Genomic DNA, 56,214 nt, shown 5'->3' with positions numbered 1-56,214 from the left:
GGCGGCAAGACATACGCCGACCTGCGGTATCCACTGCGCGAGGTCGGCGCGCTGCTCGAAGCCAAGGCGCTGCACCCGGGGCGGAGCGCGGGCAAGCACCTCCTGGCCATGGCGCACAGCAACGGGCTCCCGGCGAGCCGGGTGGACGAGGTGCTCGCGACGGTCGGCCTGACCGACGTCGCGGGCAAACGAGCCGGGACGTTCTCACTCGGCATGGGGCAGCGGCTCGGGATCGCGGGCGCGTTGCTGGGCGACCCGGGTGTGCTGATGTTCGACGAACCGGTCAACGGCCTCGACCCCGACGGCGTCCGCTGGGTGCGGCAGCTGATGCGCTCACTCGCGGAAGAGGGCCGCACGGTTTTCGTGTCGAGCCATCTGATGAGCGAGATGCAGCTGACCGCCGACAGGCTGGTCGTCATCGGCAAGGGAAAACTGCTCGCCGACGCGCCGGTCGACGAATTCATCGCGGGCAACTCGCAGACGTCGGTCGCGGTGCGGGTGCCCGCTCCCGCCGACCTGCGCACCCTCGAACAGCGACTGCGCGCGCTCGGCGCGACCACGGAATCCGATCGGGACGAACTGATCGTGCACGACATGGGTGTGCATCTCGTCGGCGACGCGGTGCACGAACTCGGGATCCGCGTGCACGGACTGGCCGAACGGACTGCGTCACTGGAACAGGCATACATGGAACTGACCGCATCGTCGGTCGAATACGGAACGGGAGTCGCGGCATGAAGAAGTCACTCATGGTCTCGGTAGCAGTGATCGCCGGCCTGCTGGGAGCACCGGCGGTCGCGTCGGCCGCCCCGGCCGCCCCGGCTTTGTCGCTGCCCGCGCCGGGTGGCCCGCTCCCGATCGGGCTGCGCACGCTGCACCTCACCGACCAGCAGCGAGCCGACCCTTGGGTGCCCGAGAAGCGGCGCGAGCTGATGGTCAACGTCTGGTACCCGGCCGTCCCCCTCGGGAAGGCGCCGCTGTACATGACGCATGCGGAGTCGGCGGCGGCGGTCGCCGGACGGAAGATCGACGCGCCGCCGGACACGCTGAGCAAGGTCCGGGTTCACTCGAGGGAGAACGCGCCTTCGCTGCCAGGACGACGTCCGCTGGTGCTGCTTTCGCCTGGCGCGGGCAACAACCGGATCACGCTGACCTCGGTGGCGGAACGCCTTGCCGCACAAGGTTTCGTGGTCGCCGGGATCGACCACGCCTACGAAGCCTGGGCGACGGAGTTCCCCGACGGACTGCGCCAGTGCGTCGCTTGTACACGACCGAACGACCCTTGGCCCGCCGCGATCGCGAACCGCGCGATCGACACGTCGTTCGTCGTCGACACCCTGCTGAAGGACCGTCGCTGGTCGATCGACGCTACGAAGATCGGGATGGCCGGTCACTCGGCTGGAGGTTCGGCGACCGCCGCCGCGATGGTGGCCGACCGGCGGATCAAAGCGGGCGTGAACGTCGACGGCCCGTTCTTCGGTGCCGTTTCTCTCGACCGACCGTTCCTGCTGCTGACCAGCCCGACCGGCGAAAAGTACTACCGCACGTCGTGGAACGAGACCTGGCCGCGGCTCACCGGGCCGAAGGAGCAGGACCTGCTCGAGGACAGCGGCCATTCGTCGGTGACGGACGCGGCGATCCTGGTCGACCAGCTGGGGTTGCGGCCGCACCTCCCGCCGACCGAGATCGAGAACCAGTACGGCTCGATCGATTCGTGGAAGGCGCTGGACTTCTTCCGCGACCGGCTGACCGGCTTCTTCAAGCAGTGGAGCGCACGATGAACACGATCTCTTCGGAATGGACCAAGTTCTGGTCGGTCCGGTCCACCTGGTGGTGCCTGATCAGCGGACTTTTCCTGATGCTCGCCTATTCCGGCGCGCTGGGCCTGGCCGCGAACTCCGGTGTCGAAAGCTCGATGGCTCCGCACGCCGTGGTGGCCGGAGCGGCGTTCTACCTCACGCAGTTCGCCGTGGTCGCGCTGGCGACGCTGTTCGTCACGAGCGAGTACGCCAGTGGCAGCATCCGCTCGACCCTGCAGTGGGTCCCGGTGCGGAACCGGGTCCTCGCCGCGAAATCGGCCGTCCTGCTGCCGGTGCTGTTCGGCTACGGCGTCCTGAACACCCTCGCCGGCGTGGCGATCTCGGCGCCGCTGATCCCCGACCGGGACTCCTCGGTGGGCGAGGTCCTCGCGACCTCGGCGGGCATGGGCGGCTACTTCGCGCTGCTGGGCCTGCTCTGCCTCGGCCTCGGGACGGCGCTGCGGAGCACGGCGGGGACGATCGTGACCGTTTTCGTGCTGCTGGTGATGATCCCGATGTTCGCCGGTTCGCTGGGCGGGGAAGACATCGTGAACTACTTCCCCGGCTTCGCGGGCGTCAACGCGATGGTGACCCCCGGCCAGCCGAACCCGATCTTCGGGGGCGTCTCGCCCTACGCGCCTTGGGTCGGCATCGCGCTCTGTACGGCGTGGGCGGCGGCCGGTCTCGTCACCGGTTCCACCGTGCTGCGGCGCCGCGACGCCTGAGGGAGAGCAAGGGACCTTTCCGCAGATGACCGTGTGGATTTTGGGACGTCAGATGTCCCAAAACCCACACGGTCAGTCAGCGCCGCTACGCCAAGAACAGGGTGTGGGGATATAGAGACACTCAACGTCCCTATATCCACACACCCCGGCCGCCGAGAGAAGCGAGAGCAAAGGTCCCTTGCTCCCCCAACGCACAAAACAGCAGGTCAGCGCCCCGGCGATAGCAAAGGTCCCCCGCTACCCCGCCACCCCGAGCCCCGCCAAAACCTCCCGCACCCCCCGCGTCAGCTCCTCCAGACCGGGCGGCCGCAGCGAGCCGGTCCCGGCCAGCGCGTCGAAGACCGTCCCGTCCAGCCAGGCGACGAGCACCCGCGCGTGCCGCTCCGGCTCCGCCGATCCGCATCCGGCGAGCACCTCGGCGCATCGCCGCCGGATGACCAGTCCCCCGCGGTCGTAGGCCTCGCGCAGCTCCGGCCGCCGCGTCGCCTCCAGCGCGAATTCGTATCGCGCGAGCATCCGCGTCCGCCCGTTCGTGATCGCCGCGTGGGCGAACCCCGCCACGTACTCGGCCAGCCGTCCGGGCGGCGGATCGAGGGTGACGTCGTCGAGTTCGACCATTCGCGAGATCGCCAGCTCCAGCAGCGCCGCCCGCGTCCGCGCGTAATACGAGGTCGAGCCCGACGGCAGCCCGGCGAACCGGTCGACGGCGCGATGCGTCAGCCCGCGCATCCCTTCGGCCGCGATCACCTCGATGGCCGCGTCCCCGATCATCGCCTTTCGCACTCTACAAGTGTAGTAGTACTCTACAGATGTAGAGGAGGTCGACATGCGCAAAGCGATCGTGATCGGCGGAGGAATCGGCGGACTGAGTGCCGCCATCGGGCTGCACGGCATCGGCTGGGAGGTCACCGTCCTCGAACAGGCGCCGGAGCTCACCGCCGTCGGCGCCGGCATCTCCCTGTGGCCGAACGCCCTGCGCTCACTCGAAACACTGGGCGTCCAGCCCCGCACCCTGAGGGAACAATCGTCCGGCGGCCTCCATGACCGCGAAGGCCGCCGCATCACCCGTTGGGACGCCGAAGCGTTCCGTCGTCACCACGGCCGCCCGCTCGCCGCCATCCACCGCGCGGACCTCATCGGCGCTCTCCGCGACGCCCTCCCCGATGGCTGCGTCCACACCGGCGTCGAGGTCACGAGCCTCGACGATCTCGACGCCGACGTCATCATCGCCGCGGACGGAATCCACAGCACCGCCCGCGGACAACTCTGGCCACGGCATCCCGAACCGGTCTACAGCGGCAGCACGGCCTTCCGCGCGGTGACCACCCTCCCTCACCCCACGGAACTCAGCACGAGCTGGGACGACGGAGCCGAGATCGGCGTCATTCCGCTGCACGACGGCCGCGTCTACTGGTGGGCGAGCTACGTCGCCGAAGCGGGGATCCGTTACGAGGACCCGAAGACGTATCTGCGGAACCGCTTCGGCGGCTGGCACGAGCCCATTCCCGAACTCATCGACGCGACCACGCCGGAGACGCTGCTCCACCACGATCTCCACCTGCTCGGCACTCCCCTGCCGACCTACGTCAAAGGCCGCGTCGCGCTCCTCGGCGACGCGGCCCACGCGATGCCGCCGTTCCTCGGCCAAGGGGGCTGCCAGGCGATCGAAGACGCCGTCGTCCTCGCCGCCGCGCTGAGCACCACCGAAGACGTCGACGCCGCACTGAAGAGTTACGACGAACAGCGCCGCCCACGAACCCAAGCGGTGGTCAAATCCTCGGTGCAGGCGGGAAAAATGGGACCTCAGCTGCGCAACCCGCTCGCCGTCGCCGTCCGCAACGGCGTGTTCCGCCTGCTGCCCGGCGCGCTCACCGCCCGCATCGGCGCCGGGGTCAGCGGCTGGACGCCTCCGGTTCCCCGCCGACCAGCCCCGCCTCGTACGCGGTGATCGCGGCCTGCACGCGGTTCCGCGCGCCGAGCCGGTTGAGGATGGTGCTCACGTAGGCCTTCACCGTGCCCTCGACCACGAACAGCTTGGCCGCGATGTCCGCATTGGACAGTCCGGAACCCAGCAGCGCCAGCACTTCCTGTTCACGCGGGGTCAGCTTGCCGATCAGCGCCCGCGCCTCCTCGGCGCGGGACACCTGGTTGCCGGAGAAGCGGGCGATGACCCGCTGCGCGACCTTCGGCGAAAGGAAGGCCGCACCGCCCGCGACAGCGTGGATCCCGGACAGCAGTTCGCGCGGATCACCGGATTTCAACAGGAAACCGCTCGCGCCGAGGCCCAGCGCACGCTCGATGTAGGCGTCCTCGCCGAACGTGGTCAGCATGATCACGCCGATCTCGGGCAGCAGCCGCCGGATCTCCTCCGCCGCCTTGAGCCCGTCCATGACCGGCATCCGGATGTCGAGGAGGACGACGTCCGGCCTGGTCGCGCGCGCCTGCTCGACCGCGGCACGGCCGTCCTCGGCCTCCGCGACCACTTCGATCCCCGCGTCCGCGGCCAGGATCGCCGACACGCCGGCGCGGATCATCGCCTCGTCATCGGCCAGCACCACCCGGATCATCCGGGTTCCCCCTTTGCTCGTCTTCACTGATCATGTCCTTCGCCACGAGCTTCCCCTCGGCGAAGCACAGCCGGTAGGCCTCGTAGTTCAAGTTGAACACGGTGCGCTCGGTGCCGTAGTACTCGCATGTCGCCCCCGCGGGCACCGGGGGCTCCACCACGCGCGGCCGGGCGATCCGCTGGCCGCCGGGCAGGACGGCCGCGATCTCCGCCCGCGACTGGCCGATCCGGATCCGGTCGTAGTCGGCACCGGCGAGTACGGAGCCGTACCACTGGACGAGGAACACCACCCCGCTGATCCCGACCACCAGGCCGAACAGCCCGATCGGCACGACGATCGCCTGGATCAGGCTGCGCCGGACGTCACGGCGGGCACGTTCCAGTTCCCTGGCCGACAGGGACTGCCCGACCTCGGCGTCCATCGCCGCCTGGCTCTCGGGCGATTCCTCCGACGGTGCCGCGTCGTGCGGCAAGGTCGCGCTCACCTCGAATCCGCCTTCGTGAGGTCCTGCCCGCAGGGTCCCGCCGACCAGCCGGACCCGCTCGCGCAGGCCGATCAGCCCGCGCCTGCCCGAAGCCCGGCCCGGCAACGGCCCCGCGGGCGGCGCGGCATTGGTGACCACGACGTCCGTCCGTCCCGCCGACCGCACCACCCGGACGGTGACGGCGGCACCCGGCGCGTGTTTCACCACGTTCGTGACCGATTCCTGGACCACGCGGTAGGCGGCGCGGTCGACCATCTGCGGTTCGCCGTCGAACGGTGCGTCCACAGAGGACTCGATCAGCACGCCGGAGGCTCTTGTCCGGTCGAGCAGTTCGTCGATGCTCTCGTGCACCGGCTCGGTCGGCGCGTCGTCCTCGCGCAGGACCCCGATGATCTCGCGCAGCCGTTCGGTGGCCGTCGCGGCGCTCTGTCGCAGGTCACCGGCGGCCTGCCGCTGCTGCTCGTCGAGCCCGCCCGCGACCTCCAGCGCCGCCGCGCGCACCGCGATCAGGCTCAGCTCATGGCCCAGCGAGTCGTGCATGTCGCTGGCGATCCTCGTCCGTTCGCGCAGCCGCGCGCGGTCGGCGATGAGCCGCTGGCGGCTCTCCATCTCCTCTGCACGGCGCCAGCCGTCACGCGCCATGTCCTCGCGCTGCCGGATGTAGCGGCCCAGCAGCCACGGCGTCACCGAGGCGAAGACCAGGATGCCGAGCAACGCGCCCCACGCCGAGAAGCCGTCCTCGCTCCACAGCAGCGCCACCGGCACCGCGATCACGGAGACGACGGTGAAGACGCGCAACATCGGCTTCGCGACCGGCTGCCGGTAACCCGCGAGGTAGCTCACGGCGACGAGGAGGAACCCTTCCCAGATCGGCACCCGGCCACCGAAGCTGCCCAGCACGATGAAGCTCGCGATCATGGCGATGGCGAGCGAGACCAGCGGGTACCGGCGCGACACCGCGATCGCGGCCGTGGTCGCGGTGAGCCCGAAGAGCAGCTCCCAGTGCTTCGTACTGGATCCGGCGTCGATGGTCACCCAGCCACAAAGCCCGAGCCACAGCGCGACGTCCATGACCAGCCGCCGCCCGCGCCGCACGGGCTCCTCTCCGTCCATCACAGACCTGGACGCTACAAGCCGTGACGAGCGGACCGCCATGGACGAAAGTAAAGGTCCCCTGCTTTCCCAGCCCGATGGGGCATGATGATCCACCATGGCCGAGCGCACACTCACCGGTCAGCTAGGCGGTCCTGTCCCGGCAGGCATCGAAGCGCTGGCCGACAACGAGAAGCAGGACCTCTCCGACGCGTTGCGCGACGCGCGCCACCGTCAGGCCAAGGCCTTGGCCGAAGCGGGCGAAGAGGGCCTGAAGTACGTACCCGCGCTTCTGCGGGGCACCGTTCGTAAGGTGGTGGGCCTGTGACCACCGAAAACTTCGCCTCGCGGGCGGAGATCCTCAAACTCGCCCGCGTCCTCGGCACCACCCCCGAGCGGCTCGCTTATCTGGAGAAGGTGGACGCCGCCGAACTCCAGGCGTTCCGCGAGCAGGTCACGGACACGCTGTTCGACGCCAACCGCGCCGCCCTCGAGCGGATGGCGATGGCGAGCAAGCTCGTCCCGAGCCCGATCCTCGCGAAGATCGCCGAGAAGGTCTTCGGCCCGCTTCTGTGCGCGCGGATCGCCGGGCTGGTGGACGTCTCCCGGGGCGTCGACGTCGCGAAGCGGCTGAAGCCGCCCTTCCTGGCCGACGTCGCGGCCGAACTGGACCCGCGCCGCGCGAGCGCGATCATCGGGCGGATCCCGCTCGACACCGTGGTCGCGGTCGCCGGTGAACTCGTGCGCCGCGAGGACTGGATCACCGTCGGCCGGTTCGTCGGCCACCTGCCCGATCCGACGGTGCGCAGGGCACTCGACGTCATCGGCGACGAGGCGCTGATCCGGATCGCGTTCGTCCTCGACGACAAGAACCGGATCGATCACGTCCTCGGGCTGCTCTCCGAGGCCCGGTTCCGCGGCCTGCTGCGGGTGGCGGCCGCCGACGAGGACCTGTGGCCGCCGGTGCTCGACCTGCTCACCCACCTGAGCGAGAAGCGGGTCGAGCAGTGGTCCCATTTGCTCGGCGAACTCCCGCCCGCGCTACGCCTGCGCGTCGAGGAAACCCTCGGCCGAGCCTCTTGACCTCAGCGGGGGGGGCAAGGAATCCGGCAAAGTCGCATAGCCGCTGTTCGGTGCCGTTCTCGATGTGTCGGCGCGGGTGGTCGTGAGTGACTGGCGGGGCTGACGATGGAGGAATCGGGACGTTGAGTGTCCCGAATCCTCCATCGTCGCGGGGTCGCTCCCCCGCGGAGGAGCAAGGGACCTTTGCTATCACTTTGAGGCGAAACCACTGGTCAGAAGCTTCCCGCGCCGCCACACGGCGGCCGTCAGCGGCACCCCGGGCCGATACGCGAGGTGCGTGACCGAAGGCGCCTCGAGCACCTGAAGGTCCGCCCGCGCGCCGGGCCGGATCACCCCGACGTCGTCCCTCCGCAGAGCCCGCGCGCCGCCCGCCGTCGCCGACCAGACGGCCTCCTCGATCGTCATCCGCATCTGTAGCACCGCGGTCGTGACGCAGAACGCCATCGAGGTCGTGTACGAGCTGCCCGGGTTCGCGTTGCTCGCCAGCGCGACCGTCGCCCCCGCGTCCAGGAGCCGCCGCGCCGGCGCCAGCGGCTGCCGGGTCGACAGGTCACACGCCGGCAGAAGGGTGGCGACAGTGTCCGAAGCAGCGAGAGCCTCGACGTCCGCTTCGCTCAGGTACGTGCAGTGGTCGACACTCGCGGCCCCCAGCTCGACGGCGAGCCGCACCCCCGGCCCCTCCCCCAGCTGGTTCCCGTGCACCCGCAGCCCGAGCCCGCGTTCCCGCGCCGCCTTCAGCACCCGCGCGGACTGCGCCTCGTCGAAAGCGCCGGTCTCGCAGAACACGTCCGCCCATCGCACGAGCGGCGCCACCGCGTCGAGCATGTCACCGCACACCAGGTCCACATAGGACTCCGCGTCCGCGCCCGGCGGTACCAGATGCGCGCCGAGGAAGGTGACCTCGTCGGCCACGTCGGCGGCGATCCGCGCTGAGCGCACCTCGTCTTCGACGTTGAGCCCGTATCCGGTCTTCGTCTCCAGACACGTCGTGCCCTGCTTCGCCGCTTCGTCGACGTGACGCCGCAGGTTCGCCGCAAGCTGCTCGTCGGAAGCCGATCGCGTCGCGTCGACGGTGACCGCGATCCCTCCGGCGCTGTACGCCTTCCCGGCCATCCGTGCCTCGAACTCGGCCGTCCGATCCCCGGCGAAGACGAGGTGCGTGTGGCTGTCCACCCAGCCGGGCAGCACCGCGCGGCCGTCGACGTCGACCCGCTCGTCCGCGTCGGGCGCGTCCGCCGCCGAACCGGCCCAGGTGATCGTTTCGCCCTCGACGATGACGGCCGCGTCGCGGAGTTTGCCCAGTTCGGCGTCGTTCGTGGTGAGCTCGCCGATACCCGTGATCAGGACTGCCACAATGCCTCGATCTCCTTGGCCAAGACCGTTTCCGGCCGGTCGATCAGCTGATGCGCGCCGTCGCGGACGATCTCACGTCCGGCGACGACGACATCCCGGACATCCGCGCCGGAGGCGGCGAAGACCACCCCGGACGGCTCGATCCCCGCGGTCCGCACCGACGCGAGGCCGACCGTGACCAGGTCCGCGCCCGCCCCCACGGCCAGCTCGCCGACCTCGTCCCAGCCGATCGCGCCGTGATCCGTCGCCGCCGCGAGCAGTTCCCCGGCGGTGAATCGGCCGCGCTTCTCGCTGGCGAGCCGCTCGTTCAGTTCCAGCGCCCTGGTCTCCTCGAACGCGTCGACGACCGCGTTGCTGTCGCTGCCGAGCGACAGCCGCACACCCGCGTCCAGCAACGTCCGCGCGGGACCGATGCCGTCGCCGAGATCCCGTTCGGTCGTCGGGCAGAAGCAGGCACGACTCCGCGCCTCGCCGAGTTGCTCGATGTCGAGCGGCGTCAGATGCGTCGCGTGCACCGCGGTGAGCCGCTCGCCGAGCACGCCGCGGTCATGGAGCAGCCCCGTCGGCGTCCGGCCATAGGCCGCAAGGCACTGCTCGTTCTCGCCCCGCTGCTCGGAAAGGTGGATGTGCAGCGGCCCGGCTCCACGATCCACTTCGGACAGTTGATCTTCAGGAACGGCGCGCACGGAATGGATCGCGCCACCGACCCGGAACGTCTCGTCCTCCCGCAGCTCGCCGACTCGCCGCGCCCAGTGCGCCGCGGAACCGTCGGAGAACCGCTGCTGCACCTCGTCGGGCTCGACGCCGATGCCGCCCGCGAGGTAGCACGTGTCGAGCAACGTCAGCCGGATCCCGGCGTCCCTGGCCGCCTGCCGCAGCGCCTCGCCCATCGCGTTCGGCTCGCGGTAAGGCTTTCCGCCCGGCGCGTGGTGCAGGTAGTGAAACTCGCCGACACTCGTGTATCCGGCCAGCACCATCTCGGCGTAGACCCCACGCGCCAGCCGGTAGTACGTGTCCGGATCGAGCCGCGACGCGAGCGAGTACATCCGCTCGCGCCACGTCCAGAAGGTCCCGCGGTCATGGTGCGTCCGGCCGCGCAACGCACGGTGGAACGCGTGCGAGTGCCCGTTGGCGAAGCCGGGCAAGGTCAGTCCATTCAGGACAGTTCCTTCGCGAGGCGCGTTCGCCGTCACGGAAGCGATCTTCCCGGCGTCGACTTCGATCCGGACAGCGTCGGCGATCCCGTCCGGCAGCCAGGCACGTTCACACCAATATGTCGTCATGTCGACAGTTTCTCCAGGGCGTCCGCGAGCGCACGGGCACCGTGGTCGACATCCGCCGCCTCGGAGAACTCCTCGGGGGAATGGCTGATCCCGGTCGGATTACGCACGTAGAGCATCCCGGACGGGACGAATCCGGCGAGGACCGCGGCGTCGTGCCCGGCACCGGTCGGCAGCTCCGGCGGTCCGCCGAGCCAGGTGCCCAGGTCGCGGCGCAGCGCGTCGTCGAAGACCACGTCGTCCGAGTACGACTCTCTGGTGACCTCGACGCGACAGCCTTCCTGCCCGGCCGCCTCTTCGGCCAGCTTCGCGATCTCCGCGACCAGTTCGGGCGTGTCCGTGCCCGGCACCCGCGCGTCCAGCCACAGATCCACAGTGGACGCGATGACGTTGGTCCCGCCGGGAGTGGGTACCAATCTGCCGACGGTGGCTCTGGCGTCGGCAGTCGCCTTCGCCAGTTTCCGCACGGCGAGCACGGTCTCGGCCGCCGGGATCATCGGGTCACGACGATCACCGATCAGCGTCGCGCCGGCGTGGTTTCCCTGCCCCTGGAAGGAGAATCGCCATCGGCCGTGGGCGATCACCGTATTGCCGACGGCGACCGGCGAACCGAGGTCGATCAGCCCGCGCCCCTGCTCGACGTGCAGTTCGAGGAACCGCCCGATCAGGCCGAGTCGCTCGGCGTCCCGGCCGACACGATCGGGATCGAGGCCGGATTTCGCCGCCGCTTCGGCGAACGTGACGCCGTCCGGATCACGCAGGCCGCGCGCCTTGTCCGCGTCGATGGTGCCGGTCAGCAGCCGCGAGCCGAGGCACGGCACGCCGAAACGGCCGCCTTCCTCTTCCGCGAAGACCACGACGGCGAACGGTTTGGCGGGCCGGAATCCCTTGGCCTGCAAGATCTCCACCGCGTCGAGTGCGCTCGCGACGCCGAGCGGGCCGTCGAAGGCGCCGCCGCCGGGCACCGAATCGAGGTGGCTCCCGGTGACCACGGCGTCCGGCCCGGGTGTGCCCCACCAAGCCCAGATGTTGCCGTTGCGATCGGTCTCGACACCCAGCCCCAGCCGTCCCGCGCGCTCGACGAACCACGCGCGCAGTTCGGTTTCGGCCGCGTCGAAGGCGTGGCGGGAGTAGCCGCCGCGCTTCGGGTCGCGGCCGACGCCCGAGATCTCCTCCAGCAGCGAGGACGCGGTCACTCGGCGTCCCGCATCGGCACGCGCACGCCGCGCTCGTCGGCGACGTCGGCGGCGCGGTCGTATCCGGCGTCGACGTGCCGGATGACGCCCATGCCCGGATCGTTGGTGAGCACGCGTTCGAGTTTCTGCGCGGCCAGCAGGGTTCCGTCGGCCACGCTGACCTGGCCGGCGTGGATGGAGCGGCCCATGCCGACCCCGCCGCCGTGGTGGATCGACACCCAGGTGGCGCCCGACGAGGTGTTGACCAGCGCGTTCAGCAACGGCCAGTCGGCGATCGCGTCGGAGCCGTCGGCCATGCCCTCGGTCTCGCGGTACGGCGAGGCGACACTGCCCGAGTCGAGGTGGTCACGGCCGATGACGACCGGTGCCTTCAGCTCACCGCTGGCGACCATCTCGTTGAACCGCAGGCCGGCGAGGTGCCGCTCGCCGTAGCCGAGCCAGCAGATCCGCGACGGAAGCCCCTGGAACGCGACGCGTTCGCCCGCCAGCTTGATCCAGCGTGCGAGGGATTCGTTCTCCGGGAACAGTTCCAGCATCGCGCGGTCGGTCGCCGCGATGTCCTCGGGATCGCCCGACAGCGCCGCCCAGCGGAACGGGCCGTTGCCCTCGCAGAACAGCGGGCGGATGTAGGCGGGCACGAACCCCGGGAAGTCGAACGCGCGCTCGCAGCCGCCGAGTTTCGCCTCGCCGCGCAGGGAGTTGCCGTAGTCGAAGACCTCGGCGCCCTTGTCGAGGAAGCCGAGCATCGCCTCCACGTGCTCCGCCATCGACTCGCGGGCGCGCTCGGTGAACTCGTCGGGCTTCTTGTCCGCGTAGTCCTGCCACTCATCGACACCGATGCCCTTGGGCAGGTACGAAAGCGGGTCGTGCGCGGAAGTCTGGTCAGTGACGATGTCGACCTCGACGCCGCGGCGCAGCAGTTCGGGCAGCACCTCGGCGGCGTTGCCGACCACGCCGACGGACAGCGCGCGCTTCTCCTTCTTCGCGGCCTCTACCCGGCGGATCGCGTCGTCGAGGTCGTCGGCGACCTCGTCGAGGTAGCGAGTCTCGACGCGGCGGCGAGCACGCTGCGGGTCGCATTCGATGACGAGGGCGACGCCGTCGTTCATCGTGACGGCCAGCGGCTGCGCGCCACCCATGCCGCCGAGACCGGCGGTGACGGTGAGCGTGCCCTTGAGGCTGCCCCCGAACCGCTTCTTCGCGACGGCGGCGAAGGTTTCGTACGTGCCCTGAAGGATTCCCTGCGTGCCGATGTAGATCCAGGACCCCGCGGTCATCTGGCCGTACATGGTCAGGCCCTGCGCCTCCAGGCGGCGGAACTCGGGCCACGTCGCCCAGTCGCCGACGAGGTTGGAGTTCGCGATGAGCACGCGCGGCGCCCATTCGTGCGTGCGGAACACGCCGACCGGCTTACCGGACTGGACGAGCAGCGTCTCGTCCCGCTCCAAACCGGTCAGCTCGCGGGTGATCGCGTCGAAGCTGGCCCAGTTGCGGGCGGCCTTGCCGGTGCCGCCGTAGACGACCAGGTCCTCCGGGCGCTCGGCGACCTCGGGGTCGAGGTTGTTGTGGAACATCCGCAACGCGGCTTCGGTCTGCCAGTTCTTCGCGGTGAGCGTGGTGCCTCGGGCGGCACGGACCGTGCGGGACATGGGCTCAGACCTCCAGTTGGGCCGCGGCGAGGACGGCACCCGACGCGACGAGTTCTTCGGCGGCGGCGATCTCCGGCGCCAGATGACGGTCGGGGCCGGGGCCCTCGACCTTGGTGCGGACGAGATCCCGGACCCGGCCGGTGACCGGCGACGGGACCAGGGGCGCGCGCATGTCGAGTGCCCGCGCGGCGGTGAGCAGTTCGATGGCGAGGACGGTGTTGAGCCCCTCGACGGCCTTACGCAACTTGCGCGCGGCGGACCAGCCCATGGAGACGTGGTCCTCCTGCATGGCGCTGCTCGGGATCGAATCGACCGACGCCGGCACCGCGAGACGCTTGAGTTCGCTGACGATGGCCGCCTGCGTGTACTGGGCGATCATGTGGCCCGAATCGACGCCGGGGTCGAACGCGAGGAACGGCGGCAGGCCGTGCGAACGGGCCTTGTCGAGCATCCGGTCGGTGCGGCGCTCGGCGATGCTGGCGACGTCCGCGAGCGGGATGGCGAGGAAGTCGAGCACGTACGCGACCGGGGCGCCGTGGAAGTTGCCGTTCGACTCGACGCGGCCGTCGGACAGCACGACCGGGTTGTCGACCGCGGAGTGAAGCTCACGCTCAGCGACGAGTTCGGCGTGCGTGAGGCTGTCGCGTGCGCCGCCGTGCACCTGCGGCGCGCAGCGGAGGGAGTACGCGTCCTGGACGCGGTTGCAGTCCGGACCGCGGTGGCTCTCGACGATCTTCGAGTCCTGAAGCGCCGTCCACATGCGCTGGGCGCTCCGTGCCTGCCCGGGATGCGGGCGCAGCGCCTGGAGATCGGCGGCGAAGGCACGATCGGTACCGAGGAGCGCCTCGACGCTCATCGCCGCGGTGATGTCGGCGGTGTCGAGAAGCTTGCGCAGATCGGCCGCGGCGAGCAAGAGCATGCCGAGCATGCCGTCGGTCCCGTTCGTGAGGGCGAGGCCCTCCTTCTCCGCGAGAACGACCGGCTCGATGCCGGCGTGCTTCAGCGCGACACCCGCCTGGACGACTTCGCCGTTGTACTCGACTTCACCCTCTCCCATCAGCGCGAGTGCGACGGCGGCGAGAGGCGCGAGGTCGCCGGAGCAGCCGAGAGAGCCGTACTCGTGGACGAGCGGGGTGATCCCGGCGTTGAGCAGGGCCGCAAGCGCTTGCGCGGTCTGCGGCCGGATACCGGTGTACCCACTGGCGAGCGTGCGGAGACGCAGCAGCATCAGCGCGCGCACGACCTCGGTCTCCACGACCGGGCCCGCGCCCGCCGCATGCGATCGGATCAGCGACCGCTGCAGGGCAGTGCGGCTTTCGAGCGGAATGTGCCTGGTCGCGAGCGCCCCGAAGCCCGTCGAAACGCCGTAAGTCGGCGTCTCGGCGTGGGCGAGGTCGTCGATGTGCTGACGTGTCGCGGCGAGGTTCTTCTCGGCCGCTTCGCTGACCGCGACGGGCGAGTGGTCACGGGCGACCGCGACGACCTGTTCGGGCCGAAGCGGTTCGGAGCCCAGAAGTACGGTTTCCGGCATAACCCCATTGGACAACGCCATGCCCGCTGGTGGGCGGCCCCAACCGGTGGTTGTGTCTGGTATCCAAGACACGCACGGTGATAGCAAAGGACCCTTGCTATCGCGGGCGACGGAGGTGTGTGGATATAGGGACGTTGAGTGTCCCTATATCCACACACCCTGTACTCCGCGTAGCGGTGCGCACTGACTGTGTGGGTTTTGGGACATCTGACGTCCCAAAACCCACACGGTCACCTGCAGAAAGAGAGCAAGGGACCTTTGCTACCGCTTACCTCAACGCTGAGAGAAGCGGTAGCAAAGGTCCCTTGCTACCGCGCCGAGCGAAACAGGAGGTCAGCATGGGTGAGAGCAGCGAAGTACCGGCTCTGCGACGCGGCCTCGGAATTCTTCGGGCCCTGGCCGCCCGGCCGGGTCCGGTGTCGGCGGCCGCGATCGCGCGCGAACTCGGCCTCCCGCGTTCGACGACGTATCACCTGCTCGCCGAACTGGAAGCCGCCGGTTTCGTGGCGCACTTGCCCGCCGAGCGCCGGTACGGCCTCGGCATCGCCGCGTTCGAGCTCGGCTCGGCCTACCTGCGGCACGATCCGCTGGAACGGCTCGCGGTCCCGCTGCTGCGCAAACTCGCCGATCGGGTCGGTCACACCGCGCACCTCGGCGTGCTACACGGCAACGAGTCGCTCTACCTGGTCAAAGAACGCCCTACGCGCCCGGAAACCCTGGTCACCGAGGTCGGTGTCCGGCTGCCCGGGCAGCTCACGGCGTCAGGCAGGGCGATACTGCGGCACCTGCCCTCGCCGCACGTACGCGCGCTCTTCCCTGCCGCGTCGGCGTTCGTGCTGCGCACCGGTCGCGGCCCGCGCACCCTCGCCGAACTACGCCGCACGCTGAACGCGGAAGGAAGGCTCGGCTGGGCGGTCGAAGACGGTCACGTCACCGAAGGGTTCGCCTCGGTGGCTTGCCCGGTCTTCGACCACGGCGGCCGGCCGTTGGCCGCGATCAGCGTGACCCTCCGCCACCTCTGCCCGGGGGGCGAGGGATGCGAGGAAACTTGGCCCGACCTCGCCGAAGAGGTCCGCCTGACCGCGGCCGAACTGACTACCCGGATCGGGGGTCAGGTGCGCTGAGCGTGCTTCTTCTGTACTCCCTCGAGCCCGAGCATCGCCAGTAGTTCGGCGCAGTCGAGTGCGTCCGAAGAGTGCCCGGCGACGGTCCTTGCGGCCCTGCCGTTCTGCACGGTGAGGCGGATTTCTTCTTCAGCCCGCACACCTGCCATGCGGCTCTGGTCTTCTGCGGGATCGGGACGACTGGAATGCCTAGCCCAGGTCATCTGCCACCTTCTTCCGGCCCTCCGGCGACACGGGGTCGGTTCGAAAGAGGGCCATGGTCGGACACTCAGCATGACATCCCACCCCGCGGCAGTTCCCGGCGCGGGTGAATTGAGACAAAAATGATCTAGTTTCCACTACTCTCCGTGATTCAACAGGACTCGAGCCGGCATTGAACGGCTCCCCCCGTGTCCGGCACCAGATGCCCCCCCCCCGACGATCTCGCGGCGCGCGCCGGTCCCGTCCGCGATCGCGTCGGCAACGATCTAGTACTCCTGCCGGTGATCACGAGCATCGGGAAATCCGCGGAGGTCAGCACTTCTAGTGACAGCTCGACGTCTCCCGGCGGCCGCATCCCGACCGACGCCCAGCGCCACGTCGCAGCGTTTTCGGCACCGGATCCGCAATAGGCAACGGCACACCGGCGAGAGGGAAGAAGACCTCGCGAGGATCTTCCAGCGAGCCGTCGAGGAGCTGCCTCAGTTCGGCGTCCCACGCATCGACGACCTCATCACCACGAACGACCCCGGCCGCGGGCGGCTCGACCACGGTGAGCGTCCGGACCATCTCCGGCCGCCGCACGGCGGCGAGCAGCGCGACGATCGCGCCGTAGGACAGCCCGACCAGATGCGCGGGCTCGTCGAGCACCTGCTCCGCGATCAGTGCGGCATCGGCCTCGAAATCCCGCACTCCTTACGGCGATTTCCCGCAACCGGGCCGGTCCGGCGCGAGCAACGTCCACCGCTCGGTCAACGGACGCTGAGTCCGCCACGCTTCCCTGCCGCCGAGCAGCACACCGTGCACGAGAACGACGCGGTCCGGATCCCACTGATGCACATGAAGCCGCATGGTCCTGGGCCTATTCGCCGAAACGGGATCGGCCTATGTCCGTGAGCGCATGATGTTCCGCCTCAGTGCCCCGGCGAGGTGAATCCGGGAAGTCTTTCTTGGGCCATTTTGACCTTTCCATTCGCCGTAGTGGATGAGCCGCCCCCTCTCCCGGAGGCCGCCTTCAGGGATGCATCTTCGCTGGCCACGACCTCGACACTACACCAAATCGAACAGGAGTGCGAACCCGAACGGCCCATCGAGAAGAAGATCCGAAATGCACGTGCTGAGAAAGCAGCGAAGCGCGCCTAAGGCGCGAAGGACCGTAAGTCGCTTTAAGCGTCTTCGCAATAGGCGGCATCTCGACACCCATTGCGGAGTCATGCCAAGGTGAGCCACAAGGGAACCGCGGCGCCCCATACATGAAGAAGCGGCCCTACCCCGAGGGGCAGAGCCGCTTCCGTCGACCAGTGGAGGTGCCGGGAATTGAACCCGGGTCCTCTGGCGTATCACCAGGGCTTCTCCGTGCGCAGTCCGCTATGTCTCTACTTGGCCCCTTCAGTCACGCGAACAAGCTGAAGTGACGAGCCCAGCCACTGTTTGTTTCCCAACCACACCCCGTAGCCGAGCGCGGCGGTAAGCCTCCTAGCTGATGCCGGTGACCGGGTCGGAGGCGACCCCGGACCGACAGAGTTGCTCTACTGCTTAGGCAGCAAGAGCGAACTCGCGCTGGCTCTTAGGCTCGGCGCTTATTGGTTTGCGATGACGCTTACGGTGGTCTCTCGCCTGCACCGGCACGCTTCTCCTGATTCAACGTCCAAAGTCGAAACCGTTCACCCCCTTGTGGGATACAACCTCCCCATCATAGCTCGGACGGCAACCGGGTTATTCCCGCAGGTGGGGCTAGCCCCACCGGGGAGATGCCCGCGGGCACCATGTCGCCTGCCCCTCCTGAGGGAAGATGCTGGTCTCCTCGCACCAGAGAGGAGCACGACCATGAGTGCGCTAGCGGCCGAGCGGGAGCTGAGCAGGTCCGATCCGTCGTTCGGCGGCTCGCTGGTCTACCTGTTGATGAACCTGCCGATGGGCATCGTGGCGTTCGCGCTCCTGATGACGTTCTTCTGGGTGGGCATCGGTACGGCGGTCGTCTGGATCGGGCTGCCGATCCTCGCGCTGGTGATCCTGTCGGTCCGTGGAGCCGCCCGGATGGAGCGCGCCAGGGTGTACGCGCTGCTCGATCGCTACATCGACCTGCCGTACCTGCCGTTGCCCGACGCGGGCCAGACCGTGCGGTGGAGGGCTCGGCTGAAGGACGCCTCGACGTGGCGCGACCTCGGCTACTTCTTCCTGCTCTTCCCGCTCGGGATCATCGAGTTCGTGCTGGTCACGGTATTCTGGTCGACCAGTCTCGGTCTCGCGGGCCTGCCGATCTACTACCGCTTCCTGCCTGGTGGCGAGTACCGCTTCCCGACCTGGGAAAACGCCTGGTTCACCGTCGATTCGACGGTCTCGGCGCTGCCTTGGGCCGCTCTCGGAGTGCTGTGCATCGCCCTGTCGGTAGCGTTGACGAAGGCGCTGGCGGGCTCGCATGCCCGGCTGGCGACGGCGCTGCTCGGGCCGACCCGCGCCCAGCGCGGCCGTCTGAAGGATTCATGGGGCGAGGTTCACGGATGACGATCGACCAGCAGGTACAGCAGGTGGGGATTCCTCGGCCGCGGCCGTTGCGGTCGATCGTCTACATGATCGTCAGCTTCGTGTTCCGGCTGCTTCAGTTCGTTTTGATCGTCGTGGGCCTGGCGGTCGGCATCGCGACGGCGGTGGTGTGGGTCGGCTTCCCGATCCTCATGGCCACGACCAACTTCATCCGCTGGTCCGCCGACCGGGAGCGAGGCTGGGCGCGGACGATGCTCGAGACTCCGCTGGGACCGATCGAGCGGCTCCCCGTCGAAGGGCTTTCGCTGGTCAAGCGCTGGCTGACCCGGCTGACCGACGCGACGACGTGGCGCGACCTCGCGTACCTGATGGCGGCGTTCCCGCTGGCCTGCTTGGAGCTCCCGATCGCGATCGCGTCGATCGTGCTGCTGCCGATGGCGATCTGGGTCACCCCGTGGCTCGGCTGGCTGCACGGCAACCTGGCGTACTCGCTGCTCGGCCCGAACCGCACGCAGCGGCTGGAGCAGAAGGCCGAACGGTTGCAGTCGTCGCGGGCACGAGGAGTCGACGCCGCCGAGGCCGAACGCCGCCGCATCGAACGCGACCTGCACGACGGCGCACAGCAGCGCCTGGTCGCCGTCGCGATGAGCCTGGGCCGGGCGAAGTCGAAGTTCGACCACGACCCGGACGCCGTACGCGAGTTGATCGACGAAGCGCACCTCGACGCCAAGCTCGCGGTATCGGAACTGCGCGATCTCGCCCGGGGGATCTACCCGGCCGTGCTCGGCGACCGCGGCCTCGACGCCGCCTTGTCCGCACAGGCCGCGAAGTCGCCGATCCACGTCGATGTCGAGGTGGACGTCGAGCCGAGGCCGCCGGCGGCGGTCGAGTCGACCGCGTACTTCATCGTCGGCGAGACGCTGACGAACATCGCGAAGCACTCGGGAGCGACCGAAGCGGGTGTGAAGGTGTGGCGCACCGACTCGATGGTCATCGTCGAGATCACCGACAACGGGCACGGTGGCGCCGAAGTCCGGCCAGGTGGCGGCCTGGCGGGGCTCGCCGACCGGGCGGCCACGATCGACGGTGTGATCACCGTCGTCAGCCCGCCCGGCGGTCCGACGGTGATTCGTGCGGACCTGCCGTGCCAATGGTGACCAGCTCGTGAGTGAATAGGCTCTGCCATTCACTCACGACGCTGGGGGCAGCATGCGGGTTGTCATCGCCGAAGACGCGGTTCTGTTGCGCGCGGGGGTGATCCGCCTCCTCGCCGACGAGAACATCGAGACCGTCGCGGCCGTGGACAACGGTGACGACCTGCTGGGCGCGGTCAAGGAGCACCGGCCGGATCTCGCGATCGTCGATGTGCGGATGCCGCCCACATTCACGGACGAGGGCTTGCGGGCGGCGCTGGGCGCTCGCGAGGTCATCCCGGGCCTGCCGGTTCTCGTGCTTTCCCAGTACGTCGAGGAGAGCTACGCCGTCGAACTGCTGTCCGGGGGCGCAGGCGGAGTCGGTTACCTGCTCAAGGAACGCGTCGCGGACGTCGGGGACTTCCTCGACGCGGTCAAGCGGGTCGCCGGCGGTGGTACGGCCATCGACCCGGACGTCATCGCGCAACTGATGGCGCGGGGCCGCAAGAACCCCCTCGACGCCCTCACGGCCCGCGAGTCCGAGGTGCTGGGGCTGATGGCGCAGGGCCTGTCGAATACCGCGATCGCGAACTCGCTCGTCGTCTCGCACGGCGCGGTCGAGAAGCACATCGGCAACATCTTCTCGAAGCTCGGCCTCGAAGCGAGTTCGGTGGAACATCGCCGGGTCCGCGCGGTGCTCACTTACTTAGGGCGCTGACCTGGGGAAAGAGAGCAAGGGACCTTTGCTGTCACTCCCGGGACGGCTCCACGAAGCAGCCCGAGTAGCTCTTGGTGGCGAACCCGTCACTCACCTAACATGGGCAGACTGTTGGTGAGCGACGAGCCGAACCGAGGAGGACCCATGACCGGCAGGCCCTCCCACAGCGTCCGCTTCTTCGGCGGCCCCCTCGACGGCCGCGTCCAGGAACTCGGTGACACCGAGCCGGTCGCGGGCACCGTCCTCAAACACGTCCATCTGCACGACGGGCCGAAGATCGAGACCCGCTACGAACTCGGCCTCGCCGAGGACGACTGCTGGGAATTCCGGCTCTGTTCCGCCCCCGTCCCGGAGCCCGCGCCGCGGCCCGAGCCCGAACCGGACGGCGTGGGGTAGGGAAAACTCCACCTTCCGAGGGCGAAAACAGGAAGATCGATACGGCGGCCCGCACCGCTGTTTTCGCGGCCCCGAAGCACCAGGCTCTTTCCCATGCACACGAGCCAGAAGCAGGGCCGGGACAGGTTCCTGGACATCGTCCGAGCGGTCGCGATCCTCGCGGTCGTCGTTCAGCACTGGGGAATGCCGGTGCTCTCGTACGCCGACGGCCATCTCTCGACCGGGAACGCTCTCGCGACGCCCGGCTGGTGGGTCATCACCTGGCTCAGTCAGGTCATGCCGCTGGTCTTCTTCGCGGGCGGCGCGGCGAACCTGATCTCGCTGAGCCGCGCGGAAAGTTCCCGTTCCTGGCTCGCGGCCCGGCTCAAGCGGCTGATGATCCCGGTGCTGCCGCTGGTGGCCGTCTGGCTGTTCGTCCCGGACATCCTGCGCGGGATGGGCATTCCGGAGCAGCCGTTGCAGGTGGGTGGCGCGATCGCCGCGCAGCTGCTGTGGTTCCTGGCCGTGTACGTGCTCACTGTGCTGCTCACCCCGCTGATGGCCGCCGCGCATCGGCGCTGGGGCCTCAAGGTCCCGCTCGTGATGCTCGCCGCCGCCGTCCTCGTCGACGTCGCCCGCTTCAACGACCTCGGCCTGATCGGTTTCGCGAACGCGATCTTCGTCTGGATGGCCGTGCATCAGCTCGGTTTCCACTACACCCAAGGCCGTCTCGGTTCGCTCGGCCGCCGCGCCGCGCTGGGCATGTCCGCCGCCGGTTTCGGTATCACCGCGCTGATGGTCGCTTTCGGTCCGTACCCGGCCAGCATGATCGGCATGCCGGGCGCCCCGGTGTCGAACATGAGCCCGCCGACCGTGCTGCTGGCCTTCCTCGCGATCGGCCAGATCGGGCTCCTGCTGGCCTTCAAACCGCAGCTGAACGCACTCGCCGCCCGGCCGAACCTCGACGCCGCCCTGAAGTGGATCGGCCCGCGGTTCATGAGCGTCTACCTGTGGCACATGCCGGCGCTGATCGTCGTCTCCGGTGTCGCGGTCTACGGCCTGGGTTATGAGACCCCCGAACCGGGTTCCGTGCTGTGGCTGACGATGGTCCCGGCCTGGCTCGGCGCCTGCGGACTGGTGCTCCTCGGCCTGCTGCGCCTGTTCGCCCGGTTCGAAACACAGAGCTCCGGCCCGGCCTCGACGGCGCCCACGCCTCAGCTGGTGCTGGCCGGACTGGCGATCGCAGGCGGCCTGCTCGGTCTCGCCGCGCACGGTTTCGCCCCGCTGAGCGACGGTCTCGCACAGGGCCCGGTGCCGTGGGTGGCGCTGGCGACGGGCGGATTCCTTCTGGCGGGCAAGCAGATCCCGGTCACGGAACTGGGGACGCGACTGCTCGGCCGTGCCGTCTCGGTCAGCGAGGTGGCGCAGCTCAAACGCTGAGCAGTTTGGCGGGGGTGTCGTGCAGCACCGCCCGCAGGAACGGCTCACCCAGGCGATCGTCGGCTGCCCAGCCGGCGATCGCCTGCAGCTGCGTGGCGTACGAGTACGGGATGTTGGGGAAGTCGGTGCCGAGCACGACGCGATCCGGGAACTCCGCCAGCAGGTCGGTCCAGTCCGGCGGGAGCGGGTTGCCGCGCGAGGTGAAGTCCACGCCGACCATCGTGGTGTCGAGGTACACGCGTGGATACTTCCTGGCCAGCTCGAACGCGAAGTCGATCTCCGGCATACCCGCGTGTGCCAGGACCAGCGTCAGCTCCGGATGCCGCACCAGGATCTCTTCGAACAACCGTAGCCCGGTGTAGGCACCCTTCAACGGACCGTGTCCACAGTGGACGACCACGGGGACACCGGCGTCCGCCAGCGCGCCCCAGACGCCGTCCAGCAGCTCGTCACGCGGGTCGTAGGCGCCGACCTGGACGTGCGCCTTGAAACAGCGCGCACCCGCCCGCAGCGCACCGTCCACAACGGACAATGCCGAGGGCTCCGGGTAGAACGTGCCCGTCGGCACGGCATCCGGGACGCGTTCGGCGAACTCCAGCGCCCACGACGTCAGCCATTCGGCCATCCCGGGTTTGTGCGGATAAACCAGCGGCGCGAACTTGCGTACGCCGAAGGACCGCAGGGTTTCGATGCGTTCTTCTTCCGACGTGCGGTAGTACACCGGCCAGGCCATGCCGTAGTGCTCTTCGGCCTGGTCGAAGTAGGCCCACACCTTGTCCATGACCGGTTTCGGCAGGAAGTGCAGATGAAGGTCCACGAGCCCGTCGATGCCGAGGGCCGAGATCCAGTCAGGGATCTCGGCGTCCGAAGCGGGCCCGTGGATCAATCGTTGTACCGGCCCTTCAGCGCCCGGCCCAAGGCCCTGCTGATGGTGCGGTCCGCGTCGCGCTTGGAGATGTCCTGCCGCTTGTCGTAGGACTTCTTGCCCTTGGCCAGCGCGATCTCGACCTTGACCTTGCCGTCCTTGAAATACATCGACAGCGGGACCAAGGAAAGCCCGCTCTCCTTGGTCTTGCCGATGAGCCGCTCGATCTCCTGGCGGTGCAACAGCAGCTTCCGGGTGCGGCGCGGCGTGTGGTTCGTCCACGTGCCCTGCACGTACTCCGGGATGTGCACGTTGCGCAGCCAGACCTCGCCGTCGTCCACCGTGGCGAACGCGTCGGCCAGCGATGCCCGTCCTTCACGCAGGCTCTTCACCTCGGTACCGACGAGCACGAGACCGGCTTCGTAGGTATCGAGGATGGAGTAATCGTGGCGAGCCTTGCGGTTCGACACGATCACCTTGTGTCCACGTTCCTTGGGCATAGCGGCGACTCTACGTGAGTTTCTGTGTTCGGGCAGGTGGTTATCGGGGCGGTTAGTGGCGCACGTACAGGCGCAGCGTCACGTAGCCGGTGATCGCGGAAATGATGACCGAGACGGCGAGCAGGATCGGCGCCACCGGGAACAGCAATTCGAGCATGCCGACCGCGGGGAACACGTCTCCGGTGAGCACCAAGTCGAGCAACAGCACCTTGGTGAGCACGAGGAAGACGATGCCGATGATCGCACCGACGAGGCCGGCGACCACCGCCTCCAGGAGGAACGGCAGCTGCGTGTACCAGCGGGTCGCGCCGACCAGCCGCATGATGCCGACCTCGGTACGCCGGGTGAACGCCGACACCTGGATCGTGTTGGCGATCAGCAGCAGCGCGGCGATGGCCATGATCAGCGCGGCGCCGAAGGCCAGGTTCCGCACACCGTTGAGCGCGTTGAACACGCGGTCCAGTGCCTTCTGCTGGTCATCGACCTTGCTGACGCCGGGTTTCCCGGTGTACTCCTGGATGATCGCCTGGCTGCGCTCGGGATTCTTCAGCTTGACGTGCAGCGACGCGGGCAGCGCCTCCGGTCCGGTCAGCGCGAGCAGTTCGGGCTGGCTCTCGAACATCTTCTTGAACCGCTCGTAGGACTGCTCACGGTTCTCGAACACGACCGACTCGACGCCGTCGTTGCCCTGCAGGTCCTGGCGCAGCGACTGGCAGGCGGACTGCGAGCAGTTCGGGTCACCGGAGCTGATGTCGTTGACCAGATAGACCGAAACCTCGACGTCGGCGAGGAAGTTGGCCTTCATCTTGTCGATCGTGCCGACGGCCAGCAGGCCGAAGCCGAGCATGGCGAGGGAGACCGCGGTGGTGAGGATCATCGCGATGGTCATCGTGACGTTCCGGCGCAAGCCGGTGACTACCTCGCTGAAGACGAAACTGGCGCGCATCGGGGTTGATGTCCCTTGGAAGTCGTGGGTAACGGAGGAGGGCGGGGCCGGTCAGCGGCCGATGCCGTAGACGCCTCGGGCGTCGTCACGGATGACCTTGCCGAGCTGGAGCTCGACGACCCTGCGCCGCATCGAGTCCACGATCGAATGGTCGTGGGTGGCCATCAGCACCGTCGTGCCGGTGCGGTTGATCCGCTCCAGCAGCAACATGATGTCCTGGCTGGTGTCGGGGTCCAGGTTCCCGGTCGGCTCGTCGGCGAGCAGCACGAGCGGGCGGTTCACGAACGCGCGGGCGATCGCGACGCGCTGCTGCTCACCACCGGAAAGTTCGTTGGGGAGACGGTCGGCCTTGCCGTCGAGGCCGACGAGTTCGAGCACCTCGGGCACGACCTTGCGGATCGTGGGGCGCGGCTTGCCGATGACTTCGAGCGCGAACGCGACGTTCTCGGCGACGGTCTTGTTCGACAGCAGACGGAAGTCCTGGAAGACGCAGCCGATGGTCTGCCGCAGCCGCGGCACCCGGCGACGGGCGAGCTTGGCGACGTCGAAGTTGGAGACCATCACGCGACCCTTGCTCGGCACCTCTTCGCGCAGCAGGAGACGCAGGAACGTCGACTTCCCGGACCCCGAGGGACCGATCAGGAAGACGAACTCACCTTTGTCGATCTCGACCGACACCCTTTCGAGGGCGGGACGGGTCGAGGTCTTGTAGACCTTGGAAACCTCTTCGAGCCGGATCACGGTTCGGCATACTACCCATGCCCGCCGTTAAGCCCGGGTAGCCCGGTACCGGCGGCCAAGCGAGCAAGGGACCTTTGCTGTCACTCTCTTCCGGAGAGTGACAGCAAAGGTCCCTTGCTCTCTCACGCAGGGTTGCTACGCGGCTCCGGACTGCTTGCGCCAGCGGATGCCCGCCTCGAGGAAACCGTCGATATCGCCGTCGAGCACGGACGACGGGTTGCCGACCTCGAACTCGGTCCGCAGGTCCTTGACCATCTGGTACGGGTGCAGCACGTAGGAGCGCATCTGGTTGCCCCAGCTGGAGCCGCCGTCCTTGAGCGCGTCCATCTCGGCGCGCTCCTCCTCCTTCTTCCGCAGCAGCAGCCGCGCCTGGAGGACCTTCATCGCCGCCGCCTTGTTCTGCAGCTGCGACTTCTCGTTCTGGCACGACACGACCACGCCGGTCGGGATATGCGTGATCCGCACCGCCGAGTCCGTCGTGTTGACGCTCTGGCCGCCGGGGCCGGACGAGCGGTACACGTCGACACGGATGTCCTTCTCGGGGATGTCGACGTGGTCGACCTCCTCGACCTCGGGCATCACCTCGACGTGCGCGAAGGAGGTCTGGCGGCGGCTCTGGTTGTCGAACGGCGAGATGCGCACCAGCCGGTGCGTGCCCTGCTCGACCGAGAGCGTGCCGTAGACGTAGGGCGCCGTCACCTTGAACGTGGCGGACTTGATGCCCGCCTCTTCGGCGTAGGAGATGTCGTAGACGTCCGTCGGGTAGCCGTGCCGCTCCGCCCAGCGCAGGTACATCCGGAGCAGCATCTCGGCCCAGTCGGCCGCGTCGACGCCGCCCGCTTCGGACCGGATGGTGACCACGGCGTTCCGCGGGTCGTATTCACCCGACAGCAGGGTGCGGACCTCGAGCCCGTCGATGTCCTTGGTGAGGGCCGTGAGCTCGGACTCGGACTCGGCCACACTGGCGGAGTCGCCCTCGGCCTCGGCCAGCTCATAGAGGACGCCCAGGTCGTCGAGCCGCTGCCGCAGCTCGGATATGCGTCGCAGCTCACTCTGCCGGTGGGACAACTGGCTGGTGACCTTCTGCGCCGCTTCGGGGTCGTCCCAGAGGTTCGGGCTGGACGCCTGTTCCTCCAGCTCGGCCACCTGGGCACGCAGCGCATCCAGGTCCATCACCGACTCGATCTGCTTCAGCTTGCCGGCCAGGTCCTTCAGTGCCGCATCGAACTCATCACTCACGTCGGCCAAGGTTACGGCAAAACCCACGACCGGTTGCGAGGAACCGGTCGTGGGCACCTGTCCGGGTCAGGACTGGGGGATGGAATCCAGCAGTTTCAGTGCCGCTTTCGCCTGCGCCTGAGCGAACTCGGCGACCGCCTTGGCGTAGGGGCCGTCGGCGGCCTTGGTGGCGACCTTGGCTTCGTCGAGCTGCTGGGTGTAGCTGGCGCGCGCCGACTCGAGCAGCGCCGAGCGCTGCTTCACCGTCAGCGAACCGGCGTGCACGAGACGCAGGATCAGCGGGCTGCGGAGGTGGTCAGGACCGGCTTCGGAGGTCAGCCACGTCTTGAACGCCTTCTTGCCCGCCGCAGTGATGAGGTACTGCTGGCTCGACCGCGGGCCCTGCTTGCCGAGGCGGACGAGGCCCTCCTTCGACAAGGCGGGAAGCTCCCGGTACACCTGGCTGCGGGTCACGCTGAAGAAGGCGCCGAAACGCTCACCCGCCCCCGCGACCAGTTGCCCGCCCGTGGCGGGACCGTCGTGGAGAAGACCGAGCAGTGCGGCGGCTGTTGCATTCAATTCGGACACGTACTCTACGGTCCCACTTTTCGGAACCTGTGTCCACTGTGGTCAGCACATCTGTCCATTGTGGCTAGTGATATGCGCTCATTCGGCCCAACGGACTACGCCTGTCCACAAAGGACCGGACACGCTGCGCAACCGGCGACGGCCACGGGCAGCGGCACACATCCCCGCCCCGACCAACAACAGCGGGTGATCGCCCCGGAGGGGGTGCAGGGCACCGAACCGGAAAAGAAGAAGCGCGGATCTGCGATTTCCGCAGATCCGCGCTTCGTTTTCTCTGTAGCGGGGACAGGATTTGAACCTGCGACCTCTGGGTTATGAGCCCAGCGAGCTACCGAGCTGCTCCACCCCGCGTCGTTGTGTTAATAGATTACATGGGGGCGAAACCCGGTTTCAGGGGGGTACCCCTTAACTCGGCAAAGGGTCCTTGACCTGCCTTTATGGCGCGACTTTGTCATCCAGCCAGCCGAAGACGCCGTCGAGGACCATGGTCAGCCCGTCGCCGAACCTGCCCTCGACGTCCTCGTCGAAGACCCACGCCGTGGGCGTGGTGTCGTAACGAGGGTCGCGTTCGCCCGGAATCGGATAGACGGCCTGCTCTTCGATGGTGAACCCGACGACATAGCTGTAGACGGTGAACAACGCCCGGCCGGCCAGATGCGGCTCAAGCCCCGCGTCGACGCGTCCTTGAAACGGATTGTCACCGAGAAGGCTGTCGTCGGTGAGGAAAGTCCCGGAGAAGACCTTCGCCCCGTCACGGTAAGCAAGCATCATCCGGCGCAAACCCCGTGATGCCAGCTCGAGCGAGCCCCGCTCCCCCAAGCCTTCCGGCACCCGGCCCGGCATCGCGTCGGCGTACATCAGCGTCGCCATCTCGTCGAGCAGCTCCTGCTTGTTCTTCACGTGCCAGTACAACGCGGGCGCCTTGACGCCGAGTTCCTGCGCGATCAGGCGGAGCGTCAACCCGTTGAGCCCGACGTCGTTGAGCAGCCGAAGCCCGGCGCGGACGATGTCCTGCCTGGTCAGACCCACATTCAACCTTCTTCCAGTGAGAGCATCTTGACAATTTAACGATGTTAAGTGCACGCTGGGCGCAGGTCAATTTAACAACGTTAAGGAGTGGTATGAACAACCTGGGGACGGACGTGGTCGTGGCCGGGGCGGGCCCCACCGGGCTGATGCTGGCTCACGAACTCGCGCTCGCCGGTGTCGATGTCGTGATACTGGAACGGCTTCACGAACGCACAGGACTGTCGAAGGCGCTGAACGTGCAGCCGCGCACCGCGGAAATGCTGGCGCTGCGCGGACTTCTGGACGGCGTCGAGGAGCGTTCGTACGCGACGGTGCAGGACGGACATTTCGCGATGATCCCCGTCGACTACGACGGATGGGACACTCGATTCCCTTTCCAGCTGGGCATTCCGCAGGCCCAGGTCGAGGAGTACCTGGAGGAACGGCTGGCCACGCAAGGAACGAAGGTGATCCGGGGCGCCGAAGTAATCGATTTCGTACAGGACAAGGACTCTGTTTCCGTTCGGTACCGAACAGACAGTGGCGAAAATCGGCTGCACGCGAAGTTCCTCGTCGGCTGCGACGGCTCTCGAAGCGTTGTACGCAAAGGACTCGGCGTCGTCTTCCCCGGCGTGGACGGTGAAGGCTTCGGCGTGGTCGCAGACGTCCTGTTCGACAAAACCCCTGACGGCGCGCAAAAACAGTGGCGAACGATGCGGAACATCGGGCAGCCGACCGGTGCGACCACGTTCAAAGGCCTGATTCCGTTGGGAGAACCCGGTCTCTACCGCTTCGTGTACGGCGACCGGGCCTCGCGGCCGGCGGACATCCGGTCCGCCATCTCCCACGACGAAGTCAGGCAGGCACTGCACGACTCGTACGGCGACTCCGCGACCGTCTCGGAAATCCGATGGGCGTCACAGTTCTCCGACGCCGCGCGGCAGGCGGAGCACTACCGCGTCGGGCGGGTGCTGCTGGCGGGCGATGCCGCGCACATCCACTTCCCGGCAGGCGGCCAGGGATTGAACCTCGGCGTGCAGGACGCCATGAACCTGGGCTGGAAGCTCGCCGCGACAGTGCGCGGCTGGGCCGGTGACGACCTGCTGGACACCTACGAGGCCGAACGGCACCCTGTCGGTGCTCAGGTACTGCACAACGTCGCCGCTCAGCTAGGACTGACTCCGCGGTCTCACGAGTCTCGCGCGCTTAGGGACTTTTTCGCTGAACTGACCAAGCTGCCCGAGGTGAACCGGTACCTGGCGGGCATGGTCTCGGGTCTCGGGATCCGCTACCCGACCTACGGGACGTCGCACCCGGCACTCGGCTCGCGGCTCAACGACCAGGACGTCGCCACAGAGGCCGGCCCGCTTCGCCCGAGCACGCTCTTCCACACCGGCGACTTCGTGCTCCTGACGACCACTCAGGCCCACGTCGAGGCCGCCCGGGCCCACTCGCCGCGCCTGACCGTCCAGCTCGTCACCGACCTGCCGTGGCCCTCCATCGAGGCCGTCCTGTACCGCCCCGACGGCTACGCCTGCTGGGTCGCCGCCCCCACGCGATAGCAAAGGTCCCCCGCTCCCTCGGCGATACCAAAGGTCCCCTGCTCCCTCACGGCACCAAAGGTCCCTCGCTACCTCGGGCACCCCACACATCCGAACACACGGGGGTCCAGGAGACGGAGCCCTCCTGGAGGGGGTCTGGGGGTTCGACCCACGGTGAAATACGAAAGAGGCCCGTGTTCGCGTTTCCGCGAACACGGGCCTCTTTCGTCTGTAGCGGGGACAGGATTTGAACCTGCGACCTCTGGGTTATGAGCCCAGCGAGCTACCGAGCTGCTCCACCCCGCGTCGTAGCACCTACCTTACGCCTGTGTTTCCAGCAGGCGCAAAGCAGGTGCCCTTTAGGTAAGCGACGTCACCCTCCGGGCTGGCCGGAGGTCGGCGGCGCACTGGTCGCCGGCGGGTTTGCCTTGGCCGACTCGTAAGCCTTGGAAGCTGCTTCGAGGGCGGCCAGGGCGGCACCCTGGTCGGCGTAGTTGCCGGATTGCTGGGCGGCGCGGAACTTGAGCCAGGCGTCGTGCATGTCGCCCGCGGCCTTGTCGAGCGCCGGGTTGCCGCTGGCGGGCGGCTGCGGTGTCGTCGTGCCCGGCGGCGGAGCCGTGGGCCCCGGTGTGCCACCGCTCTGCGGCGGTGTGACCCCGGAGCCGGTTCCCGCGCCGAAGACCTGGTCGAGCGCTTCGTTAAGTGTCGGCGCGAAGCCGATCTTGGTGCCGTAGGAGACCAGGACGCGGGCCAGCTGCGGATAGCTCAGCTGGTTCCGTTGCCGGATGTAGACCGGTTCCACGTAGAGGAAACCGTTGGCGACGGGCAGCGTGATCAGGTTTCCGTAGGTGACGGTGACGTTCGGGTTGTTGAACAGTGTCCGGTCCTGCGCGACCCGCGGGTCACTTTGGAATCTGTTCTGGACCTGGACCGGCCCGTCGACCTGAGTGGAGCCACTCGCCCCTGTGGGCAGTCTCAGGACCCGCATCCGCCCGTAGTCTTCGGGATCCGAAGACACCGACATCCACGCCGCCAGGTACTGCCTTTGGAGACCGGTCAACGAACTGGTGAGCTGGAACCGCGACTTGGTGTCGCCCGGCGCGGTCGCCAGGACGTAGTAGCCGGGCTGGTTGGCGATCCCGGAGGCCGACGCGTTCACGCCGCCTTCCTGCGTCGGGTCCTGCGGAACGCTCCAGAAGGCCTGCTGCGCGTAGAACTCCGCGGGGTTGTTCACGTGGTACTTCGAGAGGAGTTCCCGCTGCACCTTGAAGAGGTCTTCGGGGTAGCGGAAGTGCGACCGCAGATCCGGAGAGATCTCGCTGCTCGGCTTGACCAGGCCCGGGAAGACCTTCTTCCAGGCGTTGAGCACCGGCTCGTTGTCCTCAACCCCGTACAGCGTCACGGTGCCGTCGAACGCGTCGACGGTGGCCTTGACCGAGTTGCGGATGTAGTTGATCGAGGAGTTCGCCTGGCGCGTGGTGCCGCTGAGCGAGTCGTTGGTCGCCTGGCCGAGCTGGGTCTGCTGGGCGTACGGGAAGTTGTTCATCGTCGTGTAGCCGTCGACGATCCACTTGATCTTGCCGTCGACGACCGCCGGGTACGGGTCACCGTCGAGGGTCAGCCACGGGGCGATCTTGGCGACTCGATCCCGGGGTTCGCGGTTGAACATGATCTTGGATCCGTCGCCGATGGCGTCGGAGAAGAGAATGTTCCGCTCTCCGTACTCGGCGGCGAAGACCAGACGGTTGAACCAGTTGTCGATCGGCACGCCGCCGGAGCCCTTGTAGATGTAGGCGCGGTCGACGGCGGTGTCGTATTCGCCGGGCGCCTGCCCTGCCTTGCCGCCGACGATCGCGTACGCGGCGTCGGTCGCGAGCTCGCCGTAGTAGATGCGAGGTTCGTCCACCTTGATGCCCGGCTTGTTCGGGTCGGTCGAGCCGGCGCCTGCCGGGTTCTGGGTGTCGCTGGTGGTGGCGATCGGGTAGCCGCCGTCGGAGTTGGCGTCCTTCAGCGCGCGGTCGATCGTGTTGGCCGGCGCGGCGACGAAGCCGTTTCCGTGCGTGTAGACGAGGTGCTTGTTGATCCAGTTCGTCTGGTTGCCGGTAAGGCCTTCGGTCTTGATCTCCTTGGCGGCGACGATGTAGTCCTGCGTGACACCGTTGAGGGTGTAGCGGTCGATGTCCAGCTTGGACGGGAAGCCGTAGAAGTTCTCACGGCCGACGCGCTGGGTGAAGGTGTCGCTGAGGACGTTCGGGTCGAGCAGCCGGATGTTCGGGACGGTCCCCTTGTCCGCCTTGATCTCCGCGGAGGTCGCCTCGGACTTGCCGGTGTAGTCCTTGTACTCGACGTTGGTCAGGCCGAACGCCTGACGGGTCGCGTCCATGTTGCGCTGGATCGACGCGGATTCCTTCTCGTTCGCGTTGGGCTTCACGGAGAACTGGTCGAGCACCGCGGGCCACGCGACGCCGACCAGGACGTTCGACAGGATCAGCAGCACCAACGCGATCGCGGGCAGCTGCAGGTTGCGCAGGAACGCACCGGCGAAGAACGCGACGGCGCAGATCACCGAGATGCACAGAAGGATCAGCTTCGCGGGCAGGACCGCGTTCAGGTCGGTGTAGGTCGCACCGACGAACAGCGGCGCACCCCGGTCCGAGAGCAGCAGGTTGTAGCGGTCGAAGAAGTACTCGACAGCCTTCAGTAGCACGAAGATGCCGATGGTGATGGCGAGCTGGGCGCGGGTCGGCCCGGCGAGCTGGCCGCCCTTACCCGCGAGCCGGATGCCCCCGAAGATGTAGTGCGAGATCAGCGCACCGAAGAACGCGATGACGACCGAGATGAACAGCCAGCCCAGGATCCAGTTGTAGAACGGCAGGTCGAAGGCGTAAAAGCCGACGTCGTTCCCGAATTCGGGATCGGTCTGGCCGAACGGTGTGCCGTTCAGGAACAGCTGCACGACCTGCCAGTCGCTCTGCGCGGACGCGCCGGCGATGAGCCCGGTGAGCACCGGGATACCGATGCCGAACAGCCGGATCCGGCCGACGATCGCCGACCTATAGCGCGCAAGCGGGTCGTCGTTGCCGGAAATCGGCACGAAGACGGGCCTGGACCGGTACGCGATCATCAAACTGACCGCGAGCGAACCTCCCACCAAGAGCCCTACGGCGAAGAACAAGACGACACGGGTGATCAACACCGTGCTGAACACCGTCCGGGCGCCGACCTCGCCGAACCACAACCAGTCGACGTAGGTGTTCAGCAGTCTCGCGCCCAGCAGCAGGGCCAGAATGACTACGGCGGCGATGATGAGCAGTATCCGGCTGCGCCGGGACAGCTTCGGCAGGCTCACGGGGGGCCGAGTGGCCACTGCACACGCTCCTGGTTTGGTGAACTTTTCGCTGGGGCGCGCGTACCGCGTGCGGCCCCTGATGCTCTAACTCTACGGATGCCGTCGGAAGTTCCCGGAACCCGCCCAAACCGGACTCGGAAGGCCGCCGCTCCGGCCGCCTGGAACGATGTGCCAATGGCATCGAGTGAGCAGCAGGGCGTGGCCGGCCTGGCCCGCGAAGTCGAGGAGTTCGTCGCCTCCGGAGGATGGGATCAGCCGCCGCAGTTGTTCGCGCTGGTCCCTACCGCGGCACTGCTGGACGAACAGCCCGAACTGGCCGGTCAGCTCGACACGTCGGCCCCGCTGACGCCGGTCGCCCAGGAGGCGCTGCCGGAGGGTGACCTCGGCGAAGCGCTGGCGCAGATCGCGTGGCCCGATCTGGTGTTGGGGTGCGCGCTCGCGCAGGAGATCATCGTGCTGCCGCCGGACGCCGAAGCCGAGCTTCCGGTCGTCCCCGAGACCGATGCCGAACGCCTGCGTCAAGCGGCCGCCGACCACCCGCGCCGTACCGAAGCCCGGCTCGTCGCCGCTGTCCTGCGAGATGGCGCCGGAGCGTGCGTCATGCGGCTTCGCGGTGCCGGGCAGTCCGAGGAGCCAGGTGATGTCCCTGTCGACGAGATCATCGAGAACCCGGAGTTGGCTCCCAACCTGCTCGAAGCCCTGAAGGCGACTTTTCTGCCCTGACCTGCGAAAAGAGAGCAAGGGACCTTTGCTATCGCCGGCCTCGAGACGCGAGCCGGGCGATACCAAAGGTCCCTTGCTCTCTTCGATCAGACCTGTGAGGCGATAGCAAAGGTCCCTTGCTCCCCGGCTGTCAGCACGAGGCGGTGGGCCGTCCCGCCTTGAGGTTCTCGAGCTGCGCGATCGCCTCGTCCAGCGTGGCCACCTTGATCAGGTTCAGGCCATCGGGCGCGGCGGTCTTCGCCTCGGCGCAGTTGTGCGCGGGCACGAGGAAGTCGGTGGCGCCGGCCTCGCGAGCGCCGACCACCTTGAACGAGATGCCGCCGATCGCACCGACGACGCCCTTCTCCGAGATCTCGCCCGTCCCGGCGATATGCCTGCCACCGGCGAGATCGCCGGGCTCCATCTTGTCGACGATCGCGAGCGCGAACATCAGGCCCGCCGACGGGCCGCCGACGTCCTGCAGCGAGATCTTCACGTCGAAGGGGACATCGGCGCGGTCCACTGCCGTCAGGCCCATGAAGCCTTCCGGGCCGTCGGGCCGCTGCGCGAGCGTGAGCGGCACGGTGCGTTCGGCTTGCCCATCGGATTTGAAAGTGATCTGGACGGTCTGGCCGGGCTTCGTCCCGTTCAGCGCGGCACGCACGTCGGTCGCTTCCTTGACCGTCTGCCCGTTGACCACCAGGAGCCGGTCCCCCGGAGCGAGCACCTTGTCTGCCGGGCTGCCGGAGACGATCGTCTTCGCGAGCACCTTCACCGGGGACTTGCGACGCAACGCGGCGACCTGAGCAGCGGTCTGCGAGTCCTGCAGCTGCTGGATGTTCTCCTGGCGGACCTGCTCGTTGGTTTCGCCCGGCTTGAAATACTCCTCGCGCGGCGCCAGCGCATACCGGCCACTCGCCCAGAGCCCGAGCGCGTTGAAGAGCGTGATGCCGCCATCGCGCAGGGAGACGGTCGTCATCCGCAGCTCGCCGGAGGTCTGGAAGATCTCGTGCCCGTTGACCTGGATCACGGGCTGTCCGGCGGCGTCCTTGCCGAGCGTGTCGTAGGTCGGTCCGGGGCTGATCGCCACGTACGGCACCGGGATGAAGAACCCGACCAGTGCGAAGGCGACGAACAACGCCCCGCTGACCAGCAACGTCCAACCGCGCCGGGTCAGTCGCCGCTCGGAGCGGTCCTGGTCACTCGCGGAGCCCGCACGGCTCCGCGCTGCTGTGGTCTGCTCCGAGGGCTCTGTCACGCGTGACAGCGTACGGTGACTGTGTTCGCTTCTCGGTGAAGGCCACGCTCATCACTCCACTTGACGAGCTCTGGATCCCATGACCCGCGTACGGTGGTGCCATGAGCAAACCCCCGTTCGGCTTCGGACCGCCCGATCCCGACAAACGAGGCGAGAACGAGCCGTCGGACTCCGGCGGCCAGCCCTCCGGCGCCGAGGCCTTCAATCAGCTCGGTCAGATGCTCAGCCAGCTGGGCCAGATGCTCAGCCAGGCCGGCAGCTCGACCGGACCGGTCAATTACGACCTGGCGAAACAGATCGCGTTGCAGAACCTCAGCAGCAGTGACGACAGCGACGTCAAGCTCGGCTTTTCGTCATCCGGCGGCGGCGATTCGAGCACGGCCATCCGTGATGCCGCCCACCTGGCAGAGCTGTGGCTCGACGCCGCGACGATCCTGCCCGCCGGAGCAACGTCGACCGTCGCGTGGTCCGCGCGCACCTGGGTCGAGAAGACCCTGCCCACGTGGCAGCGCCTCTGCGACCCCGTCGCCCAGCAGGTCTCAGGCGCGTGGGTCCAGGCCCTGCCCGAGGAGGCCAAGCAGGCCGCCGGCCCGCTCCTCTCGATGATGGGGCAGATGGGCGGGATGGCCTTCGGCTCCCAGCTCGGTAACGCCCTGGCTCAGTTGGCTTCCGAAGTGCTCACCTCCACCGAAGTCGGTCTCCCGCTCGGCCCCGCGGCCACCTCCGCGCTGCTGCCGGCGAACATCGAGAAGTTCACTGAGGGCCTGGAGCTGCCGACCAGCGAGGTGCTGGTCTTCATCGCCGCGCGCGAGGCCGCCCACCAGCGGCTGTTCGCCCACGTTCCCTGGCTGCGGCAGCGACTGCTGGCCACCGTCGAGGAGTTCGCGAGCGGTATCTCCGTCGACACCTCGGCGCTGGAACAGCTCGCTGGCCAGATCGACCCGTCGAACCCGGCCAGCATCGAAGAAGCCATGTCCTCCGGCCTGCTCGAACCCCAGACCTCGCCCGAGCAGAAGGCGGCACTGAACCGCCTGGAGACCCTGCTCGCGCTGGTCGAAGGCTGGGTCGACGTCGTGGTCGCCGAGGCGATCGGCGACCGCCTTCCGGGCGCGGACGCGCTCCGGGAGACACTGCGCCGCCGCCGGGCCACAGGCGGCCCGGCGGAGCAGACCTTCGCCACCTTGGTGGGCCTCGAGCTCCGGCCTAGGCGGATGCGGGCGGCTTCCTCGCTGTGGAAGCTCGTCGGTGACCAGCACGGCATCGAGAAGCGGGACGGCCTCTGGTCCCACCCCGACCTCATGCCGACCGCCGAGGACCTCGACGAGCCGCTCGACTTCTCCGAGCGTCTCGGCGACGGCGAGTCGACGCTGGAAGGCATCGACCCGATCGCCGAGATCGAACGCGCCGAGCGCGAGAAGAACAAGCCCAAGGACGACGAAGACAACAGCTGAGGCACGTCAGTCCTCCGCCGCGATGCCCCAACCGGCGGCGGAGGACAGGCCCTCCAGATAGCCGATGGCGCGTTCGGTCTTGGGATAACGGCGAACGAGCTCCCAGAACGCCGCGTTGTGCCCTGGTTCCTTCAGATGCGCGAGTTCGTGCACGAGGACGTAGTCCAGCACCCATCCCGGCACCCGGCGCAGGCGATCACTGACCCTGATCGTCGCGTCGACCGGTGTGCAGGACGCCCACCTCGTCCGCATCGGCGGCACCCAGCGAACGCTCGCGGGTATCGCCTTTCCGTCCAGATACTTCGCCGAGAGCACGGCGCAGCGCGCCAGCAGCGCCTCGTCGGAGGCTTTCGGCGGCGAGGCCTGCCGCGGGCCCTTGCGCAGCAGTTTGCGCTGCATCTCGGCTACCCAGTGCTTCTCCTCTGCCCGGGTCATCCGGGCAGGGATCAGCACGACGAGGGTGTCCTCGTCCCAGTACGCGGTGACGGTCCGGTGACGGCGTTGGCTACGCCGTACCTCGACCTTGTGTTCGGGAGTGTCCGACGGATTCGTCGTGTCCCGGCCCCTCAGCGAGGGCGTCCGTGCTTCGACCACTCGACCACGGTAAGGCCAGTCACCGACAACTCCGAGGGCCGAAAGGTCACAGCCTCGAGTTGTCCACAACGGGGTCAACCTGTGGATAACTCGCGTTTTCTTAGCGGGCGGTTAGCGGGCCGGTGCGATCCTGCGATCATGAACCTGCGCGAACCGGATCTGCGATCGATCATCCTGCCCGCCTTCCCGGCCCTGCTTCCCGGCCTGGAGGTGCTGGAACGGGGAAGCGGCGAGCTCCAGATCGGCCTCGACCCCGCACACGCGGTGGTGCTCGCCGGGGTCGCCTCCGAGGTGGCCGAAGCACTCCGCGGACTGGACGGCACGCGAGCCGTGGACGACATCGTGCTCGCGCAAAGCGAACACGACGAACAGCTGCGGGACCTGATGACCGATCTGACGGCCCGCGGGCTCTTGACCGACGCGGGGCAGCCTCAGCGACATCCGAGACCGAGGGCGGAGACAGGGCTCTGGTCGCTCCGTGCCCGCCATCACCAAGCGGCCATGACGGCACGCCGAAAACGCGCCGCGGTGGCGATCCACGGCGACGGCAGGCTGGCCGTGGCCATCGCCGTCCTGCTCGCCAACGGCGGGGTCGGGCATATCGACATCCGGGCGTCGGGCACCGTTCGCGAACGCGACCTGGGCTCGGGCTACACCGAAGCCGAGGTCGGCATGCCGCGCCGGGATGCGATGGCGCAGGTGGTGCGCCGCGCCGGTGCGGACACGTCGACCACCCGGCTCTACTCGGACCGTCAACCTGAGCTCGTCCTGCTCACCGACGCGGTCGTACCGCCCCCCGAACTGGTCGACGAACTCGTCCGTGACGGAGTCAGTCACCTGCCGGTACGCGTCCGGGACGGGATCGGCATCGTCGGACCGCTGGTGGTGCCCGGTCGCAGCAGCTGTCTGCGCTGCGCCGATCTGCATCGCGCCGCCCGCGACGATTCCTGGCCGAGGGTGGCGACCCAGCTCGCGGGACGCGTGCAACGGCCGGACCTCGGCGCCGTGCATGCGTGCGCCGCGCTGGCCTCGGCACAAGCCCTCCGGCTTCTCTCCCCCGCCGATCAGGCGCCGCCCGCGTGGAACGCCACCCTCGAGATCGACTTCTTCGACGGGGCGATCCGCCATCGCGACTGGCCGCCGCACACCGGATGTGGTTGTGGCGCTCGGTGATACGCCGAGCGATGTAGCCCACACACACTCCCCCAACAGGCTGCGCGGGCGGAGTGAATCAAGGCAGAATCGCGAAGGTGACCGACTCCCGCAACGCCGAGGACCGTGAAGCCGCCATCCCCCGCAACGGGGCCGCGCGAACGGCGAAGCTGGCCAGTATCCCGCTCGGCATAGCGGGGCGGGCGGTCGGCGGCTGGGGCAGGCGGCTGACCGGGCAAAGCGCCGAAGAGGTCAACGCGACGCTGTCCGCAAAGGCGGCGGAGCAGCTCTTCGAGGTCTTGGGCACGCTCAAGGGCGGCGCGATGAAATTCGGCCAGGCGCTGAGCGTCTTCGAGGCCGCGGTGCCGGACGAGATGGCCAAGCCGTACCGCGAGGCTCTGACGAAGCTGCAGGCAGCCGCGCCGCCCATGCCCACCCGGCAGACCCATCGGGTGCTGGCCGAGCAGCTCGGACGCACGTGGAAGCAGCGGTTCGCGGCCTTCGACGACGAACCGGCCGCGTCCGCGAGCATCGGCCAAGTCCACCGCGCGACCTGGCACGACGGCCGCGAAGTCGCCGTCAAGGTGCAATACCCCGGAGCCGACGACGCCCTGCGGAGCGACCTTCGACAGCTCCAGCGTTTCAGCAGGCTGTTCCAGGCCTTCGTGCCAGGAACCGAAGTGAAACCGCTCCTGGCGGAACTCGCCGAGCGGATGAACGAAGAACTCGACTACCAGGCGGAAGCCCAGAACCAGCGTGCTTTCGTGAAGGCGTTCGAAGGCGTGTCCGGGTTCCTGATCCCTCGCGTGGTCGCCAGCGCTCCGAAGGTCATCGTCACGGAGTGGGTCACCGGCACCCCTCTGTCGAAGATCATCGCCGGCGGCGACAAGGAGACGCGAGACCGTGCCGGCCGCCTGCTCACCGAGTTCCACTATTCCTCGCCGGAACGTGCCCGGCTCCTGCATTCGGACCCGCATCCCGGCAACTTCATGCTGACCGCCGACGACAGGCTGTGCGTCATCGACTTCGGCGGCGTGTCCCGGCTGCCCGAGGGGATTCCGCAGCACCTCGGTGAGATGACCAGGCTGGCGCTCGACGGCGAGTCCGCGAAGCTCATGCGGCTGCTCAGGGAGTCCGGCTTCATCCGGGCCGACGCGGATCTGCAGGCCGATGACGTGCTCGCGTACCTGGCGCCGTTCACCGAACCGCTGGCGGGCGACACGTTCCACTTCACGCGCCGCTGGATGCAACGGCAGGCAGGCCGGGTCGGCGACACCCGCGGCCGGGATTTCCGGATCGGCCGCTCTCTCAATCTGCCGCCCGAGTATCTGATGATCCACCGGGTGACCGCCGGATCGACCGGCATCCTCTGTCAGCTCGACGCGGAGATCCCCGCTCGCGCGATCGTCGAACGGTGGCAGCCGGGCTTCGCGACCTGAGCAGTTATCCACAGGGAACGGGGCGACTGAGCCGAAATCGGGGTCGCCCGGGCGAGTTGTCCACAACTTCGCGGAAGTGGTTCCACCCGGTCGGCCCAGCGGTCATCCTCGATTCATGGCCACTACACGAAGCGCCCGACTCATGGCGCTCAGTAACACCAACGAATCCGGGATCATCACCAGCCGCGAGCTGCGGAAGGCGGGCGTCACCGCGCGTTACGCCGCGAAGCTCTGTGGGCCTGGCGGTCCTTGGCGAAGACTGATGCCGGGTGTGATCTTGTTGCGCGACTCCGCGCCCACCCGGCTTCAGCTGCTACAAGCCGCTGTCGCACGGTTCGGGCCGGACGTGGTGGTGACGGGTGCCGACGCGCTGCGCGCACGAGGCGTCGACTGCCAGGGAACACAGGAGGTCCATCTCCTTGTCCCCGACTATCGGCGCGCCCCGGCGGAGCCTGGCATGCTGCCCCGAAGAACCACGCGAATGCCGCCGCCGACCTTGATCGACGGCGTCCCGTTCGCCCCGCCGGCCCGGGCCGCACTCGATCTGGCCCGGCTGGAGCTCGATCCCGCGCGGATCGACGAGCTGATCTCACTACCCCTGTACTGGGGTCTGTGCACGCTCGAAGAACTCAGCGAGGAGCTCGATTCCGGTAACCGGAGAGGTTCGGCTGCGGTCCGAGCGGCTCTGCGGCGGGTCGACCCCGAAGAGACCTACGCGCATGGGCTGGCGAAAAAGGTCCTCAGCGGCTGCCCACTGCCCTCGCCGTCGTGGAACACGACGCTCTGCGACAGACGAGGGCGGCCCATCGGCTCTGCCGATGCCTGGTGGGACGACATCGGTCTGGCGTGGCAGTTCCGCGCCCCGAAAGAGGGCGCCGCGAATTTCCACCCGCTGGCGCTGACCGCGACCGGAACCGTCTTGGTCCGCTGCACCATCGACCAGCTGAAGAAGGTCCCGATGGAAGTGGCGGCCGAGCTCGTCAGAGCGTTCGCCGAAGCGGCACGGACACCACGGCCGAAGGTCCTCACGATCGGCCGGATCGACGCAGCCTGAGTGCTTCACCAGTACTCGTCGGGCAGCTTTCCCTCGATGTCACGGGTGTGGCGGCGGGCGCAGGCAGGGCACATCCAGCGCACGACGTTCTTCTCACGGGTGGAAACCCAGGCGAGCGTCTGCGCGGACTCCTCGTCGACGCCGCGGATCCGGCCACACAAGGAGCAGCCGGGCTGATCACTCACGATCGCCGTCCACAGTGGACCGTTTTCGCCCCCAACAGGAACAAGTCCCGGCGTGCGCCGAGGAAGGCGGGGTTCGCCGGATCAACCAATGCTGCCGCGGTCTCATGGTCTTCGGCGTCGAGGCGGTCGCCTGCCACCTCGTTCAGCCAGGTCACCCGTTCGAGGACGAACTCGCGCAGCAGCTCCGGTCCGGGCGCCGGGTGGTGGATGAGCACACCGAAGGAATCGACGTCGTCGAGGCCGGCCCGTTGGAGCGCGATGTTCCAGCCGTAGGGCATGGAAACGGAGGCGGGGATTCCTGCCCGCATCTCGGCGAACCACTCGCCACGCGCGGCGAGCAGCCTCTCCTCGAGCCCGGGACGGCCGATGCCGAGATCCCAGGGAAGGCAGTTGAAGTCCAAACCGCCCTCGGCGATGGCGACCAGCCCGCCGGGGCGGGCGAGCCGGGCGAGGATGCCGATGGCCGCCTGCTGATCGGGCAGGTGATGGACCACGCGGGAAGCCCAGACCAGATCGGCGGGAGGGAGCTTGGCGGGCAACCCTTCGTCGGCCACGTCGGCATGGATCGTCTCGACGGCGGCCCTGTCCCCCGCGGCCGCACTGACGACCCGGTGTGCTTCGGCCAGCAGGTGCTCGGTCGCGTCGACCAGCACGATCTTGGCGCCGACAGCAGCGAGCTCCTCGGCGAAAAGCACGCTCATCCCACCCGCGCCGCAGCCGACATCGAGGATGGTCGGCCCCTCCGGCATGCCCTCCAACAGCCGCCGGGCCGCCGCCCGCATCGGCTCGGCGTCGAGTGTCTCGGCCATGCGAAGCGATCGAAGCCGATCGGCCCAGTCGATGTCGTCATGCGTGTGTACGGCCATTCCCCCAGTGAACACCACGCCAAGCCCCACCACGCCCCAAAAGGGAGCGGGGGACCTTTGCTGTCGCGGCGCGATAGCAAAGGTCCCCCGCTCCCCCGAGTGGTCAGGCCTGGAAGCGCTCGGCTCGTCGGGTCGCCCAGCGGGCGACCTTGGTCCACCTGCGTGAGGCGCGTGGACCGCTCCGAGCCCGCTGCGCGCGGACTCCCTCCTCAAGGTCTCGTATTCGGGCCCTGGACAGTTCTTCATAAAGCAACATCTCGCTGGTCTCCTCGACCTTGATCTCGTTCAACTTGGCCGGCGCGACAGTGCGGTAACCCGTCCGCGCCTCGTAATCCCTGGTGGTGATGAGTTCGACGGTCATGCCGCTGCGCTCCGCTCGACCTTGCGGGCGACGGGACGAGCCTCGGCGGCGGGCTCGACGACCGGGTTCTTCCGGGGGCGGCCACGGGGCCGCTTCCGCGCGACGACAACGCCACGCTCGAAGATTTCGCCGCCCCAGACACCCCACGGCTCCCGCCGCGAAAGGGCGCCCGCGAGGCACGCGGAACGGACCGGGCAGTCCGCGCAGAACGCCTTCGCGCGCTCGAGTTCTGCCGGCGACTCGGCGAACCAAAGGTCCGCGTCGCCCGAACGGCAGGGAAGCATCGACTCAGGCGAGTCGATGGCGTCGAGCAGGTCGACGACGCCTGCGTCGGCGAAAGGCAGGGCCTCCCCCGGCGCGAAAGCTATGGCCGATGACATAAGTGCACTCCTCTGTGCCGTAACGGATTTCGTACTCACGGTGGAACTGGACAACGCTGAACCCCAATTAGGTTGTGCAGCCAACTTGTTTGTGCAGCAAAAAACACGAAGGCCGCGGATCCGGTAACCGGTTCCGCGGCCTTCGTGAGCCTCTGATCCTGACTAGGTCAGGAACTTCGCTCCCGTTTGGACAACGGAACACGGAACTGCTTGATGACCGGCAGATCGACGCCGCCGTTCACGTACGCTCCACCGAAGGCGGCAGCGTGCGTGAAGGCCTCGTCGGCGGTAACCCAGGTCCGGTTGAGACGCTGAGTGCCGCGGGCGGCAAGGATGCTCACGGGCATGAAGGTGCCCTGGCGCTGTGCCTGCGGGACTTCCGCGACGCAAGACAGACGGGTGCCAGGGTTCGTGAGCATCATGTTGATCGTCATTTCACCGGCACCACCTTTCTCTGTCGCGCGCGAACCGCCCTGCGGTCTACGCTGTGTTGTAGAAGTTCTTCCCCAGACCAGGCGCTTCCCGCCCGGTACCTGCAGGTTATTGCCACCGGCCGCACCGGGGCAACTTATTTTCCAGAAAATCCGTCGAAGCTACGAAGATCGGCTCTGAGCAGCAGGTTCGCCGCGTGGATCAAGCCTGGGACGCGGTCAAGTCTCCACAGAGGCCCGTACGACGTCGAGAACCTCCGCTCCGAAGCGTTCTAGCTTCGTCGCGCCGATCCCGGAGATGGCGCACAAGGCAGTGTCATCGGTCGGTCGCTGCTCGGCGATGGCGACCAGCGTCGCGTCCGTGAAAACGACGAACGCCGGCACCTTGAGCTCACGAGACCGCTCGCCACGCCAAGACTTCAACTTCTCGAGCAGTTGTTCATCCACGTTGGACGGGCAACGGGAGCAACGACCCAGCTTGATGTCCAGTGTCTCCAGCAGCGGCCCACCGCACACCCGGCACCGGGCCTTGTTGCCGGACTGCTTCGGCTGTTGCGATCGGGCGACCCTCGCCGCCGGGTGGTCTTCGGGGATGAGGCCGTAGAGGAAGCGGCTGCGCCGCCGATTGCGGCGGTTTCCCGACGTCCTGGCCAAGGCCCACGACAGCGACAGGTGCTCTCGTGCTCGAGTGACACCGACATAGAAGAGTCGACGCTCTTCTTCGATGGCCGCGTCATCACCGTCAGCGTGAAGGATCGGCACGGTCCCCTCGGCGAGCCCCACGAGGAACACGGCATCCCATTCGAGACCTTTCGCCGCGTGAAGCGAGGCCAGGGTGATGCCCTCCACCGTCGGCGGATGCTGCGCGGTCGCCCGCTGCTCGAGCTCCGCCACGAAGCGGGGCAGATCCGCGTCATCGACGGTGGAGGCCAGCTCTTCGGCCAACTCGACGATCGACAGAAGCGCGTCCCACCGCTCTTTCGCCGCACCTCCGGCAGGAGGCTGATCGGTGAGTCCGACCTTCGCCAGGACGGAGCGAACCCGGGTCACCAGCTCCCCGGTGTCAGCATCGGTCGACGCCATCCGCAACGCCGACATCGCCTGCCGGACCTCGGCCCTGGCGAAGAAGCGCTCGCCACCACGGACCAGGTACGGAATTCCGACCTCCGCCAGCGCCTGCTCGTAGGCCTCCGACTGGGCGTTCACGCGGTAGAGCACCGCGATCTCGCTGGCCGCCACTCCACTGTCGAGCAGATCACGGATCCTGCGTGCGACAGCGGCCGCCTCGGCGGTCTCGTCGTCGTACTCGGCGAAACGCGGGACCGGACCCGAAGGACGCTGGCCGACGAGTTTCAGCCTCGAACCAGCGGGACGGCCACGCGCGGCACCGATCACCTGATTGGCGAGAGCCACGACCTCCGGCGTCGACCGGTAGTCCCGCTCCAGCCTCACGACCGTCGCCTCGGGGAACCTTCGTGTGAACTCCAGCAGGGGCCGCGGAGAGGCACCACCGAACGAATAGATGGTCTGATTGGCGTCGCCGACGACGGTCAAGTCGTCGCGGCCACCGAGCCACGCGTCGAGCAGCCGCTGCTGCAGCGGGGTGACGTCCTGGTACTCGTCGACGACGAAGCAGCGGTAGCGCTCGCGGAACTCCTGGGCCACCACCGTGTGCTCCTCGAGGACTGCGGTTGTGTGCAGGAGCAGGTCGTCGAAGTCGAGAACCTGGGCGGCGTTCTTGACCTTCTCGTAGTTGCGGTAGACCTCCGCTACCTGCGACGCGGGCGCCGGCGTGTCCCGCTGTGTCCGCGCGGCGACCGCCGGATAGTCGTCCGGCGACACCAAAGAGGCCTTGCTCCACTCGATCTCACTGGCGAGGTCGCGCAGCAGTTCCGTCTCGGTGCCGAGACCGGCCTTGTTGGCGGCTTGGCTGATGTAACGGAACTTGTTCTCGAGCAGCTCCCAAGGCCGATCCCCGACTACCTGCGGCCAGAAGTACCGAAGCTGGCGGCGGGCGGCCGCGTGGAAGGTGAGCGCCTGGGCGGCGTCGACACCCAGACCCCGAAGGCGAGCGCGCATCTCGCCCGCGGCACGGGTCGTGAAAGTGACTGCGAGCACCTGACCAGCGGCGACATGGCCGGAACGGACCAGATGGGCGATGCGATGCGTGATCGTCCGCGTCTTGCCGGTCCCCGCTCCGGCGAGGACACAGACCGGCCCCCTCGGCGCGCAGGCGGCGGCACGTTGCTCGGGATCGAGCCCATCGAGCAGGCCTGGACGACTCTTCGGGGACGATGCGCTAACCACGCCCCGATCCTCGCAGAGGGCCCGACGGGATCGTCGCAGGGCACGCGGCCGTATCCTGGACACATGGCGGGAAAGCAGGACAAGGAAGCAGCGAAGCTGGCCAAGAAGGAGAAGCGTGCCGCGAGCAAGGCTCGCCGCGGGCAGATCTTCGAGGCCTTCAAGATGCAGCGCAAGGAAGACAAGGCGCTCATCCCCTGGATGGCCGGATCACTCCTGGTCATCACGGGTGTCGTGTTCGGCATCGGGTTCATCTTCGACGTCCACTGGGTCGTGCTGCCGCTGGGCATTCTGCTCGGCGCGCTCGCCGCTGTGATCATCTTCGGCAGGCGGGTCCAGAAGACCGTGTACTCGAAGGCCGACGGACAGCCGGGCGCCGCGGCCTGGGCGCTCGAAAACATGCGAGGCCGCTGGAAGGTGACGCCGACCGTCGCTGCCACGACTCAGCTCGACGCCGTGCACCGGGTGCTCGGCGGGCCGGGCGTCGTGCTCGTCGCCGAGGGCGCGCCGCACCGCGTGAAGTCCCTGCTCGCGCAGGAGAAGAAGCGTGTGTCCCGCTTGATCGGTGAGACCCCGATCTACAACGTGATCATCGGGAACGAAGACCAGCAGGTGCCGCTGAAGAAGCTGCAGAGCCACCTCATGAAGCTCCCGCGGAACCTCAAGCCTGCCCAGGTCGACGCACTGGAAGCGAAGCTGGCCGCCCTCGGCAGCCGCGGCGCCGCGATGCCCAAGGGTCCGATGCCTGCCGGCGCGAAGATGCGCAACGTCCAGCGCACCATCCGCCGCCGCTGACCAAGCGAGAATCAGGGGTCCTTTGCTACCGCATGCGGTAGCAAAGGACCCCTGATTCATCTCCGGACAAAAACTGTCGGTGCGTGGTCGCATGATCACTGAGTGGACAAAACCTCAAGCGCCCGGGAGACGGCGCTGGCAGCGATGTTCCCGGACGGCGTGGCCGCCCGGGCGAAGCTTGTCGCCCTGGGGCACTCCCATTCCTGGATCTCTCGCCGTTGCCGCGAAGGCGGTCCATGGCGACGTCCGATCCCCGGCGTCATCCTCCTGACCAACGCCACACCGACCAGCCGCCAACTTTTGAAGGTCGCCCTGACCCACGCAGGCCCAGAGGCGATGCTCACCGGAGTACAGGCCGCCAGGCTGTACGGAGTCCGAAGACTCCCGCCCGAAAGACGGGCCCACACCTTGATTCCTCATCGGAGCAAGGTCGCCACCTGGGGGTTCGCCGTCGTCGAGCGAACGATCCACCTGCCGGAACCAGTTGAGATCGACGGACTGCCCGTAGCCCCACTCGCCCGGGCCCTGATCGACGCGGCTAGGCGCATGGACGAACTCAAGACGGTGCGCGAGATGATCCACGACGCGGTCCATCGTGGGCTCTGCACTCCAGAGGAACTTCGAGACGAACTGGCGCAAGCCAGCACGATCGGCTCGGCACTGCCCCGAATCGTCGTCAACGCCCTCCAGGACGGCGTCAACTCCGCCGTCGAGCAATGGCTGGAGTCCGTACTCGAGCGCAGCGGCTTGCCCTGCCCCGCGCGGAATGCAGAGCTACGAACTTCGGACGGGAAGGTAGTCGGGGTCGCCGACGCCTGGTGGCCGCAGGTCGGCGTCGCCGTGCAAGTTCGCTATGACGAGGTCGCTCTCGAACCGGGCAAGGTGCGCGAGGCGCCGGCGCTTGTCGCACCAGGCCTTATCGTCGTCCAGATAAGTCCCGCGCGGCTACGAGACGAGCCACTGGTAGTGATCCAGGAGCTGCGAGCAGCCCACCGCCGCGCTCGTCAACGCCCACCTCCGGATGTCGGCTGCACACCTACAGCACCGGCCGCCTGACCACAGCCGGTTCGGCAGCCGTTTCCTCCGGCGAGAGCAAAGGTCCCTTGCTCTCCATCCGCGGTCATCGCATGCGGATCACGACGGTGCCGGTCAGCCGGTCGAGCCAGCTTCGGCCGTCGATGTTGCGGATCGCCGCCGGAATGATCACGAAGGTCAACGCCGCCCGAACGACAGCACGCCACACACCGACCATTTGCGCGCCGTCGAGCCTGGCGACGCGGATCCCGACCGCTGCCATACCGGGGGTGAAGCCGAAGAAAGCCGCGGGAATGGCCGTGATCGCCGCCCAGACGCCGACTGACCAGAGATTGAACGTCTGCATGACAGCCGGATCCTGAAGGCTGGGTGTCACGAACAGGGTGGTGACCAGCGAGGCGAGAACCAAATCGATTATCAGCCCCAGAAGACGTGCGCCGCCGCCCGCCACCGAGCCGACACCCGATTGGGGCAAGCCGAGTCGCTCACCACGCCACCGCTGCGTACCCTCGCCACCGGCCGTCGTTCCATCCCCGGCTCCGGGAAGCCATTCTCCGGTCCATCTCGCCACCCATCCAGGGTATGCCGGTGGCGCGGGCCACATTCGCCCTGGTCGACTACCCGATATCGCCGCCCCGTTAACACCGGCGAAACATACGGGTGACGGTCGGGCAACACCGCGCTCTTAGCGTGAGCCGAAGAGAGTACTGCCGCCGGCAACGAACGAGAAGGAGTCACCGAGGGTGCCCACTACTCCAGACGACATTCAGCGCCTAATCGCCGACGAGAACGTAGAGGTCGTCGACGTCAGGTTCTGCGACCTGCCCGGCGTTATGCAGCACTTCACCGTTCCGGCGAAGGCGTTCAACGAGGAAGCTTATGAAGAAGGCCTTGCCTTCGACGGCTCCTCGGTGCGCGGGTTCCAGTCGATCCACGAATCCGACATGCTGCTCCTCCCGGACCCCGAAACGGCGCGTATCGACCCGTTCCGCAAGGCGAAGACGCTCTCGCTGAACTTCTTCGTGCACGACCCGTTCACCCGTGAGGCGTACAGCCGCGACCCGCGCAACATCGCGCGTAAGGCCGAGCAGTACATCTCCGAGTACGGCGTCGCAGACAACGTGTTCTTCGGTCCGGAAGCCGAGTTCTACATCTTCGACTCGATCCGGTTCGACTCCGCCGAGCACGCCTCGTTCCACGAGATCGACTCCGTCGAGGGCTGGTGGAACACCGGTGCCGACGTGCCGGGCGGCAACCAGGGTTACAAGACGAAGTTCAAGGGCGGCTACTTCCCCGTCCCGCCGGTCGACCACTTCGCCGACCTGCGTGACGAGATCGTCCGCAACCTGCAGGGCTCCGGTTTCGAGATCGAGCGCGCGCACCACGAGGTGGGCACCGCCGGTCAGACCGAGATCAACTACAAGTTCAACACGCTGTTGCACGCTGCGGACGACCTGCAGCTGTTCAAGTACATCGTGAAGAACACCGTGTTCGCCGCCGGCAAGACCGCGACCTTCATGCCGAAGCCGCTCGCCGGTGACAATGGCTCGGGCATGCACTGCCACCAGTCGCTGTGGAAGGACGGCACGCCGCTGTTCCACGACGAGTCGGGGTACGCGGGCCTGTCCGACACGGCCCGTCACTACATCGGTGGTCTGCTCAAGCACGCGCCGAGCCTGCTGGCCTTCACCAACCCGACCGTCAACTCGTACCACCGGCTCGTGCCGGGCTTCGAGGCACCGGTCAGCCTGGTGTACTCGCAGCGGAACCGGTCGGCTTGTGTCCGTATCCCCATCACGGGCAACAACCCGAAGGCCAAGCGCGCCGAGTTCCGGTGCCCGGACTCGTCCGGCAACCCGTACCTGGCGTTCTCGGCGATGATGATGGCCGGCCTCGACGGCATCAAGAACAAGATCGAGCCGCCGGAGCCCATCGACAAGGACCTCTACGAACTCCCGCCGGAGGAGGCCCAGAACGTCAAGCTCGTCCCTGGCGACCTCGGCGCGGTTCTCGACACGCTGGAAGCCGACCACGACTACCTGCTCGAGGGTGGCGTGTTCACCCCCGACGTGATCGACACGTGGATCTCCTACAAGCGTGAGAACGAGATCGACCCGCTGCGGCTGCGTCCGCACCCGTACGAGTTCTCGCTGTACTACGACGTGTAAGTCGTGCGGTAGCAACACCCAGAGCACGCCGGTGGTGAGGTGCGGAAACGCCCTCACCACCGGCGTTTCTTATTTGGATCTACGCGGCGCGACTACTCCGAAGTGGAAAGAACCTTCAGGTCGACGCCCGCCCGCTCGATACGGCCACGCGGGTCATCCACGAGTTTGCGTCGCTCGAGATCCATCAGTCCCAAGGTGCAAGTGATCTCCGCGGAGAGGGTGCCGTCGATCTTGTAGATGTTCGAGTCCATGTGGAAGGTCTTGCCGGTACCGAACTTGGCGTCGCAGGTCACGTCGACGACATCGCCTGCCCGAAGCTCGCGCCGGAACACGATGTGGGATTCGAGCAGCACAAAGGCAAGATTCGCGTCGCGCATGCCCGAGTTCAGGCCACCTGCGAGCTCCATCAGCTCGAGTCTGGAGACCTCGCCGTACGAGTGGTAAACGGCGTGGTTGAGATGGCCGAGAGTGTCCAGCTCGTAGTGGCGCACCTTGATCCGGGTGCGAAATGGCTCGCGCACAGTCACCGGTCCACTGTAAGGGCCGCTCTCCGTCCGCGACGCCGAGTGTGAGCAAGGGACCTTTGCTGCCGTTTCGGCCACCCGTGAGCAGGTGACAGCAAAGGTCCCTTGCTCACTTACCGCAGGTCACCACCGGTCAGCCCTGGTAGAAGAGGGTCTCCACAACTGCGTGGGCACGTCGCGTCGTCCGCCGGTAGGCATCGAGGAACTCGCCTGGATCGTCGTCGGCTGAGTAGCCGAGCACTCGTGCGACCGCGGCGAGGTCTCGACCGGAGCTGGGGATCTCGTCGACGGCTTTACCCCTGACCAGCATCCCGGCGTTACGGACACGCGTCGCCAGCAACCATGCCTCGGTCAGGGATTCGATCTCGGCGGGGTCGGCGAGCCCGGCCTCCCCCGCGGCCTTCAGCGCCTCGATCGTCGAGGTGGTCCGAAGCCCTTCGACCTGATGCCCGTGACGCAGCTGCATGAGCTGCACGGTCCACTCCACGTCGGCGAGCCCTCCACGCCCGAGCTTCGTGTGCCGTGTCGGGTCGGCGCCCTTGGGCATCCGTTCGGTCTCCACCCGCGCCTTGATCCGCCTGATCTCCCTCACCCGGACCGCGTCGAGGCCTTCCTGCGGGTAGCGAATGGGGTCGATCATCTCGATGAACCGCGCACCGAGGTCGTCATCGCCGGCGATGAACCGGGCGCGGAGCAGCGCTTGGGATTCCCAGACCTCTGCCCACCGCCCGTAGTAGCTGCGATAGGACTCGAGGGTCCGCACCAAGGGACCGCTCCTCCCCTCCGGCCGGAGATCGGCGTCGACTACCAACGCCGGGTCGGGGCTGGGCGCACCGAGGATCTTGCGCACCGTCTCGGCAACAGAGGAAGCGAACTTCGCCGCTTCGGAGTCCGACACCCCTTCGGCCGGCTCGCATACGAAGAGGACATCCGCGTCGGATCCATAGCCGAGTTCGGCCCCACCGAGACGCCCCATCCCGATGACAGCGATCTTCGCGGGCGTCTGGCCGAGTTCCGCCTGACGCTGGCGAAAAGCAGCGGCCAAGGCGCCCTGCAACACCGCGGCCCACACACTCGACAACGCCTCACAGACGGCTGGGACGTCGAGCAGACCCAGCAGGTCTGCCGATGCGATCCGCAACATCTCATGTCGGCGAAGTGATCTCGCGGCCGCGACCGCGGCGTTCAAACCGGGCTGGCGCCGCACCGCAGCTCGCAGCGAGGTGGCTACTTCGGCCGGAGTGCGACCGGCCAGCCGCGCGGGATCACCGAGCAGCTGCAGGACTTCCGGCGCTCTCGCCAGCAGGTCCGGCACCAGCCGCGACGTGCCCAGCAGGAACGCGAGCCGCTCGACGACAGCCCCCTCGTCACGGAGGACCCTGAGGTACCAAGGCGTTTCTTCGAGCGCTTCCGAGACCTTCCGGTAGGACAGAAGTCCACGGTCAGGGTCCGGGGTGTCAGCGATGAGATCCAGCAGGACCGGCAGCAGTGCCTGCTGAATGGCCGCCCGACGGGACATTCCCGCGGTCAGCGCCTTGATGTGCTGCAGCGCCCCGTCCGGCGCGGCATAGCCGAGCGCGGCGAGGCGGCTCTCCGCCTGTTTCGTAGTCAGCCGTAGCGCTTCGGTCGGCACGTTCGCGACCGATTGCAGCAGCGGCCGGTAGAAGAGTTTCTCGTGAAGGCGGCGGATGCTCTGCAGGTGACGGCGGAATTCCGCCAACAACGCGTCGCCTTCGCTTCTGCCACGGGCGGGCCGCACACCGCTCGCCCTCGCGATCGTTCGCAGCTCGCTGGAGTCGGAGGCGGCCGGGAACAGGTGCGTACGCCGTAGTCGGCGAAGCTGGAGCCGATGCTCGATCGTCCGGAGAAACACGTACGAGGAGGTGAGCTCCGCGGCATCCTTACGGCCGACGTACCCGCCTTCTCCCAAGGCGGCGAGTGCGTCCAACGTGGACGGAGAACGTAGCTCCGCGTCGATCCGGCCGTGGACCAATTGCAGCAACTGCACGGCGAACTCGACGTCGCGAAGGCCTCCACGTCCCAGCTTCAGCTCCCGCTCGGCGTGCGCGGACGGCACATGGCCTTCGACGCGGCGCCGCATCTTCTGCACCTCGGGAACGAAATTCTCCCGATCGGCCGCTGCCCACACCTTCGGCGCGACCATCTCCGCGTACTGGCGCCCGAGCTCGGCATCGCCCGCGACCGGCCGTGCCTTGAGCAAGGCCTGGAACTCCCAGGTCTTAGCCCACTTCTGATAGTAGGTGGCATGTCCGTCGAGAGTCCGGACCAAGGCGCCCGCCTTGCCCTCGGGACGCAACGCCGCATCGACCTCGAAACAGGCCTTGCCGACCACGCGCATCATCGTGCTGGCCAGCCGCGTGGAAACCGAAAGATCGCCGTCACCGACGAAGATGACATCCACGTCACTTACGTAGTTCAGCTCTCGACCACCGCATTTACCCATCGCGATCACGGCGAGGCGGCCGTCAACCCCGGCGCCCACCTCGGCCTCCGCGACCAGAAGTCCTACCGAAAGCGCGGCCTCGGCCAGCGTGGTGAGCTGTGCGCCGATTTCGGCATAGGGCGGCTGGCGGAGGCCTGGTTCGACCAGATGACCGAGGTCCGCGGCCGCGATTCCGAGGAGCAGCTCGCGATACCCGATGCGAAGAGCCTGCTCCGACTCAAGCCCTGTGAGCAGTTCCCCTTCCGGCCGAAGATGCTCGAGCAGGCTATTCACGTACTGATCCGGCTCGGCGCTCTTCTCGCGTTCAAGGGTCTTCCAGCAGTCGGTGTTCGCGACGAGGAAGTCCGCGAGCGCGCTCGAAGTGCCTAAGACACCGAGCATCCGGCCGCGGAAGGTGCGGTTGGTGCGGAGCGCCTGGTCGAGCTCGTCCCAGGCGGACGGCTCTGCTTCCCGGATCCGGTCCAGCCCACTCAGGGCGAGATCGGGATCCGCCGCACGGGAGAGTGCCGACAACACGTCGACGGCGGAGCCGTCCGGGCCGGATTCGGTCCACCAACCGGCAGCACGCAGCTGCCCGTCGGCACGGGGGTCGGTGAAGCCGTATCTCGCCACGGAAGCGGTCGGCCTGGCGCGCTCAACCATCGGCTTCCACCGTAGTCGCCCTTCCGGCCATGGCCAGACGGACGCGCAAGGGAGCAAGGGACCTTTGGTGTCGCCTTCGCGCGGCGGTACCAAAGGTCCCTTGCTTCGTTATGCGGCGATCCTGCCTACTTCCGGTTCAGGACGGGTCGGGGCGGGAGTGGTGAAGCTGCCGGCGTTGACGGGACTCCGCCGGGAAAGGAGATAGATCCCGATGCCGATCGCCAGGCCGGCGACGCCGACGGAGATCGTGCCCACCGTGCCCGTCGAGGTCACGAGACCGGCCCCGGCACCGACGATGGCCGCTGCCGGAAGCGTGAACAGCCAGGCGATCACCATGCGGCCGGCCGTGCGCCAGCGCACCGGTGACTCGTTCCTGCCCACGCCGGAGCCGACGATGCCTCCGGAACAGACGTGAGTGGTCGAAAGCGGAAAGCCGAAGTTCGTCGAAGCGAGGATGACCGCCGCCGAGCTGGTCTGCGCGGCGAAGCCCTGCGGGCCGGCAATGTCCGTCAGCCCTTTACCCAGCGTGTAGGTGATTCGCCAGCCGCCAAGGTACGTGCCGAGCGCCAGCGCCAACGCCGCGCTGACGATCACCCAGAGCGGCGGCCCGGCCCCGGCGGGGAGGGTTCCTGCGGTGATCATCGTCAGTGTGATGACACCCATGGTCTTCTGCGCGTCGTTCGTACCGTGGGCGAGCGAGACCAGCGAAGCCGAAATGATCTGCCCGACTCGGAAGCCCGCAGTGCGGCCGCGGCGGACGAAGATCCGGTAGACGAAGTACGTCACGATCATCGCGGCGAGGCCTGCCAAGACCGGCGACAGCGCCGCTGGGACCAGCACCTTCTCGACGATCTTTCCGAAATGGACGGAGTCCGTTCCGGCCGACACCCACGTGGCACCGATCAGCCCTCCGAACAGCGCATGGGACGAGCTGGACGGCAGTCCGACGAACCAGGTGACCAGGTTCCATACGATCGCCCCGACCAGGCCACCGAACACGATCGCCGGTCCGATCTTGGTGTCGTCGACCAGTCCATTCGAGATGGTCTTGGCCACTTCGACCGAGAGGAAGGCACCGACCAGGTTCAGGACCGCGGAGATCGTCACCGCGACTTTGGGACGCAACGCCCCGGTGGCGATCGACGTCGCCATCGAGTTGGCCGTGTCGTGGAACCCGTTCGTGAAATCGAAAATTAGGGCCGTGACGACGACGAGCACGACCAACACTGAGGGCTCCACCCCGACCTCCGAACCCTTCGAAATTCCCTTCGCAAGGTACCTGACGGCAAGACCGGAGTGTTAATAACCCATACGCATTTGAGACATAAGTCGTTAAGCCATCGGCAATGTACGTTGACGGTCCGCAGCCGGGGCGAGGTCACCGGACACCAGTCGGACGAAGCGGTGGGCGAACGGTCGCCAGGTTTCGGTGATATCGGCATGCACTCGGGCGAGGTTTTCCGGGGTCAGTACGTCCGGCCGGGTGAGTTCCGCCATTTCCGGCGATTGCCGCGCCCAGTCGAGGACCACATCCGGCGTCGTCTCGACATGGAACTGGACACCGTAGGCACAACGGTCGAACCGGAACGCCTGGTAGGCATACCGCGGCGACGAGGCCAGAAGCTCGGCGCCCGCGGGCAGCCGGGTGATCGCGTCGTTGTGGAACTGGAGGACGTCTTGCATGAGCGGCAGTTCCGCGAAGAGCGGGTCGATCCAGGCTGCGTCCTTCTTGGACACGAGCCCTGGGCCGACCTCAGGCCCTTGATCGCCTGTCGCGACGCTGCCGCCCAACGCCACCGCCAGGAGCTGACCGCCGAGGCAGATCGCGAGCGTCGGGATACGCGCGCCAGCAGCCTTCGAAAGAAGCTTCCGCACGTCCGCGAGCCACGGGTGTGCGTCGTCATCGTTGGCGCCCATCCCGCCGCCGAGGCATACGACGCCCCCGTACCCATCAAGATCGGCGGGGAGGGTCTGATCGGGCAGCAACCGGATGTCGAGCTCGGCTCCCACCTCGGTGAGCCAGTCGCCGAGTGGGCCGATCGGGTCTGATATATCCGGCTGGATGACGAGCAACTTGAGAGCGGTCACCTCACCAGCCTACGACCCCGGGAGAGCAGGGGACCTTTGCTACCGCCCGGCCCGGAGCGATAGCAAAGGTCCCCTGCTCCCTCTGGTCAGCAGGCGCAGCGTGGGGTGGGCGCGGAGGTGAGGGCGGGTGCCAAGGTATCCCGGTCAACGGGATAGCCGGCTGCTTGCCAGGCGGTGATGCCGCCGGACAGGCGTTTGACCTTGAAGCCGAGCTCAGCAAGTTTCAGGGCTCCCTTGGTCGCGGCATTGCAGTGGATGCTCTCGCAGTAGCAGACGTAGACGAGGCCGCGGTCCAACTCACTGACCGACTCGGGCGTCATGTCCCGATACGGGAGGTTGATCGCACCAGGGATGCGAGCCGACGCGAAGGCTTCGGCTGCTCGGGTCTCGACGATCACGTACCCGTGCTGAGCATCAGACGTGAGGTCTTGGACAAGGTCGTCGGGGTCCACCTCGAGTGCGAGTTCGGCTCGCAGGTGCGCGGCCGCGGTCGCACTGTCCAGGGCTGGAAACATCAGTATGCGGGGTTCGGTCGTCATACCTCAATCCTGCTGCTCACTGTTCGGTCCGAACATCGGAGAAGCCAGGTCTCACCGCCGGTTAGCCTGGAGATCCCTGGCGGGCATGACGATCGACCTGGAGTTCCGTGAACCTCGATGATCTCGACTGGCAGTTACTCGAACTGCTCCAGGCCGACGGCCGGCTGACCTTCTCGGAGCTCGGCCGACGGGTGTCGCTGTCCGCACCCGCGGTGACCGAGCGGGTCCGCCGGCTCGAGGAGAGGGGGATAATCACCGGCTACTCGGCCGGGGTCGACCTGGCGAAGCTCGGGCTACCGATCGAGGCGATAGTCCGGGCGAAGGTACGGAGCCTCGATACGGCTCGCTTCCGCGAAACCATCCTGGCCCTGCCACAGGTGCTCGACGCCGATCACGTCACGGGTGACGAGTGCTGGCTCGTGCGAGTTGCCTGTCGGAACACCGCGGAGTTGGAGGAGCTCGTAGAGCGGATGCAGCGCTATGGAGAGACGACGACTTCGCTGGTCTTCTCGTCGCCTGTGCGCCGACGTGCGGTCGGCCGGCAGCGCTGAGCGAGGTCGCGGAGAGAGCAGGGGACCTTTGCTGTCACCTGGCGGAGGTGGGTATGAAAAAGGTCTGGGACCTGGGAGAACTCGGGGTTCTCGACCAGGTCCCAGACCTTGTTCAATGTTAGTCCGGCGGTGTCCTACTCTCCCACAACCCTTCGGTTGCAGTACCATCGGCGCTGTCAGGCTTAGCTTCCGGGTTCGGAATGGGACCGGGCGTTTCCCTGACGCTATGACCACCGAAACACTG

The 56,214-nt window shown here is 67.6% G+C and carries 55 protein-coding genes, 2 tRNA genes, 1 rRNA gene and 1 other RNA gene (1 of these 59 only partly in view); 22 read left to right on the top strand and 37 right to left on the bottom strand.

Going from position 1 to position 56,214, the window contains the following annotated elements; translation table 11 throughout:
• The 3 genes in view from DL991_RS38330 to DL991_RS38320 are tightly spaced (each overlapping or abutting the next) and all read left to right on the top strand, a layout consistent with a single transcriptional unit that may run on beyond the window.
• Positions 1-738, top strand: partial view of an ATP-binding cassette domain-containing protein gene (locus tag DL991_RS38330; protein ID WP_125789228.1) — the 3' portion only. The gene continues 180 nt to the left of window position 1, outside the view; 738 of the gene's 918 nt are visible here — the last part of the coding sequence; its start codon lies off the left edge, out of view; the stop codon is at positions 736-738.
• Complete coding sequence (locus DL991_RS38325) at positions 735-1,781, top strand: acetylhydrolase (protein ID WP_233599246.1); 1,047 nt, start codon at positions 735-737, stop codon at positions 1,779-1,781. Before DL991_RS38330 ends, DL991_RS38325 begins: the two co-directional genes overlap by 4 nt.
• Entirely contained in the window at positions 1,778-2,524 is a 747-nt protein-coding gene (locus tag DL991_RS38320; protein ID WP_125789227.1) for an ABC transporter permease, read from the top strand. Before DL991_RS38325 ends, DL991_RS38320 begins: the two co-directional genes overlap by 4 nt.
• A gap of 237 nt (positions 2,525-2,761) precedes the next feature.
• Here DL991_RS38320 and DL991_RS38315 read toward each other — a convergent pair whose 3' ends face one another.
• Positions 2,762-3,307, bottom strand: a complete 546-nt coding sequence (locus DL991_RS38315) for a TetR/AcrR family transcriptional regulator (RefSeq protein WP_125789226.1) — start codon at positions 3,305-3,307, stop codon at positions 2,762-2,764.
• Positions 3,308-3,350: 43 nt separating this feature from the next.
• On the opposite strand from DL991_RS38315, the gene DL991_RS38310 reads away from it, so the two are divergent.
• Positions 3,351-4,472: an FAD-dependent monooxygenase gene (locus DL991_RS38310; protein WP_125789225.1), complete on the top strand. Its 1,122-nt coding sequence runs from the start codon at positions 3,351-3,353 to the stop codon at positions 4,470-4,472.
• On the opposite strand, the gene DL991_RS38305 is transcribed toward DL991_RS38310, so the two are convergent.
• Complete coding sequence (locus tag DL991_RS38305) at positions 4,417-5,091, bottom strand: response regulator transcription factor (protein WP_125789224.1); 675 nt, start codon at positions 5,089-5,091, stop codon at positions 4,417-4,419. The genes DL991_RS38310 and DL991_RS38305 overlap by 56 nt on opposite strands.
• Positions 5,066-6,688, bottom strand: a complete 1,623-nt coding sequence (locus tag DL991_RS38300; protein ID WP_233599249.1) for a histidine kinase — start codon at positions 6,686-6,688, stop codon at positions 5,066-5,068. The genes DL991_RS38305 and DL991_RS38300 overlap by 26 nt, the downstream gene beginning before the upstream one ends.
• Positions 6,689-6,785: 97 nt before the next feature.
• Between DL991_RS38300 and DL991_RS38295 the strand changes: the two genes are divergently transcribed.
• Positions 6,786-6,995: a hypothetical protein gene (locus DL991_RS38295; protein ID WP_007034335.1), complete on the top strand. Its 210-nt coding sequence runs from the start codon at positions 6,786-6,788 to the stop codon at positions 6,993-6,995.
• Positions 6,992-7,750: a hypothetical protein gene (locus DL991_RS38290; protein ID WP_125789223.1), complete on the top strand. Its 759-nt coding sequence runs from the start codon at positions 6,992-6,994 to the stop codon at positions 7,748-7,750. Before DL991_RS38295 ends, DL991_RS38290 begins: the two co-directional genes overlap by 4 nt.
• 189 nt (positions 7,751-7,939) lie before the next feature.
• On the opposite strand, the gene hutI is transcribed toward DL991_RS38290, so the two are convergent.
• From hutI to hutH, 5 genes are read right to left on the bottom strand one after another with little or no spacing between them, the layout of a single operon-like run.
• Positions 7,940-9,103: an imidazolonepropionase gene (gene hutI / locus DL991_RS38285; RefSeq protein WP_125789222.1), complete on the bottom strand. Its 1,164-nt coding sequence runs from the start codon at positions 9,101-9,103 to the stop codon at positions 7,940-7,942.
• Positions 9,091-10,386, bottom strand: coding sequence for a formimidoylglutamate deiminase (locus DL991_RS38280; RefSeq protein WP_125789221.1), 1,296 nt, complete (start codon positions 10,384-10,386; stop codon positions 9,091-9,093). The genes hutI and DL991_RS38280 overlap by 13 nt, the downstream gene beginning before the upstream one ends.
• Positions 10,383-11,579 carry an allantoate amidohydrolase gene (locus DL991_RS38275; RefSeq protein WP_125789220.1) on the bottom strand — a complete coding sequence of 399 codons (1,197 nt, stop codon included), beginning with the start codon at positions 11,577-11,579 and terminating at the stop codon, positions 10,383-10,385. The genes DL991_RS38280 and DL991_RS38275 overlap by 4 nt, the downstream gene beginning before the upstream one ends.
• Positions 11,576-13,228, bottom strand: coding sequence for a urocanate hydratase (gene hutU / locus DL991_RS38270; RefSeq protein ID WP_125789219.1), 1,653 nt, complete (start codon positions 13,226-13,228; stop codon positions 11,576-11,578). Before hutU ends, DL991_RS38275 begins: the two co-directional genes overlap by 4 nt.
• A gap of 4 nt (positions 13,229-13,232) precedes the next feature.
• The gene (gene hutH / locus DL991_RS38265; protein WP_125789218.1) at positions 13,233-14,759 is read right to left on the bottom strand and encodes a histidine ammonia-lyase; all 1,527 of its coding nucleotides are present in this window, start codon (positions 14,757-14,759) and stop codon (positions 13,233-13,235) included.
• A gap of 338 nt (positions 14,760-15,097) precedes the next feature.
• Between hutH and DL991_RS38260 the strand changes: the two genes are divergently transcribed.
• Complete coding sequence (locus tag DL991_RS38260) at positions 15,098-15,883, top strand: IclR family transcriptional regulator (RefSeq protein WP_125789217.1); 786 nt, start codon at positions 15,098-15,100, stop codon at positions 15,881-15,883.
• On the opposite strand, the gene DL991_RS38255 is transcribed toward DL991_RS38260, so the two are convergent.
• From DL991_RS38255 to ssrA, 4 genes are all read right to left on the bottom strand, one after another.
• The gene (locus DL991_RS38255; protein WP_065913043.1) at positions 15,871-16,086 is read right to left on the bottom strand and encodes a hypothetical protein; all 216 of its coding nucleotides are present in this window, start codon (positions 16,084-16,086) and stop codon (positions 15,871-15,873) included. The two genes, DL991_RS38260 and DL991_RS38255, sit on opposite strands and share 13 nt — an antisense overlap.
• Before the next feature lie 319 nt (positions 16,087-16,405).
• The gene (locus DL991_RS38250) at positions 16,406-16,774 is read right to left on the bottom strand and encodes an alpha/beta fold hydrolase (RefSeq protein ID WP_125789216.1); all 369 of its coding nucleotides are present in this window, start codon (positions 16,772-16,774) and stop codon (positions 16,406-16,408) included.
• A 3-nt stretch (positions 16,775-16,777) separates the two neighbouring features.
• On the bottom strand, positions 16,778-16,933 hold the full coding sequence (locus tag DL991_RS42530; RefSeq protein WP_148106377.1) for an alpha/beta fold hydrolase: 156 nt from the start codon (positions 16,931-16,933) through the stop codon (positions 16,778-16,780).
• A gap of 447 nt (positions 16,934-17,380) precedes the next feature.
• Positions 17,381-17,753, bottom strand: a transfer-messenger RNA (tmRNA) gene (ssrA, locus tag DL991_RS38245).
• Positions 17,754-17,908: 155 nt separating this feature from the next.
• On the opposite strand from ssrA, the gene DL991_RS38240 reads away from it, so the two are divergent.
• From DL991_RS38240 to DL991_RS38220, 5 genes are all read left to right on the top strand, one after another.
• Positions 17,909-18,586, top strand: coding sequence for a sensor domain-containing protein (locus DL991_RS38240; RefSeq protein ID WP_125789215.1), 678 nt, complete (start codon positions 17,909-17,911; stop codon positions 18,584-18,586).
• The gene (locus DL991_RS38235; RefSeq protein ID WP_125789214.1) at positions 18,583-19,722 is read left to right on the top strand and encodes a sensor histidine kinase; all 1,140 of its coding nucleotides are present in this window, start codon (positions 18,583-18,585) and stop codon (positions 19,720-19,722) included. The genes DL991_RS38240 and DL991_RS38235 overlap by 4 nt, the downstream gene beginning before the upstream one ends.
• A gap of 52 nt (positions 19,723-19,774) precedes the next feature.
• Complete coding sequence (locus tag DL991_RS38230; RefSeq protein ID WP_125789213.1) at positions 19,775-20,416, top strand: response regulator transcription factor; 642 nt, start codon at positions 19,775-19,777, stop codon at positions 20,414-20,416.
• Positions 20,417-20,560: 144 nt separating this feature from the next.
• Complete coding sequence (locus DL991_RS38225) at positions 20,561-20,812, top strand: hypothetical protein (protein ID WP_125789212.1); 252 nt, start codon at positions 20,561-20,563, stop codon at positions 20,810-20,812.
• Between the two features lie 93 nt (positions 20,813-20,905).
• The gene (locus tag DL991_RS38220; protein ID WP_125789211.1) at positions 20,906-22,231 is read left to right on the top strand and encodes an acyltransferase; all 1,326 of its coding nucleotides are present in this window, start codon (positions 20,906-20,908) and stop codon (positions 22,229-22,231) included.
• On the opposite strand, the gene DL991_RS38215 is transcribed toward DL991_RS38220, so the two are convergent.
• From DL991_RS38215 to DL991_RS38180, 8 genes are all read right to left on the bottom strand, one after another.
• Positions 22,221-23,117: an amidohydrolase family protein gene (locus DL991_RS38215; RefSeq protein ID WP_125789210.1), complete on the bottom strand. Its 897-nt coding sequence runs from the start codon at positions 23,115-23,117 to the stop codon at positions 22,221-22,223. The two genes, DL991_RS38220 and DL991_RS38215, sit on opposite strands and share 11 nt — an antisense overlap.
• Positions 23,114-23,596 (bottom strand): SsrA-binding protein SmpB, encoded by a 483-nt coding sequence (gene smpB / locus DL991_RS38210; RefSeq protein ID WP_101612637.1) that lies wholly within the window; start codon positions 23,594-23,596, stop codon positions 23,114-23,116. Before smpB ends, DL991_RS38215 begins: the two co-directional genes overlap by 4 nt.
• Positions 23,597-23,648: 52 nt before the next feature.
• Positions 23,649-24,542, bottom strand: coding sequence for a permease-like cell division protein FtsX (ftsX, locus tag DL991_RS38205; protein WP_125789209.1), 894 nt, complete (start codon positions 24,540-24,542; stop codon positions 23,649-23,651).
• Between the two features lie 51 nt (positions 24,543-24,593).
• On the bottom strand, positions 24,594-25,283 hold the full coding sequence (ftsE, locus tag DL991_RS38200; protein WP_005168409.1) for a cell division ATP-binding protein FtsE: 690 nt from the start codon (positions 25,281-25,283) through the stop codon (positions 24,594-24,596).
• A gap of 135 nt (positions 25,284-25,418) precedes the next feature.
• Entirely contained in the window at positions 25,419-26,522 is a 1,104-nt protein-coding gene (prfB, locus tag DL991_RS38195; protein WP_125789208.1) for a peptide chain release factor 2, read from the bottom strand.
• A 66-nt stretch (positions 26,523-26,588) separates the two neighbouring features.
• A complete protein-coding gene (locus DL991_RS38190) occupies positions 26,589-27,089 on the bottom strand; it encodes a PadR family transcriptional regulator (RefSeq protein ID WP_125789207.1) in 501 nt (166 codons plus the stop codon).
• Positions 27,090-27,366: 277 nt separating this feature from the next.
• Positions 27,367-27,440, bottom strand: a tRNA-Met gene (locus DL991_RS38185).
• Positions 27,441-27,524: 84 nt separating this feature from the next.
• Positions 27,525-28,118 (bottom strand): TetR family transcriptional regulator, encoded by a 594-nt coding sequence (locus tag DL991_RS38180; RefSeq protein ID WP_125789206.1) that lies wholly within the window; start codon positions 28,116-28,118, stop codon positions 27,525-27,527.
• 92 nt (positions 28,119-28,210) lie between these two features.
• Between DL991_RS38180 and DL991_RS38175 the strand changes: the two genes are divergently transcribed.
• Positions 28,211-29,659 carry an FAD-dependent monooxygenase gene (locus DL991_RS38175; RefSeq protein ID WP_125789205.1) on the top strand — a complete coding sequence of 483 codons (1,449 nt, stop codon included), beginning with the start codon at positions 28,211-28,213 and terminating at the stop codon, positions 29,657-29,659.
• A gap of 211 nt (positions 29,660-29,870) precedes the next feature.
• On the opposite strand, the gene DL991_RS38170 is transcribed toward DL991_RS38175, so the two are convergent.
• Both DL991_RS38170 and DL991_RS38165 read right to left on the bottom strand, forming a co-directional pair.
• A tRNA-Met gene (locus DL991_RS38170) sits at positions 29,871-29,944 on the bottom strand.
• Positions 29,945-30,011: 67 nt separating this feature from the next.
• Positions 30,012-33,005 (bottom strand): UPF0182 family protein, encoded by a 2,994-nt coding sequence (locus DL991_RS38165; RefSeq protein ID WP_125789204.1) that lies wholly within the window; start codon positions 33,003-33,005, stop codon positions 30,012-30,014.
• A 156-nt stretch (positions 33,006-33,161) separates the two neighbouring features.
• Between DL991_RS38165 and DL991_RS38160 the strand changes: the two genes are divergently transcribed.
• Positions 33,162-33,710, top strand: a complete 549-nt coding sequence (locus tag DL991_RS38160; protein WP_125789203.1) for a PPA1309 family protein — start codon at positions 33,162-33,164, stop codon at positions 33,708-33,710.
• A gap of 130 nt (positions 33,711-33,840) precedes the next feature.
• Here the strand turns inward: DL991_RS38160 and DL991_RS38155 are convergent, their stop codons facing one another.
• Positions 33,841-34,845 carry a PDZ domain-containing protein gene (locus tag DL991_RS38155; RefSeq protein WP_199746789.1) on the bottom strand — a complete coding sequence of 335 codons (1,005 nt, stop codon included), beginning with the start codon at positions 34,843-34,845 and terminating at the stop codon, positions 33,841-33,843.
• Between the two features lie 203 nt (positions 34,846-35,048).
• On the opposite strand from DL991_RS38155, the gene DL991_RS38150 reads away from it, so the two are divergent.
• Positions 35,049-36,398, top strand: coding sequence for a zinc-dependent metalloprotease (locus tag DL991_RS38150; protein ID WP_125789201.1), 1,350 nt, complete (start codon positions 35,049-35,051; stop codon positions 36,396-36,398).
• Between the two features lie 6 nt (positions 36,399-36,404).
• Here the strand turns inward: DL991_RS38150 and DL991_RS38145 are convergent, their stop codons facing one another.
• Complete coding sequence (locus DL991_RS38145; RefSeq protein ID WP_125789290.1) at positions 36,405-36,968, bottom strand: M48 family metallopeptidase; 564 nt, start codon at positions 36,966-36,968, stop codon at positions 36,405-36,407.
• 162 nt (positions 36,969-37,130) lie between these two features.
• Here DL991_RS38145 and DL991_RS38140 point away from each other — a divergent pair, with 162 nt between their 5' ends.
• The 3 genes from DL991_RS38140 to DL991_RS38130 all read left to right on the top strand — a co-directional run bounded on the left by DL991_RS38140 (position 37,131) and on the right by DL991_RS38130 (position 40,637).
• On the top strand, positions 37,131-38,165 hold the full coding sequence (locus DL991_RS38140; protein WP_125789200.1) for a hypothetical protein: 1,035 nt from the start codon (positions 37,131-37,133) through the stop codon (positions 38,163-38,165).
• A gap of 77 nt (positions 38,166-38,242) precedes the next feature.
• The gene (locus DL991_RS38135) at positions 38,243-39,583 is read left to right on the top strand and encodes an AarF/ABC1/UbiB kinase family protein (RefSeq protein WP_125789199.1); all 1,341 of its coding nucleotides are present in this window, start codon (positions 38,243-38,245) and stop codon (positions 39,581-39,583) included.
• Positions 39,584-39,725: 142 nt separating this feature from the next.
• Positions 39,726-40,637 carry a hypothetical protein gene (locus DL991_RS38130; protein ID WP_125789198.1) on the top strand — a complete coding sequence of 304 codons (912 nt, stop codon included), beginning with the start codon at positions 39,726-39,728 and terminating at the stop codon, positions 40,635-40,637.
• Positions 40,638-40,642: 5 nt separating this feature from the next.
• On the opposite strand, the gene DL991_RS38125 is transcribed toward DL991_RS38130, so the two are convergent.
• The 6 genes from DL991_RS38125 to DL991_RS38100 all read right to left on the bottom strand — a co-directional run bounded on the left by DL991_RS38125 (position 40,643) and on the right by DL991_RS38100 (position 45,167).
• Positions 40,643-40,822: a hypothetical protein gene (locus tag DL991_RS38125; RefSeq protein ID WP_125789197.1), complete on the bottom strand. Its 180-nt coding sequence runs from the start codon at positions 40,820-40,822 to the stop codon at positions 40,643-40,645.
• Positions 40,819-41,688: a bifunctional 2-polyprenyl-6-hydroxyphenol methylase/3-demethylubiquinol 3-O-methyltransferase UbiG gene (locus DL991_RS38120; protein WP_125789196.1), complete on the bottom strand. Its 870-nt coding sequence runs from the start codon at positions 41,686-41,688 to the stop codon at positions 40,819-40,821. Before DL991_RS38120 ends, DL991_RS38125 begins: the two co-directional genes overlap by 4 nt.
• A gap of 103 nt (positions 41,689-41,791) precedes the next feature.
• Entirely contained in the window at positions 41,792-42,049 is a 258-nt protein-coding gene (locus tag DL991_RS38115; protein ID WP_125789195.1) for a hypothetical protein, read from the bottom strand.
• Positions 42,046-42,429: a WhiB family transcriptional regulator gene (locus DL991_RS38110; protein ID WP_007033873.1), complete on the bottom strand. Its 384-nt coding sequence runs from the start codon at positions 42,427-42,429 to the stop codon at positions 42,046-42,048. The genes DL991_RS38115 and DL991_RS38110 overlap by 4 nt, the downstream gene beginning before the upstream one ends.
• Positions 42,430-42,596: 167 nt before the next feature.
• The gene (locus tag DL991_RS38105; RefSeq protein ID WP_125789194.1) at positions 42,597-42,863 is read right to left on the bottom strand and encodes a hypothetical protein; all 267 of its coding nucleotides are present in this window, start codon (positions 42,861-42,863) and stop codon (positions 42,597-42,599) included.
• 216 nt (positions 42,864-43,079) lie between these two features.
• Positions 43,080-45,167, bottom strand: coding sequence for an ATP-dependent DNA helicase UvrD2 (locus DL991_RS38100; protein WP_125789193.1), 2,088 nt, complete (start codon positions 45,165-45,167; stop codon positions 43,080-43,082).
• Positions 45,168-45,230: 63 nt separating this feature from the next.
• Here DL991_RS38100 and DL991_RS38095 point away from each other — a divergent pair, with 63 nt between their 5' ends.
• Together DL991_RS38095 and DL991_RS38090 are read left to right on the top strand one after the other, a co-directional pair.
• Positions 45,231-45,959: a DUF4191 domain-containing protein gene (locus DL991_RS38095; RefSeq protein ID WP_125789192.1), complete on the top strand. Its 729-nt coding sequence runs from the start codon at positions 45,231-45,233 to the stop codon at positions 45,957-45,959.
• A 102-nt stretch (positions 45,960-46,061) separates the two neighbouring features.
• Positions 46,062-47,015 carry a hypothetical protein gene (locus DL991_RS38090; RefSeq protein ID WP_125789191.1) on the top strand — a complete coding sequence of 318 codons (954 nt, stop codon included), beginning with the start codon at positions 46,062-46,064 and terminating at the stop codon, positions 47,013-47,015.
• 64 nt (positions 47,016-47,079) lie between these two features.
• Here DL991_RS38090 and DL991_RS38085 read toward each other — a convergent pair whose 3' ends face one another.
• The gene (locus tag DL991_RS38085; protein ID WP_233599245.1) at positions 47,080-47,565 is read right to left on the bottom strand and encodes an RDD family protein; all 486 of its coding nucleotides are present in this window, start codon (positions 47,563-47,565) and stop codon (positions 47,080-47,082) included.
• A gap of 172 nt (positions 47,566-47,737) precedes the next feature.
• Here DL991_RS38085 and glnA point away from each other — a divergent pair, with 172 nt between their 5' ends.
• Positions 47,738-49,162: a type I glutamate--ammonia ligase gene (gene glnA / locus DL991_RS38080; protein ID WP_005167524.1), complete on the top strand. Its 1,425-nt coding sequence runs from the start codon at positions 47,738-47,740 to the stop codon at positions 49,160-49,162.
• A 92-nt stretch (positions 49,163-49,254) separates the two neighbouring features.
• Here glnA and DL991_RS38075 read toward each other — a convergent pair whose 3' ends face one another.
• From DL991_RS38075 to DL991_RS38055, 5 genes are all read right to left on the bottom strand, one after another.
• Positions 49,255-49,689, bottom strand: coding sequence for a thioesterase family protein (locus tag DL991_RS38075; protein WP_043847922.1), 435 nt, complete (start codon positions 49,687-49,689; stop codon positions 49,255-49,257).
• Between the two features lie 130 nt (positions 49,690-49,819).
• Positions 49,820-52,792, bottom strand: a complete 2,973-nt coding sequence (locus DL991_RS38070) for a bifunctional [glutamine synthetase] adenylyltransferase/[glutamine synthetase]-adenylyl-L-tyrosine phosphorylase (protein WP_125789190.1) — start codon at positions 52,790-52,792, stop codon at positions 49,820-49,822.
• A gap of 108 nt (positions 52,793-52,900) precedes the next feature.
• Positions 52,901-54,031 carry an inorganic phosphate transporter gene (locus DL991_RS38065; RefSeq protein WP_199746783.1) on the bottom strand — a complete coding sequence of 377 codons (1,131 nt, stop codon included), beginning with the start codon at positions 54,029-54,031 and terminating at the stop codon, positions 52,901-52,903.
• A 93-nt stretch (positions 54,032-54,124) separates the two neighbouring features.
• On the bottom strand, positions 54,125-54,880 hold the full coding sequence (locus tag DL991_RS38060) for a type 1 glutamine amidotransferase (RefSeq protein ID WP_125789189.1): 756 nt from the start codon (positions 54,878-54,880) through the stop codon (positions 54,125-54,127).
• Between the two features lie 86 nt (positions 54,881-54,966).
• On the bottom strand, positions 54,967-55,419 hold the full coding sequence (locus DL991_RS38055) for a rhodanese-like domain-containing protein (RefSeq protein WP_125789188.1): 453 nt from the start codon (positions 55,417-55,419) through the stop codon (positions 54,967-54,969).
• A 107-nt stretch (positions 55,420-55,526) separates the two neighbouring features.
• On the opposite strand from DL991_RS38055, the gene DL991_RS38050 reads away from it, so the two are divergent.
• A complete protein-coding gene (locus tag DL991_RS38050) occupies positions 55,527-55,970 on the top strand; it encodes an Lrp/AsnC family transcriptional regulator (RefSeq protein WP_125789187.1) in 444 nt (147 codons plus the stop codon).
• 121 nt (positions 55,971-56,091) lie between these two features.
• On the opposite strand, the gene rrf is transcribed toward DL991_RS38050, so the two are convergent.
• Positions 56,092-56,208: ribosomal RNA gene (gene rrf / locus DL991_RS38045) — 5S ribosomal RNA — on the bottom strand.
• Positions 56,209-56,214 lie beyond the last annotated feature (6 nt).

Origin of the sequence: Amycolatopsis sp. WAC 01375 (assembly GCF_003947325.1) — a bacterium.
Classification (GTDB): Bacteria; Actinomycetota; Actinomycetes; order Mycobacteriales; family Pseudonocardiaceae; genus Amycolatopsis.
This window is presented reverse-complemented; position numbering and strand designations above follow the sequence as displayed.

What these genes read in the sequence shown, in the direction of transcription:
- DL991_RS38280 (WP_125789221.1), bottom strand. Translation starts at nt 10,386, where the DNA reads ATGACGACATATTGGTGTGAACGTGCCTGGCTGCCGGACGGGATCGCC.
- DL991_RS38110 (WP_007033873.1), bottom strand. Translation starts at nt 42,429, where the DNA reads ATGTCATCGGCCATAGCTTTCGCGCCGGGGGAGGCCCTGCCTTTCGCC.
- DL991_RS38120 (WP_125789196.1), bottom strand. Translation starts at nt 41,688, where the DNA reads ATGGCCGTACACACGCATGACGACATCGACTGGGCCGATCGGCTTCGA.
- DL991_RS38160 (WP_125789203.1), top strand. Translation starts at nt 33,162, where the DNA reads ATGGCATCGAGTGAGCAGCAGGGCGTGGCCGGCCTGGCCCGCGAAGTC.
- DL991_RS38225 (WP_125789212.1), top strand. Translation starts at nt 20,561, where the DNA reads ATGACCGGCAGGCCCTCCCACAGCGTCCGCTTCTTCGGCGGCCCCCTC.
- DL991_RS38255 (WP_065913043.1), bottom strand. Translation starts at nt 16,086, where the DNA reads ATGACCTGGGCTAGGCATTCCAGTCGTCCCGATCCCGCAGAAGACCAG.
- DL991_RS38175 (WP_125789205.1), top strand. Translation starts at nt 28,211, where the DNA reads ATGAACAACCTGGGGACGGACGTGGTCGTGGCCGGGGCGGGCCCCACC.
- DL991_RS38115 (WP_125789195.1), bottom strand. Translation starts at nt 42,049, where the DNA reads ATGACCGTCGAACTCATCACCACCAGGGATTACGAGGCGCGGACGGGT.
- DL991_RS38310 (WP_125789225.1), top strand. Translation starts at nt 3,351, where the DNA reads ATGCGCAAAGCGATCGTGATCGGCGGAGGAATCGGCGGACTGAGTGCC.
- DL991_RS38300 (WP_233599249.1), bottom strand. Translation starts at nt 6,688, where the DNA reads ATGGACGGAGAGGAGCCCGTGCGGCGCGGGCGGCGGCTGGTCATGGAC.
- DL991_RS38260 (WP_125789217.1), top strand. Translation starts at nt 15,098, where the DNA reads ATGGGTGAGAGCAGCGAAGTACCGGCTCTGCGACGCGGCCTCGGAATT.
- DL991_RS38095 (WP_125789192.1), top strand. Translation starts at nt 45,231, where the DNA reads ATGGCGGGAAAGCAGGACAAGGAAGCAGCGAAGCTGGCCAAGAAGGAG.
- DL991_RS38230 (WP_125789213.1), top strand. Translation starts at nt 19,775, where the DNA reads ATGCGGGTTGTCATCGCCGAAGACGCGGTTCTGTTGCGCGCGGGGGTG.
- hutH (WP_125789218.1), bottom strand. Translation starts at nt 14,759, where the DNA reads ATGCCGGAAACCGTACTTCTGGGCTCCGAACCGCTTCGGCCCGAACAG.
- DL991_RS38295 (WP_007034335.1), top strand. Translation starts at nt 6,786, where the DNA reads ATGGCCGAGCGCACACTCACCGGTCAGCTAGGCGGTCCTGTCCCGGCA.
- DL991_RS38325 (WP_233599246.1), top strand. Translation starts at nt 735, where the DNA reads ATGAAGAAGTCACTCATGGTCTCGGTAGCAGTGATCGCCGGCCTGCTG.
- smpB (WP_101612637.1), bottom strand. Translation starts at nt 23,596, where the DNA reads ATGCCCAAGGAACGTGGACACAAGGTGATCGTGTCGAACCGCAAGGCT.
- ftsX (WP_125789209.1), bottom strand. Translation starts at nt 24,542, where the DNA reads ATGCGCGCCAGTTTCGTCTTCAGCGAGGTAGTCACCGGCTTGCGCCGG.
- DL991_RS38220 (WP_125789211.1), top strand. Translation starts at nt 20,906, where the DNA reads ATGCACACGAGCCAGAAGCAGGGCCGGGACAGGTTCCTGGACATCGTC.
- hutU (WP_125789219.1), bottom strand. Translation starts at nt 13,228, where the DNA reads ATGTCCCGCACGGTCCGTGCCGCCCGAGGCACCACGCTCACCGCGAAG.
- DL991_RS38140 (WP_125789200.1), top strand. Translation starts at nt 37,131, where the DNA reads ATGAACCTGCGCGAACCGGATCTGCGATCGATCATCCTGCCCGCCTTC.
- DL991_RS38055 (WP_125789188.1), bottom strand. Translation starts at nt 55,419, where the DNA reads ATGACGACCGAACCCCGCATACTGATGTTTCCAGCCCTGGACAGTGCG.
- DL991_RS38130 (WP_125789198.1), top strand. Translation starts at nt 39,726, where the DNA reads ATGGCGCTCAGTAACACCAACGAATCCGGGATCATCACCAGCCGCGAG.
- DL991_RS38240 (WP_125789215.1), top strand. Translation starts at nt 17,909, where the DNA reads ATGAGTGCGCTAGCGGCCGAGCGGGAGCTGAGCAGGTCCGATCCGTCG.
- DL991_RS38105 (WP_125789194.1), bottom strand. Translation starts at nt 42,863, where the DNA reads ATGACGATCAACATGATGCTCACGAACCCTGGCACCCGTCTGTCTTGC.
- DL991_RS38235 (WP_125789214.1), top strand. Translation starts at nt 18,583, where the DNA reads ATGACGATCGACCAGCAGGTACAGCAGGTGGGGATTCCTCGGCCGCGG.
- DL991_RS38305 (WP_125789224.1), bottom strand. Translation starts at nt 5,091, where the DNA reads ATGATCCGGGTGGTGCTGGCCGATGACGAGGCGATGATCCGCGCCGGC.
- DL991_RS38150 (WP_125789201.1), top strand. Translation starts at nt 35,049, where the DNA reads ATGAGCAAACCCCCGTTCGGCTTCGGACCGCCCGATCCCGACAAACGA.
- DL991_RS42530 (WP_148106377.1), bottom strand. Translation starts at nt 16,933, where the DNA reads ATGCGGCTTCATGTGCATCAGTGGGATCCGGACCGCGTCGTTCTCGTG.
- DL991_RS38320 (WP_125789227.1), top strand. Translation starts at nt 1,778, where the DNA reads ATGAACACGATCTCTTCGGAATGGACCAAGTTCTGGTCGGTCCGGTCC.
- DL991_RS38070 (WP_125789190.1), bottom strand. Translation starts at nt 52,792, where the DNA reads ATGGTTGAGCGCGCCAGGCCGACCGCTTCCGTGGCGAGATACGGCTTC.